Raw genomic sequence first — 53,899 nt, forward strand, 5'->3', positions numbered from 1 at the left:
GGTAGGTATTGAGCACGAGCCTGATTTGCGGCCCTATTGAGCAGATCATCCACAGTCCGGACCAATATTTACCGCCACGTGCGATCCGGATGCTGTCGGTCGTGACGATATCGTCAAGTGGCGGCAACGTCTCGCCGCGGTCATGCCAGTATGCAATGGTGAGTACGAGTGCAGAAATGAAGATACCGAAAATTGGTTTCCCGGCCCGCTTCCATCGCTCACCTTGCTGACTAGCGATATCTATGGAGTCGGGTTGATCGCTGCGCTTCATGTCAATTCTCGAACGAGCACGTTTGTGGATTTTCGGGAAACTGTTCCATCTATGATCCACACGCTATGCGCGATCACGATGTGAAAAAGACGGCTGCGCAGACATAGTACGTCAATTAAAAGCGAAGGATCTTTTTGTCAGGAGTGGCGGGCTCCGGATGGCGTCAACTAAGCCGGGTATAGCCGAGTCCGTGTACGTTATTGGACTTCGAACTGCGGTTCGGGGACGCGTGCCGGGGTGGCTGACGCGACCAGGGCGGCCTGAACAGTTGCCGCGTTTGAAGGGGCCGGTCTCAGCATCGCGTCGACAAAGCCCGGAATATCCATCCGCGGCAGCCCCGGTTCACCGGTCAGCTGCTTGAGGCCGACCAGCGTCGCATAGATCAGCGTCGCCCGCGAGCGGGCCTCGGGACCGGTCAGGCCGGAGCCGCGCATCTGCAGGGTGAGAAAAGCCAGCCGCTCGGTATCGGCGTCGCGGACAACCGCGTGAACGGCCTCGTCGCCGGCCGCCCAGTGGCGGATCGCCACCTCGGTCATCGGTCCGCCATATTCGCGCGTCGGCACATGCAGGATGTCTTCGATGAAGCGGATGAACAGGTCGCGCGGCGACTTTTCCGGCGAGACCATGGAGGCGATCACGTCGCTGGTGGCGACGCGGCGCCAATGCTCGACCATGGCCGCCTGGAGGGCTGCCAGATCGGCAAAATGCCAATAGAACGAGCCTTTGGTGACACCCAGTTCTTTGCAGAGAAAATCGACCCGGATCGCCTTCGGTCCGGATCTGGTCAGCAGCTTGAACGCGGCCTTGATCCAGTCTTCAGGCGTGAGTGTCTGTTTCGTGGCCATGCCGCCTCATACCCAACGCGTCGCGTCATTCAATCAATAGATGCGATTCCATACACAGGCTATGGATAACAAATGGTTAATTGTGCGGGGGTGGCGAGAGACCGTCCGGGGCGGATCCCGTCGGTCACAGCAATGGCCAAGGGCGTGAAGCGGACATGGAAAAAGGCCGGAGGACCGGCCTTTCCCATGTCTTCCCTGAGGCAGAGATCAGTTGCAGCTGGCGATCTGGTTGAGAGCCGCGGTCACGCCCTTGAGCGAGTAGCTGTAGGAGGTGTTGGTGCCGCGGCGGGAGATCGCCTTGACCGTCATCGAGGTTCCGGCCTTCATCGCGGCGACCAGCTGCGGCTCCTGCGCGGCGTTCTCGACCCATGCCGAATTGCCACGGGTGAAAAGGCTGAAATCACGCCCGTCGATATTGACGGTGATCTTGGACGATTCCTGCAGCGGATAACCCATCATCGCCTGCGGCTCGTAGCTGACATTCTGGCCAGGGCGCTGCGAGATGAGAAAAAAGATATCGCCGTGATCGACATTGGCCGGGGCGGAACTGGTCGGCACGGAGAGAACGTAGCAGACCTTGCCTCCTGCCGAATTGTACGAGTAAGCCCCCCAGGCATCAAACTGCTGGATCCTGGTGGGCGATTGCGCTGCCGCGGAGGCGGTCAATGCAAAAAGCGCCGTCACTGCGGTTGCGATTGTCTTCCCAAACATGGCTTTCCTACCGGTTCGTGGTCCTGTGTCACGCGTTGCACGCGGTGACATTTCCCGCTTGTTGCGAGGTGATTGGTTCATTTTGACTTAATCCTGGTTACCAAACCGTCAATGAATCCCGAAACGGGCCGTATTCCCATCTCTTCGTAGCGGCAGCGCGTCCCTTGCTCACCTTTTGTAACAACTCGAATCCGGCAACAGTTTGACCTTGGTGCAATCCGTTGTAGGTGTTGCTATGGTGGCGGCAAGGCGGTGGCTGATCGCCTTGAGCATACGGGGTTGCACGCGGTTAATGTCGAATGAATTGAAAGAGCGGCTGGTCCGGCTCGCCGCGGCGGTTGCCGAAAGGCGGGATGAGACAGCTTTTGCGGAGTTGTTCGACTATTTCGCACCCCGGATCAAATCCTATCTTCAGCGGCTCGGCATGGAGCCGGGACAGGCGGAGGAGTTGACCCAGGAGGTCATGATCGTGCTCTGGCACAAGGCCGGGCTGTTCGATCCGGTCAAATCCTCGCTTTCCACCTGGCTGTTCCGGATCGCGCGCAATCGCCGCATCGATGCGTTCAGGCGCGACAAGTCGGCTCTGCTCGATGCGGATGATCCGGCGCTGCGGCCTTCGCAACCGGAGGCGGCGGACGATATCGTCGAAGCCGAGGAGCGTGATGAACGGGTCCGCAGGGCGATGCTCGATCTTCCCGAGGAACAGGCGATCCTGGTCAGGCAGGCTTTTTTCCTTGGCCGCTCGCACAGCCAGATCGCCGAGGACACCGGGCTGCCGCTCGGAACGGTCAAGTCCCGCATCCGGCTGGCATTTGCGCGGCTGCGGCGCACCCTGGAAGGCGATGGCGGAGACATGACCGTGCATTGACATGGCCGTCGACGCCCTGCTTTCGGGCAGCCGGCCGGGTCCTCAGGCCTTTTTCTTGTCGGCTGTGAGATTGGCGAGCGATTTGCGGGCGGCCAGCCGATGGGCTTCGGTGAGGTTGGCGCGAACCGTGGCGATGGCCAGGGTCAGGACCGCGATATCGTCGGAAAACCCGACCAGCGCCAGGATATCCGGAATGGCGTCCATCGGCATGATGAAATAGGCGAGCGCACCCAGGAGCACGGCCCTGGCCTTGCCAGGCGTCTCGGGATCGAGCGCGCAATAGTAGGATGCGACCAGATCCTCGGCAAAGGGAACCTGTCCGGCGGCCTTGGCAAAGGTGCGCCAGAACCCGGCGCGAACCGAGGTTTCGTCCGCACCGCTGGTGTCATTGCCGGCCCTGTGGTCCGGTTCGAGGATTTCGCCGTCAAGGCCGGTCATGTCCTGCCTCCCTTGCCCTGTTCCTGTGTTCCACGGACAAAATATGGTTGTTCACGTGCCGGTCTTCAATGTCAGCCGCTCGCTTTGCCGCCGGTCGTGGCGGCAATCCGGTCCATGGCGACGGCAAGCTCGAAGTCGAGGATGGTCAACCCGCCGGCGTCATGGGTGGTCAGCCTGACATCGACCGTGCGATAGACGTTTTTCCACTCCGGATGGTGATCGAGCTTCTCGGCCGCGAGGGCGGCGCGGGTCATGAAACCGAAGGCTTCGCTGAAATCCGCAAATTTGAAGGTGCGGCTCAAGGCTGTTTCTCCAGCGTCGATGCTCCAGGATGAAACGTCGGCGAGCTTTTCGGCAACGGCTGTGCTATCGAGTTTCTGGCGCGGCATGGCGTTCTCCCGGGTTGGAATGTAACGGAGGGATCCGAGATAGTGGGACAGCTTTATGACGGAATCTAGAGTACCGGATGGCAGAGAGAAGACGTCGATCTCCGTCCTGTTCGTCTGCATGGGCAATATCTGCCGCTCGCCGCTGGCGGAAGGCATCTTCCGCGACGGGCTTGCAAGGGCGCAACTGTCGGAGTTCGTGACGGTCGATTCGGCCGGGACCGGCAACTGGCACCAGGGCGAAGCGCCGGATGTCCGCTCGGTGGAGACGGCGGCCAGGCATGGCATCGACATTTCCGGTCAGCGGGCGCGGCAACTCGTCCCGGAAGATTTTGAGCTCTTTGACATGATCTTCGCCATGGACCGCTCGAACGAATCCACGATGCGGGCGCGGGCGCCGTCCGCGCGGCATGACCGCATCTTCCTGTTTCTCGACCATACGCTTGGGAGCCGCGCCGATGTGCCCGATCCCTATTATGGCGGCGTCGACGGGTTCGAGGATGTCTATCAGTTGTTGCGCGAGGGCTGCACCGAACTGGTCTCCAGGCTCGGCAGGGAATTGCGCCAGCCCAGCGGATAGGCCTCCTCGACAAGATAGGGGCCGCCACCGACCGAATCGCGTGACGACATCACCACGAAGCGCCCGACATCGAAAGGCATGGTGCGGAAATCGCCGCGTCCACCGAGATATTTGACCACGTCGCCAACGCGCGCATTGCGCAGCCGCGCCAACGTCACATGCGGGAAAAAGCGGCGCGGGTCCGGCGGCAGACCGTGGCGCTGGCAGATCCGTTCGATTTCCGCCTGCAGCGCCTTCATCTCGGCCGAGGGCGAAACGCCGGCCCAGATCGAGTGCGGCTTCTTCGAGCCGAAGGATCCCAGCCCCGCCAGTGTCAGAGAAAAGGACGGGCGGTCGATCCGGTCGAACGCCCCGATGAGCTCGTCGGCGGTAGGGGCGTCTATATCGCCGATGAACCTGAGGGTTATGTGGTAATTCTCGACATTCAGCCAGCGTGCGCCGGGCAGTCCGCCGCGCAGGAGGGAGAGGGACAGGGCCGCCTCCCGGGGTATCTCGAGTGCGGTAAAAAGCCTGGGCATTTGCGTGTCCCCCGAATCACCGTTTCATCCAAACGAATCACGGCACAGGGATGAGGGCAAGCGCCCAGATTTAGGATGGCTGCACATCCGGCTGTCTACTCGGCCCTGATTTCGGCCAGAAACTGTTCGGCCACGGGCAGGAATTTCTCCACCATCGTGTTGATTCCATTTGCGTTCGGATGCATCCCGTCGCTGAGCAACATGTCCGGATTGCCGGTCACGCCGTCGAGAAAAAAGGGATACAGCGGCACATCGTGTTTGGCCGCAAGCTCCGGATAGATCGCATTGAAGGCTTCCTCGTAGCCTGCGCCCATGTTGGGTGGCGCGAGCATTCCGGCAAGCAGCACCGATATGCCGCGCTCCTTCAGCCGCGCGATCATGGCTTCCAGATTTTCACGGGTCTTCTCCGGCGGCAGCCCGCGCAGCGCGTCATTGGCGCCCAGTTCCAGGATGACGCCATCAACGCCGTCGGGGATCGACCAGTCGAGCCGCGCAAGCCCGCCGGACGTTGTGTCGCCGGACACCCCGGCGTCGATGATCGTGACATCGTGGCCGCGCTCCTTCAGGGCGGCTTCCAGCCGCGCCGGGAACCCCTCGCTTGCCTGCAGATTGTAGGCCGCCATGAGGCTGTCGCCAAAGCCAACCAGCGTGATCGCGTCAGCGGCTTCGGCCTGCCGGTGGACAGTGGCAACACCCAGGGTGAGACACATAATGGCGGTCAGGGCATGAAACGCGCGGCGGAAACCTTTAAAACGCAAGGGGCTGCTCCTAAGTGCTCGACATCAGCCGGTGTGTGCCCGGCCGCTTGTTTTCCATATAGGATGTAAAGCCCGTGTCTCAATCCATCGCCAAACCCATTGTCATGCTGCGGCAGGCTAATCTGACGCTCGGCAACGGGGCTTCCTCGGTGCATGTGCTCAAGGGCATCGATATCGACATCAACCAGGGCGAGTCGGTGGGCATTGTCGGACCTTCGGGTTCGGGCAAGTCGACACTGCTGATGGTGATCGCCGGACTGGAGCGGCTCGATTCGGGCGAGGTTCATGTCGCCGACCAGGCGCTTCACAAGCTGAGCGAGGACGCGGTCGCCGCCGTGCGCGGCCGCTCGGTCGGCATCGTGTTTCAGTCCTTCCACCTCATTCCCAACATGACGGCGCTGGAAAATGTCGCCGTGCCGCTTGAGCTCGCCGGCAAGTCCAACGCTTTCGAACGGGCGCGGCAGGAACTGATCGCCGTCGGTCTCGGCGAGCGGCTGTCGCATTATCCGGGGCAATTGTCGGGCGGCGAGCAGCAGCGGGTGGCGATCGCCCGGGCGCTGGCGCCGGATCCGGTGCTGATCGTCGCCGATGAGCCGACGGGCAATCTCGATGGCGAGACCGGACGGCAGATCGCCGATCTCTTGTTTGCCAAACAGGCCGAGCGCGGCACCACGCTGCTGCTGGTGACGCACGATGTGACGCTTGCCGAGCGCTGCAACCGTCAGATCGCGGTCCGCTCGGGCCGCATCGTCAATGGCGAGGAAGCGCCAACCGCCGCCAGGGCGATCGCCTGATGGCGCCGGCGGCGAATACCGGGGCAAACAGCCTGCGGCTGGGGCTCGCGGCGCGACTGGCGCTACGCGAACTCAGGGGCGGCCTGTCCGGCTTCTACATTTTCCTCGCCTGTGTCGCGCTTGGTACCGCTGCGATCGCCGGGGTCAATTCGGTCTCCCAGATGATGACCGGCTCGATCGCCTCGGAAGGCCAGACCATCCTCGGCGGCGATATCCGTTTCGAAAGCGACAATCGCGATATCGGCGAGGCCGAACGCGCCTGGGTCGAAGGCCTTGGCACCGTGTCGGCTGGCGCCAACATGCGCACGATGGCGCGCAAGGCGGACGGCTCGGACCAATCACTGGTCGAGTTGCGCGCCGTCGACGGCGCCTATCCGCTCTATGGCGGCTTCGAGACGGTTCCGGCGATGCCGGTCGATCAGCTCCTGGCGGAAGAGAACGGTGTCTACGGCGCCGGGGTGGCGCAGATCCTGCTCGACCGTCTCGGGCTGGTTGTCGGCGACAGGGTCCTGGTCGGCCAGGCGGAGCTTGAGATTCGCGGCGTCATCGCCGCCGAACCGGATTCGCTGTCGGAAGGATTCGGCTTCGCGCCGCGGCTGATGATGTCCCGCGAAGCACTCGACCAGGCCGGACTGATCCGTCCCGGCAGCCTGGTCGAATTCAGCTACCGGGTGCGGCTTGACGATGGCGCGAGCGCCCAGGACCTGGCGGCCTTGCGCGACGATGCCACGAGCCGCTTTCCCGATGCCGGCTGGCAGATCCGCACCAGCCAGAACGCGGCGCCGTCGCTGACCCGCAACATCGAGCGGTTCTCGCAGTTTCTCACCCTGGTCGGGCTGACGGCGCTGATCGTCGGCGGTGTCGGCATCGCCAATTCGGTGCGGGCCTGGCTCGAAGGCAAGCGCGGGGTGATCGCCACGCTCAAATGCGTCGGCGCGCCGGCGAAGCTGGTGGTGGCGATCTACCTGATCCAGGTGATGCTGATTGCAGCCCTTGGCGTGGCTTTGGGCCTTGCCCTGGGGGCCGCGACGCCGTTCCTGGCGGCCGGCGCTCTCGCCGGCATCATTCCGATCGCGGTCACCGCCTCGTTCTATCCCGCCTCGCTGGCGATTGCCGCGGGCTTCGGCCTGATGACGGCCTTCGCCTTCGCGGTGTTGCCGCTGGGGCGGGCGGGCGAGGTGCCGGCCACCGCGCTGTTCCGGCAGCAGGGGTTCGAGGCAAGCGCGCTGCCGCGCTGGCCCTACCTGCTGGTTGCCGGGCTGACGCTCGCCTCGCTCGGTGCGGCGGCGGTCTGGTTTGCCGATGACCGCCGCATTGCCACTGTCTTTGTCGCAGCCGTGATCGTGGCCTTCGTGGTCTTGAGGCTGGTGGGCTACGGGGTGCAGCTGATTGCCAGGAAATGGCCTTCGGTGCGGTCGACGCCCCTCAGGCTGGCGATTGGCAACATCCACCGGCCCGGAGCGCTGACCCCGTCGGTGGTGCTGTCGCTCGGGCTCGGCCTGGCGCTCCTGGTGACGCTGGCGCAGATCGACACCAATCTCAGGCGGGAACTGTCGGGCAATCTGCCCGAACGGGCGCCGAACTTCTTCTTTGTCGACATCCAGTCGAGCGAGATCGACGGGTTCGAGAAGGTGGTTTCGGAGATTGCCCCCGGTGGCAAGATCATCAAGGTGCCGATGCTGCGCGGGCGGATCACCCAGCTCAAGGGCGAAGAGGTCAATGCGGAGAATGTCCCGTCGGAAGCCCGCTGGGTTCTCCGGGGCGACCGCGGCGTGACCTATGCCAAGAACCAGCCCGAGAACTCGCGCCTGTCTGCGGGCGAATGGTGGGCGCCCGACTACCAGGGCGAACCGCTGGTGTCGTTCTCGGCCGAGGAGGCGGGTGAAATCGGCCTTGCTGTCGGCGACACGATCACAGTCTCGGTGCTTGGCCGCTCGATCACCGCGCGTATCGCCAATCTGCGCGAAGTCGAGTGGGAATCGCTGTCGATCAATTTCGTCATGGTGTTCTCGCCCAACACCTTTGCCGGCGCGCCGCATTCCTGGATGGCGACCCTGTCCGATCCGGGCGCCGATGCGGCGGTGGAGGGCGAGGTGCTGCGTGCCGTCACACAAGCCTACCCGACGATCACCAGCGTGCGGGTCAAGGATGCGCTGGAGCTCGCCAACCGTCTGGTCGGCCAGATCGGCATCGCCATCCGTGCGGCCGCCCTGGTTGCGCTGGTGGCCTCGGTGCTGGTGCTGGCCGGCGCGCTGGCAGCCGGCAACCGCTCACGGATCCACGACGCGGTGGTGCTCAAGACGCTCGGCGCGACGCGGGCGACGCTGATCCGCGCCTATGTCTACGAATACGGCCTGCTCGGCCTGGCCACGGCGGTGTTCGCGCTGGCCTTTGGCGGCGTGGCGTCCTGGTTCGTGGTCAGCCGCATCATGACGCTGCCGTCCGAATTCATGCCCGATATCGCGCTTCTGACGCTTGTTGGTGCGCTGGTGCTGACCGTCGGCATCGGCCTGATGGGCACATGGCGGGTGCTGGGGCAGAAGGCGGCGCCGGTGCTGCGTGAACTCTAATTCACTGCGGGTTTTTCTCCTGCAGGGTGTCTTGAGGTCAAATCGTCGCATTTGTTAAGCAATTGCATAGGTTTCCGTCCATCTTGAATGGGTGGGGGTCTTGTCGTGGCCACAGTTCGTACTCATATTACCGGCAGGCATGCTGGAGCCCCGCAGCGGCGCCTGGGACTTTGATCCCGACACCGTAAACCTTACCGGGGCTTATAAAGAGGGAAACATGGCTGACTTTCGCAATTCGAATGTCCGCGCAGCAAATGGCGCTTATGCAGGCGCCGCGATAGATGAAGGCCTCCGCGCCTACATGCTGCGCGTTTATAATCTCATGGCAATGGGCCTTGGCATCACTGGTGTCGCAGCCTACGCCATCGCAATGCTCGCGACCACCAATGATCCGGCTTCTGCCGTGGCAACAATGGGCAACGGCAAGATGCTGACCGGCCTTGGCGCCGCGCTCTATGGCTCGCCGCTCAAATGGGTGGTGATGCTCGCGCCGCTTGGCATGGTGTTCTTCCTGAGCGCCCGCATCGAGAAGATGAGCGTTTCGTCCGCGCAGACCGCCTTCTGGGCGTTTGCCGCGCTGATGGGCATCTCGCTGTCGTCGATCTTCATGGTCTACACCAGCGCGTCGATCACGCAGACCTTCTTCATCACCGCAGCCTCGTTCGGCGCGCTGTCGCTGTTCGGCTACACGACCAAGAAGGACCTGTCGGCGATGGGTTCGTTCCTGATGATGGGTCTGTTCGGCCTGATCATCGCCATGGTGGTCAACATCTTCCTGCAGTCGAGCGCGCTTCAGTTTGCGATCTCGGGCATCGGCGTACTGATCTTTGCCGGTCTGACCGCCTATGACACACAGCAGATCAAGTCGATGTATTATGAAGGCGACACCGACGCCACCGCCGGTCGCAAGGCGATCATGGGTGCGTTGCGTCTGTATCTCGACTTCATCAACCTGTTCATGTTCCTGCTGCAGTTCCTCGGCAACCGCGAGTAACAGCTTCAGATCTGAAATCGGAAAGGCGGCCTTCGGGCCGCCTTTTTTTGTTGGCCCAAGGCCAGTTGCAGCGGTAAACCGGTGATCTGACCCACCGGACCTACCTTCATGATCATTCGCGATGCGACGCTTTCCGATCTCCCCGAGATTACCCGGATCTACACCGACAGCGTTCTCAACGGCGTCGCCAGCTATGAGCTGGTGGCGCCCGACGAGGCCGAAATGGGGCGGCGGATGACCGCCATCAGGGATAGTTCCTATCCCTACCTGATTGCCACCGACGAGGAGGGCGCGGTTCTCGGCTATGCCTATGCCTCGGCATTCCGGACCCGTCCGGCTTATCGCTGGCTGGTCGAGGATTCGATTTACCTGGCGCCAGAGGCGCGTGGCAAGGGTGTCGGCCGCGCCTTGCTCGAAGCCCTGATCGAACGGTGCGAGACGCTTGGCTTCCGGCAGATGGTCGCCGTAATCGGCGGTGGTCATCCGGCCTCGATCGCGGTGCACCAGAAGGCGGGCTTCGTCAGCGCCGGCATGATCAGCGGTTCCGGCCACAAGCATGGACGCTGGCTCGACACCGTGTTCATGCAGCGGCCGCTTGGCGAGGGCAAGACCACCGATCCGGATCCGGCGAGTTATCCCGGGACGCTCTTTGCAGGATGACGCGGCCGCCGCAGCCGGTGAACATCAGAATGTGTTGACCGCGCAGCTGGCAAGAGTCGGGAGGAATCCCAGCGACGTGACCATCTGAAAATGGGAACTCTTGTCTCTTCGGTCGGAGGCGCCGGCGGCAGCTATTGCTCCGCCCAGCATCGAGCCCGGCAGCCAGCCGAACAGCACTGCCAGGAGCGCCAGGGGTCCGCCGATGGAGTTGAATCCCGCCGTCGTATTGCCGAGCACCCAGACTATGCAGAGGTACTGGGACAGGGGAGCGGCAAAAATCATCACTACATAACCTAGGATGACGATCAGTCTCGAACGCATTGTTTTTCCTTAGAGGCCAGGACAATTAAATTATGAGTTATTTTGGAAACCCGCAGCTGGCCTTTAACGCACCAGGCGCGGCGTCTTGTCGAAATATTTCAGCACGGTTTCGAGTTCGTGGCCGCGCTTGAGCACCAGTCCGGCAGCGGAAATGATGGCGAATGCGCCCTGCTTGCGGGCCCGGGAGGGATCTTTCTCGATGCGGTAGAGCGGCACTTCGCTGGCCCGGCGGAAAGCGGAAAATACCGCCCTGTCGCGCAGGTGATCGATGGCGTAGTCGCGCCAGTGGCCCTCGGCGACCATCCTTGAATAGACCTGCAGGATACGGTCCAGTTCGCGGCGCTTGAATGTCACCGGTTCAGGTGTGTTGCGGCGGCGATGTTCGGCCAGGTCCACAGTCGCCCTGTCCGTCTGGCCGGTCTGCTCAACCTGGCCACGGTGTGACGCGTAATCCGTTCCGTCCGCCATTATCCGGACTGCAAATCAGTGTTCATCGCTTCAGTTTGCCTGACACATGGGTAATTTCAAGCATGGATGACGAGATTTATCGCCGATGGCCCGGATTGTGCCGTTCTGCAATGCAGCATCACGAAAGGCTTCAAGCGGTCGCCGTTGTTTACCGCGTCAGGGGCGGAAAGTGGGTTTGGACCCATTTGGGCCGCATTTCAGTCAAAACCTCGCCGGAATTGCCATCGATTGTCAGCTCGTTGCCTCAGACGGTTCGAACCGGGGACTTCGATATTTACAGCCCCCCAGCCCCTCGGAGTCCCCGGGACGGATCATCTCGAAACGCCAGCGGCCTTGTCGGCGGAAACGTTTTCAAGGTCCGGCAGTCGACAACGTCGCAGGTCGTTCCCCCGCCCTCGATGTGAGGCAGCGCCCAAACCCTGCATTCGACCGGCTTCGAGCCGGTCTTTTTTTGTCCGGAGCCGCGGATCAGATCTTGACTGCGCCGAGAATGCGGCCCGGGGCGCCGTCAGTGCCAACCTCCTGCAGAAGGATGGCGCATTTGCGCCCGGGGTGGGCGGAAAGAACCGATGCGGGCAATTTCAGCTCCACCCTCTGGCCGTTCCACATGCCGACCGTCTCCATGTCGCGGACACTGTGGCGATAGGTGATGGTGCGGCCGGCGTTTTCGCCGCGCTTGATCTTCACGGTGTTGGCGTCGTCAAAATAGACCGCCACGATATCCGCCTTGCCCTGGCCCGGACCGACCGAGATCCTGAGCTCGTCGGCATTCAAGGTTGCGGTCACCTCGACCGTGAGACCCTCGCCGATGGAGGACAGCTTGGTCATGGTCTTGCCGATCGCCGCGCCATCGGAGCCGTTGACATGGTCGGCGCCATTGATGACGGCCTGGGGCGTGTAGACATTCTTGCGGCGCAGCGAGCGGGCATAGCCATATTGCCGCTCGGTGCTCGCGGCAGAGGACAGTGTGTCGGACCAGCCGCGGTAATTCCAGTAGTCGACGTGATAGCCCAGCGCCAGCACATCGTCGCGTTCGGCCAGCCGTGCCAGTTCGGCGTCGGCGGGCGGGCAGGAAGAGCAGCCCTGGCTGGTGAACAGTTCGACCACGCCCTTCAGATCTCCTGCCTGCGCCATGGCCGGGGCTGCAAGCAGCGAGGTGGCTGCTGCGAGAACCGGAAGGGCGAGGGCCAGGAAAAACGTGGGCGCAATCATCAGGGGGAATCCGTCTTGTTCAGGGTGATACTCCGCAAGGTCATGCAATCATCTAGCGCCAAGTGCCGTACACGTCCAAATCACATTCGATTGACCCTGTCACGCGGACGCGGCCTGCATTCGCTGCGAACTGCGCATAGGCGCCGGGGCCTAGCCTGGCTTGCAACGAAAAAGGCCGGGCATCAAGCCCGGCCTCCCGTATTCATGATTGAGATGTGGCTCAGGCGGCCAGATCGCGCAGAACGGTCTGCAGAATGCCGCCGTTCTTGAGGTAATCCAGCTCGTCGAGCGTGTCGACGCGGCAGAGGATCGGCACGTCCTTGACCGACCCGTCGGCGAAGGTGACGTGAGCGATCTTCTTCTCGCGCGGCTGGATGTTGGCGAGGCCTTCGATGGTGACGACCTCGTCGCCCTTCAGACCAAGGCTTTCCCAGCTGGTGCCTTCCTCGAAGACAAACGGGATGACGCCCATGCCGACCAGGTTGGAGCGGTGGATACGCTCGTAGGACTGGGCGATAACAGCGCGGACGCCGAGCAGGTTGGTGCCCTTGGCAGCCCAGTCACGCGACGAGCCGTTGCCGTATTCGACGCCGGCGAAGATCACCAGCGGCACGCCTTCGGCCTTGTACTGCATGGCGGCGTCGAAGATCGACACCTCCTCGCGGGACGGATAGTGGAAGGTGTAGCCGCCTTCGCGTCCGTTCGGTCCGAGCATGTGGTTGCGCAGCCGGATGTTGGCGAAGGTGCCGCGCATCATGACTTCGTGGTTGCCGCGGCGCGTGCCGTACTGGTTGAAGTCGGCAACGCCAACGCCGTGATCCATCAGGTAGGCGCCCGCCGGGGACTGGGCCTTGATCGATCCGGCCGGCGAGATGTGGTCGGTGGTGATCTTGTCGCCGAACAGGCCCAGCACGCGTGCACCCTTGATGTCGGATATGCCGGAACCGGTCTTGCCCATTCCCTCGAAATAGGGCGGGTTCTGGACATAGGTCGAATTGTCATCCCAGGCATAGGTCTGGCTGGTCGGCACTTCCACCGCCTGCCAGTTCTCGTCGCCCTTGAACACGTCGGCATATTTGGCCGCGTAGAGTTCGCGGGTGACGTATTTCATGATGAATTCCTGGATCTCCTTACTGGAGGGCCAGATGTCCTTGAGGTAGACCGGATTGCCGTCCTTGTCGTCGCCGATCGGCTCCTTGGTCAGATCCTTCTGCACCGAACCGGCCAGCGCGTAGGCCACCACCAGCGGCGGCGAGGCCAGGTAGTTGGCCTGGACGTCAGGGGAAATGCGACCTTCGAAGTTGCGGTTGCCCGAGAGCACGCCGGCGGCGATCAGGCCCTTTTCGTTGATGGTCTTGGAGACCGGGGCCGGCAGCGGGCCGGAGTTGCCGATGCAGGTGGTGCAGCCGAAGCCGACAAGGTTGAAGCCGAGCGCGTCAAGATCGGCCTGCAGGCCGGACTTGGCGAGGTATTCGCCGACCACCTGGCTGCCGGGCGCCAGCGAGGTCTTCACCCACGGCTTGGTCTTCAGGCCCTTGGCGACCGCGTTGCGGGCGAGCAGGCCCGCGCCGATAAGCACGCTGGGGTTCGAGGTGTTGGTGCACGAGGTGATCGCGGCAATCGCCACGTCGCCATGGCCGAGATCGTAATCCTCGCCCTCGACCTGGTAACGGTTGTTGAGCTGGCCGGGCTTCTTGTACTCGTCTTCCAGCGACTTGGCGAAGCCGGACGCGATGCCTTCGAGCGGAATGCGGCCCTCGGGACGCTTCGGACCGGCCATCGACGGCACGACGGAGCCAAGATCGAGGTCCAGCGTGTCGGTGAACACCGGATCGGCGGCGCCAGTCTCGCGCCACATTCCTTGCGCCTTGGAATAGGCTTCGACCAGCTTGATGCGGTTTTCCTCACGGCCTGACATGGTCAGGTAGTTGATGGTCTCGCCATCAACCGGGAAGAAGCCGCAGGTGGCGCCGTATTCCGGACCCATGTTGCCGATGGTGGCGCGGTCGGCGAGCGACATCGAATCAAGGCCTGGGCCGAAGAATTCGACGAACTTGGAAACAACGCCCTTCTTGCGCAGCATCTGCACGACGGTCAGCACCAGGTCGGTGGCGGTGACGCCTTCCTTGAGCGCGCCGGTCAGGCGGAAGCCGATGACTTCCGGCAGCAGCATGGAGATCGGCTGGCCGAGCATGGCGGCTTCGGCCTCGATGCCGCCCACGCCCCAGCCGAGAACGCCAAGGCCGTTGATCATGGTGGTGTGGCTGTCGGTGCCGACGCAGGTGTCGGGATAGGCGGTGATTTCGCCGTCTTCGTCGCGGGTCCAGACAGTCTGGCCGAGATATTCCAGGTTGACCTGGTGGCAGATGCCGGTGCCGGGGGGAACGACGCGGAAGTTCTTGAATGCCTGCTGGCCCCACTTGAGGAAGCGATAACGCTCGCCGTTGCGCTCGTATTCGTGCTCGACGTTGCGGGCCAGCGCCTGCGGCGTGCCGAATTCGTCGACGATGACCGAGTGGTCGATCACGAGGTCGACTGGCACCAGCGGGTTGATCTTCTGCGGATCGCCACCCAGCGCCACCATGGCGTCGCGCATGGCGGCCAGGTCGACCACGGCGGGAACGCCGGTGAAATCCTGCATCAGCACGCGGGCCGGACGATAGGCGATTTCAGCTTCGGTCTTGCCCTTGTTGGTCAGCCAGGCAACGACGGAGAGGATGTCATCCTTCTTGACGGTGCGGCCGTCCTCGTTGCGCAGCAGGTTCTCGAGAATGACCTTCATCGAGAACGGAAGCGCCGAGATGCCGGTCAGTCCGTTCTTTTCGGCCTCGACGAGGCTGTAATAGACATAGTCGGTGTCATCGACCTTGAGTGTGGAACGGCAATTGAAGCTGTCGAGTGATTTGGCCACAGGCAACCCGCTTTCATGAGTTCGGCCGAATGTGAGGGCGAACACCTTACACGCTGATCGCGTGGACAAGGATGCGGGTACGGTCATTTCCGCTGTCCGCCCGTGACGCTTGGGGCATCATGTTCGGCGCTAGATTGAATTCACGCCGACCGCTGGCGTGGTTGCGGGCGTTATAGATAATTTCGTAAGAACGTGCCAGATCAACCAATGTCCCATTTGAATGTTTTTTTGGGTGGTTAGTTTTTACTGAATGGGAGCGCCGGACGCCGTCCGGCGGCCCGGGATGCGGGGGCCGATGCAGGCGGTAGCCACGAAACTCAAGGGACGGCGCGGTGACAGCGTGCTGTTTGAAGATATCGACTTCACGATTGCCCGTGGCGAAGCGCTGGTCATCACCGGACCCAATGGCGCGGGCAAGTCGACGCTTCTGCGGATCCTGGCGGGATTGCTGGCGGCTGATTCGGGTGAGTTTTCGCTGCGGGATCATGACGGAACAGAATTGCCGGTGTCCGACTTTGCCCATTATCTCGGTCACCGCAACGCCATGAAGCGCGAGTTGCGGGTGCAGGAAAACCTGAGCTTCTGGAAGAGTTTCCAGCGCAGCGACAGCGGCGAGGGCATGGACGTCGACGAGGCGATCGACCTGGTCGGCCTCACTGGCGTGGCGCACCTGCCGTTCGGCTATCTTTCGGCCGGCCAGCAACGGCGAATCGCGCTGGCGCGGCTCCTGGTGTCATACCGGCCGCTGTGGCTGCTCGACGAACCGACGGCGGCGCTTGACAAGCGCTCAGACCGGCTGTTTGCCGATCTGGTGAGCCGGCATCTTGCCGCGGGCGGCCTGGCGATCGCCGCCACGCATCAGCCGCTGGGACTGGAAAATGTGCGGTCGCTGGAACTGTCGGGCATTCACAGCGCCGCCTCCGGGGAGTCCTGGACATGATGGCTTTGCTCAGACGTGACCTGGCGATCGCCACCCGCTCGGGCGGGGCAGCGATGCTCGGCGTGCTGTTCTTTCTCGCCGTGGTGGCGGTCATCCCCTTCGGCATCGGGCCAGATCTCAACCTGCTTGCGCGGATCGGCCCTGCGATCCTGTGGATCGGTGCGCTGCTGGCCTCGCTGCTCGGTCTCGACCGGCTGTTTCAGGCCGACCGCGAGGACGGATCGCTCGACATGCTGGTGATGCAGGACTGGGTCACGCTGGTGCTCACCGTGTTCGTCAAGAGCCTGGCGCACTGGCTTGCCACCGGCCTGCCGCTGGTGCTGGCCGCACCCTTGCTCGGCTTGCTGATGAACATGAGCGCCACTGCCACCGGCGCGGTGATGCTGACGCTGCTGGTGGGCACGCCCGCGATCTCCTTCATCGGCGCGGTCGGCGCGGCAGTTGCCGTGGTGCTGCCGCGCGGCGGACTCCTGGTGTCGATCCTGATCCTTCCCCTGGCGATCCCGATCCTGATCTTCGGGGTCAGCGCTGCTTACGCGGCGGTGACCGATCCCGACCCGTTCCTGCCGCCGTTCATGATCCTGTCGGCCATCGCGCTGTTTTTCGCAGCACTCGGCCCCGTTGCGGCCGCTGCGGCGCTCAGGGGAGCGTCAGATTGATTTGTCGCATTGAAACCGGACGCGGCAAGGATTAGAAAAAAGCCATGAGTGACACCACCATCTCCCAGGGCTGGTTTACCAGCCTCGCCAATCCGACCCGGTTTCTCGCCCTTTCCGGGCGGATTCTGCCGTATCTTGCAACGGCGGCCGTGCTGTCGCTGGTCGTCGGGCTCTACATGTCCTTCGCCGCACCGGAGGATTACCAGCAGGGCATCACGGTCAGGATCATGTTCATCCACGTGCCCGCCGCCTGGCTCGCCATGATGTGCTACTCGGTGATGGCGGTCGCCTCGCTCGGCACGCTGGTCTGGCGGCATCCGCTGGCCGATGTCGCGGCCAAGACGGCGCTGCCGATCGGCGCGGCCTTCACCTTCCTGTCGCTGCTCACCGGTTCGCTTTGGGGCCGTCCGATGTGGGGCACCTGGTGGGTGTGGGACGCGCGGCTGACCTCGGTGTTCGTGCTGTTTTTGATGTATCTGGGGTTGATGGCGCTGCATAAGGCGATGGACGATCCGGCCCGGGCGGCGCGTCCCGCCGCGGTGCTGACGCTGGTCGGCTTCGTCAACATCCCGATCATCAAGTTTTCGGTCGACTGGTGGAACACGCTGCACCAGCCGGCCAGTGTGATCCGTATGGACGGACCAACCATCCACCCCACGATGCTCTATCCGCTGCTGGTGATGGCGATAGCCTACACGCTGATCTTCTTCACCCTGCACCTGATGGCGATGCGCAACGAGATCTGGCGTCGGCGGGTGCAGACGATGCGCCGTCAGGCCGCGCAATCCATCGGCGGCGGGGCTTCAACATGATGAGCCACGAAGCCTTCGTCTTTCTCTCCTATGCGGCCACCGCCCTCACCCTTGCCGGGTTGCTGGTTGGCATCCTGCTCGACGGTCGGGCGCGGCGGCGCGAGCTGGCCGAACTTGAGGCGCAGGGCGTACGGCGGCGGTCGAAGGCTGCCGGCGGGTCCAGCTGATGAGCGAAGATATCCACGACGAGGCGGCGCCTTCCGCTTCCGGCCGCCGGCGGCTGCTGATCGCGTTTCTGCCGCTGGTGCTTTTCGTTGCCCTGTCGGCGGTGTTTCTCTACCAGCTCGGCTCGGGCAAGGATGCCAGTGAAATCCCCTCGGTGCTGATCGGCACCAAGGCGCCGTCGCTCGATCTGCCGCCGCTTGAGGGCCTGAATGCGAACGGCGCGCCGGTGCCGGCGCTGACCGATGCGGCGATTTCGGGCAAGCTGGCGCTGGTCAATGTCTGGGCCTCGTGGTGCGTGCCCTGCCGGCAGGAGCATCCGGTGCTGCTCGAATTGTCGCGCGATCCCCGGATCGAGCTCGTCGGCATCAACTACAAGGACAAGAACGACAACGCGCTCAAGTTCCTTGGCGAACTTGGCAATCCGTTTGCTGCCGTGGGTGTTGATCCGGCGGGCAAAGCGGCGATCGACTGGGGTGTCTACGGCATCCCCGAGACCTATCTGGTCGCGCCCGACGGGACCATCCTGTTCAAGCAGATCGGCCCGTTCACGGTTGAAAGCCTGCGCGACAAGCTGTTGCCGGCGATCGAGAAGGCGCGTTCGAAGCCGTGACTCCCGACCCGCTCATGGGTCTCGCATGACATGAGCCTCGCATCTCATGCAAAGAAGCTCCGCCGCCTGGTAAGGCGGCGAATGCAAGCCAAGACGGATACGGATATTTCCTATCTGACCTGAACCGTGAAGCGGTCTTCATTGATCCGGAATGTCGCGCGGCCCTTTTTTGTCGCCGTGAACTTGATTTCGACGGCAGGTACGCGGCCATTGCAGCGCCTCGACCCCCGAATGCCGGCCTTTCCTGTCGAAAGAGTGCCGATTCTGACTTTCGGCAAACTGACCCTGCTCGGAAGCACGCCACACTTCTTGCCGATATAACCATAGAAGACCCGTGTCTGGCCAACTTTGAGGTCGAACTTGTGAATATGGGGAATGTCCTTGGCCAACGCCGGAGTAGCGAGAGTAAAGAGGAACAGGACAGCAAGCGCTTTGCGGAAGAGATCGAGTTTCATTTCATATTCCTGCAGTCTGGACAAGATTTTCAATCGGGTCTGAGGTGAACGCGACCATTGCGTAATCCCTTTTCTCGGTCAACCGCCTGTCGGAATTTTGCTTGTCTCGGGCGTTGCATGCCCGGTTTTGCGCTCAATGTAATCGTGATTTCCAGGTGTTGTGAAATCCCCGCATTGCCTCTCGCCGGATTGCGGCGCTGCCGCTATGTTTGCGTTCATGACCACGCAAAAGACCTTTCACCGCCTGGTTCCCGACGGCGATACCCATGAACGCGAAGTCTGCCGTACCTGCGGCTTCGTCAACTACCAGAACCCGCGCATTGTCGTCGGCTCGGTGGTCCGGCACGAAGGCAAGGTGCTTTTGTGCCGCCGGGCGATTGAGCCGAGGCGCGGTTTCTGGACTGTGCCGGCCGGCTATCTCGAACTCAATGAGACGCCCGAGGACGGCGCCCGGCGCGAGGCGCGCGAAGAGGCGCTGGCGCAGCTGAAGCTCGGCGAATTGCTGGCAATATACTCGGTCCCGCATCTGAGCCAGGTGCAGCTGATCTGGCGCGCCGAACTCATCGACCCGGGCGCCGGCGCCGCGCTGTTCGGCGCCGGCGAGGAAAGCCTCGAAGTGGAGCTGTTCGACTGGGACAAGCTGCCGGTCGACGAAATCGCCTTTCCGACAGTGCACTGGATGCTCGGCCACGAGCGCGAGGTGATGGCGAAGGGGTATCAAGGGCCGTTCGGGAACCAGGGGTGAGAGGCAGACTGCGCCTCTGTCATGTCCGTTCTCCAGGACACGGAAGGTCTCGTCGGCGCGATCAATCTGGCGAGCAACGAGGCCAAGACCCCTGAGAAAATCGCGGCAATCCTGACCGCGAAACACTTAGCAACATTGCAAACTATCCCTTGACGGCGACTTGGAGCTCAGATAGTTAGACATATGGCTAAGCATGACACTGATCTCTCGGACCTGTTCCACGCCCTGGCGGACCCGACGCGGCGGTCGATCCTGACGCATCTGGCTCAAGGACCGGCGCCGGTGAGCGAACTGGCCGAGCCCACCGGGCTCCGGTTGCCGACGGTGATGCGGCATCTGGCGGTGCTGGAGGAGGCAGGCCTGATCGCCACCTCGAAGGACGGGCGCGTGCGCACCTGCGCGATCGTGCCCGAAGCGCTCATGCCGATGCGAACCTGGCTCGACGAGCAGCGGGTCATCTGGGAATCCCGGCTCGACCGGCTGGACGATTATGTCAAGAAAGTCATGAAGGAGCGCGAGACATGAAACTGGATCTGGATCCCGCAACGGATTTGAGCTTTACCCGGACGCTCGCCGCGCCGCGGCAGCTGATATGGGAATGCTGGACTCGGCCCGAACATATCCCGCATTTCTTCGTCCCGGTTCCCCACAAGGTCACCGATGTCGACATCGACCTCAAGGTCGGCGGACGCTTCAACACGACCTTCGAGGTCGAGGGCAACGTGATGGAGAATTTCGGCGTCTATCTCGAGGTCGTGCCGGAAGAAAAGCTGGTGTTCACCGACGCCTACACCGAAGGCTGGAAGCCGGCGCTCGAGCCGTTCATGACAGCGATCCTGCTTCTTGCCGATGCGCCCGGCGGCGGCACCAGCTACACGGCGATCGCCCGGCATCGCAATCCGGAGACGAAAAAGAACCATGAGGACATGGGTTTCTTCGACGGCTGGGGCACGGTGGCGACGCAGCTCGAGGCCTACGCGAAAGGACTCGCGAGATGAACGAGCGTTTCGCCACCCTGAATTTTGAACGGCAGGTCGCGGCTCCGCTCGCAACCGTCTGGGCAGCCTGGACCGCCCCCGCCGCACGCGCGGTCTGGGCGGCGCCCGCGCCATCCGTCGCCGTCGAATTTCTCGAGGCCGACACGCGCGTCGGCGGGCGGGAAGTCTCGCTGTGCAAGGTCGAAGGATACCCTGACACAAGCTGCGAGGTCGGATGGCTGGTGTTGCAGCCCGGCGTTTTGAGCGTCAACACCGAGGTGATCTCGTCGGAGGGAGTGACGCAGTCGGCGGCCTTGGTGACGGCGGAGTTCTCGGGCGGGGATGACAAGTGCCGCATCGTGCTGACGGTCCAGCTTGCCTCACTGGCCGAAAACATGGAGGACGGCTACCGTCAGGGTTTTGGCGCCGGGCTCGACAATCTGGTGGGCGTGGCGGAGCGGACCATGCTGTTGCAACGGGTGATCAAGGCGCCGCGCGACATTGTCTGGGGTGCCTGGTTCAACCCGGAAACCTTGCCCAAATGGTGGGGCCCCGACGGGTTTTCCTGCCGGACGCAGCGGATCGACCTGCGCGAGGGCGGCGAATGGGTGTTCGACATGATCGGACCGGACGGCACGGTCTACCCCAATCATCATCTTTACAGTGAGATCAGGAGCGGTGAAAGGATCGGCTACGCGCTGCTCTGGGGCGAGAACGGGCCGAAACATGCCGATGCCTGGGTGATGTTCGAGGACGAGGACGCTGGGACGAAGGTCACGCTCGGCATGGTGTTCAGCAGCGCGGCCGAATTCCAGCAAGCCAGGGGCTTTGGCGCCATGGAGCTGGGATTGCAGACGCTGGGCAAGCTGGCGCGCATTGTCGGCGCGCCGTGATCATGTCCCATTCCGAGTGCTCTGCCAGCATCGGTCGGGCGGCGCCCGACGATTGTTGAAGGACGAAGGGTTTCAGCCCTTCACCCCTTCCGCGTCCTCTTCCGGCAGCGCATGGCGCTGCATCAGCGGCAGCTGCATGAGCGTAAAGACGATCGATAGCGGCATGTTTCCCCAGACCTTGAAGGCGATCCAGAAGTCGGTGGAGAAATTGCGCCAGATCACCTCGTTGATCACCGCCATCAGCAGGAAGAACAGGCCCCAGCGCAGGGTCAGGATGCGCCAGCCCTCGGCGTCGAGGCGGAAGGCGGAATCGAAGACGTAGCCCAGGAACGACTTTTTGAACATGAGCCCGCCGAGCAGGATCACGCCGAACATGGTGTTGATGATGGTCGGCTTGACCTTGATGAAGGTCTCGTCCTGCAGCCACAGCGTCAGCGCGCCGAAGACCAGCACGATGATGCCCGACAAGAGCGGCATGATCGGCAGGGTTCTGGTCAGGAGCCAGGACACCGACAGCGCAATTGCCGTGGCGATCATGAAGCAGGCGGTGCCAACGAAGATCGGTCCGCCGATATCTGCCAGGAACGGCACCCGCTCGGCGATCCAGGCGCCTTTCGAATTGGCGAAGAAGAACACCAGCAACGGGCCCAGCTCAAGCACCAGCTTGAGCAGCGGATTGATCCGCTTGCGGTCGGGCGCGTTGGGGTCGGCTTCGAAGATGTGCAGCTCCTGGTCTGCGGCTTCGGCTGGCTTGCGGTCGGTCATTTCAGGTCTCCGGCCGGCTCTCCGGCGATGGCGGATGCGAAATCCGCCGCTTCAAAGGGTTCGAGATCGTCGACACCCTCGCCGACGCCGACGAAATAGACCGGCAATTTGTGCTTGGCGGCGATGGCGACGAGAATGCCGCCGCGCGCGGTGCCATCGAGCTTGGTCATCACCAAGCCGTTGACGCCGGCGACATTCTTGAAGATCTCGACCTGGTTCAGGGCGTTCTGGCCGGTGGTTGCGTCAAGCGTCTGCAGCACGGTGTGCGGCGCGTCCGGATCGAGCTTGCCGATGACGCGCACCACCTTGGCGAGCTCGTCCATCAGTTCGGTGCGGTTCTGCAGCCGCCCGGCGGTGTCGATGATCAGCACGTCGGCGCCATCGTCGCGTGCGGTCTCGAAGGCCTCGTAGGCAAGGCCCGCGGCGTCGGCGCCGAGCTTGGTCGAGACCACCTTGGAGCCGGTGCGCTCGCCCCAGATCTTCAGCTGCTCTATTGCCGCGGCGCGGAAGGTGTCGCCGGCCGCAAGCGTCACCTTCAGCCCGCCGGCGGAGAGCTTGGCGGCAAGCTTGCCGATGGTGGTGGTCTTGCCGGTGCCGTTGACGCCGACCACCAGGATCACGTGCGGCTTGTGGCTGAGATCGAGTTCCAGCGGCCTGGCCACCGGGCCCAATACCTTGGCGATTTCGGCGGCCATCACCTTCTGCACCTCGGCCGGCGAAATGTCCTTGCCGTAGCGGGTCGAGGACAGCGCATCGGTGATCCGCATCGCCGTCTCGACCCCGAGATCGGCCTGCAGAAGGATGTCTTCCAGCTCCTCGAGCGTCTCGTCATCGAGCTTGCGCTTGGTGAAGATGCCGGTGATCTGGCTGGAAAGCTGGCCGGATGTGCGCGACAGGCCCTGGCGCAGGCGCTGCCACCAGTTGCCTTTCGGCTCCTCCACAGGTTCGGCCGCCGGCGCGGGCTCCGCCCTTGACACCGTGTCGCGGACAACCAGCCTTCGAGGCTCAGGCTCAGGCTCAGGCTCAGGCTCAGGCTCAGGCTCAGGCTCAGGCTCAGGCTTTTCCCCGGACATTGGCTCGAAAGCCGGGTCGGCGGTCAATTCGTCAGGATGCAGGCCGTCTTCGGGCGATACTTCCACCGGTTCGGCGTGAAGCGGTGTCTCGCCGGACGCGGTCACGGCGTCATCAAGGGGCGCGGGGACCGGCTCTCCCTCGGGCACCGGGGCGACAACCGGATCGGCCGAAAGTTCGGCAAGGTGCAGTCCCTCGTCCTGCGGCGATGATGGTTCGGCCTCGGCTTCTGGCGCGGCGGCCGGCGCGTCCACGGCTTCGGGTTCAGCCTGGGGTTCAGGAACGGTCTCGGGTTCGGGAACTGCCTGCGTTTCGGGCGCAGCCTCGGGTGCGGGCGCATCTTCCTTGTTCCGCCCGAAGGAGAAAACCTTTTTGATGAAGTTGAGCGCCATGCCGGTCTTCTGCCTTCCCGATGTCAGCCTGTGACGAGATCTGCGGTTTGCACCTGATCCGCCGTTACCGTTTCGCCGGTAAGGTGATCCGCGGTGCGGCCGTTGATCCTCACCAGAGCCATCTGGCCCCGTGGCGCGCCGGACGCAACCACCGGAGTGAAATTTTCTGTCCGCGCCATGCCGGAAAACTCGACCAGAACCGATCGGGTTCCACCCGCTGCCGCCATTTCAGAGAGGTGGGCATCATAGGCCCGTTCGCCGCGTTGCCTCAAGCGCGCCGCGCGGGCCTTGATCAGTCCGCGATCGAGCTGCGGCATGCGCGCCGCCGGGGTTCCCTGGCGCGGCGAATAGGGGAAGACGTGCAAAAACGCCAGACCGCATTCGTCGACGATGTCGAGCGAGCGGGCGAACATCTCCTCGGTCTCGGTCGGAAACCCGGCAATCAGGTCGGCGCCGAAGGCAAAGCCGGGCCGCAACGACCGCACCGTCTCGCAGAACCGGATCGCGTCGTCGCGGCTGTGCCGCCGTTTCATCCGCTTGAGGATCATGTCGTCGCCATGCTGCAGCGACAGGTGCAGATGCGGCATGAAGCGCGGCTCATTCGAGATCAGATCCATCAGCGCATCGTCGACCTCGATCGAGTCGATCGACGACAGCCTGAGCCGCCTGAGGTCGGGCACCTGTTTAAGAATGGTGGAGGCGAGCCTGCCGAGCGTCGGGCTTCCCGGCAGGTCGGCGCCGTAGCTGGTGGCGTCGACGCCGGTGATGACCACTTCGTCGTAGCCGTTGTCGACCAGTTTTTCGATCTGGTCGACCACCGCGCCCATCGGCACCGAGCGGGAATTGCCGCGGCCATAGGGGATGATGCAGAAGGTGCAGCGGTGATCGCAGCCGTTCTGCACCTGCACGAAGGCGCGGGCGTGACCCTCCACCGCCTCGATCATCTGCGGCGCGGTCTCGCGCACGGCCATGATGTCGTTGACGCGGATCTTCTCGCTTTCGGAGACGCCGAAATCCGGCAGGGCGCGATAGCTCGCCGCCCGGCCCTTGGCGTCGTTGCCGATCACCGCGTCGACCTCGTCCATGGCGGCGAAGGTTTCCGGCTCGACCTGCGCGGCGCAGCCGGAGACGACGATGCGGGCGTGGGGATTGTCGCGCCGGGCGCGGCGGATGGTCTGGCGCGCCTGGCGCACGGCGTCGGCGGTTACCGCGCAGGTGTTGACCAAGATGGCGTTGTTGAGGCCGGCGGCTTCGGCCGCCTTGCGCATGGTTTCCGATTCGTAGGTGTTGAGCCGGCAGCCGAGGGTGAGAACGCGAACGCCGCTCACGCCGCCGCCTCGTCGGCCTGCCAGTCTCCGGTGAGCGGATCGACGGTGCCGGAAAATTCCCATTCCGCCGGGCCGGTCATGATCACGTGGTCGTCGCCGCGCCACTCGATCAGCAGCGGACCGCCGGGCACGTTGACGGTGACCGTCCGCCCGGTGCGGCCCGTGCGCGCGGCGGAGACCCCGGCGGCGCAGGCGGCCGAGCCGCAGGCGCGGGTCAGGCCAACGCCGCGTTCCCAGGTCCTGAGATCCAGCGTGTGATCGTCGATCACCCGGGCGATCGAGATGTTGGCGCGCTCGGGGAAGATCGGGTGGTTTTCGAGCAGCGGCCCGAAGCGTTCCAGGTCATAGCTCCAGACATCGTCCTTGACCCAGAAGATCGCATGCGGGTTGCCCATCGATGCCACCGACGGTGAATGCAGCACCGGGTCGTCGATCGGGCCGATCTGCAGCTCGATCCGGGTGGTGTCGTGAAATTCTTCCGAAAGCGGGATCCTGTCCCAGGCAAATTCCGGCCGGCCCATGTCGACGGAAATCAGCCCGTCGTCGTGTTCCTCGGCATTGAGGATGCCGGCGAGCGTCTTGAAGGTGAAACTCTTGCGCCCGGTTTCGGACGCCAGCGCCTGGACCACGCAGCGCGTGCCGTTGCCGCAGGCCTGGGCGCGGGAGCCGTCGCAGTTCAGGATGTCGATGCGGTAATCGACGCCGTCGAGATCGGTGTCGTGGATCGCCATGATCTGGTCGAAACCGGTACGGTCGCCACCGGCAAGCGCAATCGCGGCTTGAGCGGTCACGCCATCGCTGCGGCCACGCATGTCGATGACGACAATGTCGTTGCCCAGTCCGTTCATCTTGGCAAAAGGAACCATCGATCCCATCGCGTGCACCCGTTCATGTTCGGGCTCTATATGGCGGAAAAGCGCCGGGATTACCAGTCTGTGCGTGACCGTGGCGCCGGTCAGGCCGTCAGCGGAGGTTCCCAGGCCTCGCCGACATGCAGCGGCCGGAACCGGTCCCTGGAAACGCCCTTTTCGGCGAGCCGGGCCTGCAGCACTTCGGCGGGCGCATCGCGGCCCTCGTCGGTGAGCTGGAAGGTGCCCCAGTGATGGCCGAGCGCATAGTCGGCGCCCGACATCAGGAAGCCGTCGATCGCCTCGTCCGGGTTCTGGTGCTGGTCCTTCATGAACCAGCGCGGCTCGTAGGCGCCGACCGGCAGGATCGCGGCGCGGAACCTGCCGTGGCGTTCGCGGGCGTTGGTGTAGGGCCGGCCCTTGTCGAAGCCGGTGTCGCCGATATGCAGGATCTTGCCGCCGGGGGTCTCGAGCACGAAGGCGGCCCACAGCGCCATCGAGCGGTCGTTCATGCCGCGCGCCGACCAGTGGTGGCAGGGCTCGAAATGGATGGTGGCCGGGCCGGACTCGATGGAATCGCCCCAGTCGCCGGTCATGATGCGCATGGTGGGAACATGCGCCTTGATGATGGTGTCGTTGCCGAGCGGGGTGATCACCAGCGGATCGTGCGCCAACTGCAGCCGGGCCAGGGTGACGAGGTCGAGATGGTCGTAATGATTGTGGCTGAGCAGAACCAGATCGATGTCGGGCAGGTCCTCGAAGGCGATGCCGGGCGCGGTGACGCGCTTCGGCCCGGCAAAGGAGAGCGGGCTGGCACGATCGGACCAGACCGGATCGGTGAGGATATTGAGCCCGGCGGTCTGGATCAGCATGGTGGCGTGGCCGACCATGGTGATGCGCAGGCGGTCGCCCTCGATCCGCGGCTCGGGACGGGCCGGTGCGAACGGGCTCTTGACCAATTTCGGCCAGCTTGCCTGCTTGCCGCCGAATTTCCATCTTAGCAGGTCGGAAAATCCCTTGGGCACGGCACCGTCGGGATTGAAGAACCGCACTCCGTCAAAATGATCACTGACCGGACCGGAATGATACGGATTGGAATTGCGTGCGACGGCCATGGCGGTCCCCGATGCGCCGAGGCCGAACAGGGCGGCGAGCGCTGAAAACTTGATAAAGGAGCGGCGTTTCATGGGGGAGATATGGGGCCAGGACAGGGGTGATCAAGAGTGGGGCCAGGCAAAGCGCCCCGGAATGCCGTCGCGCGGTCACCAGCGCATGGCCGAGGCCAGTTGCGGCCATTGCTTCAGGAATGCCCTCTTGTTCCTGATTCCGGCGGAGCCTTTCTCGCGCTTTTCATCCTGGTTGAGCCGCGCGAACACCAAGGTCCGGTTGCCCTTGTTAGCCCAGCCGGCAAACCAGCCCCAGCCTCGCGCCCGGTCAAACGACCCGTCCGCCATCCGCGGATAGGCAGCGCCGGTCTTGCCGGCAACCACCCATCCATTGCCAACCGCAGTCGTTTCAACGACAGCCATGGTCCTGTCGATGGCGTCAGGCGCCACAGGCAGGCTGCGATCGACCAGATTTCGCAGGAACGCCACCTGTTCCGCCGGTGCGATCTTCAGCGAGGAACTGATCCAGGCTCGTTCAAGCCCGTTGTTGCGGCCCGGGTCGCCGGCAAAATCGGCATTGCCATAGCCGAAGGCCGTCAGATAGCGCTCGATCCTGTCGGCGCCGAGTGCTGCGGTGATCTGCTGCGAGTACCAGACGACCGAATATTTCATCCAGCGCTCGGGATTGGTCGGCTGTGTCCAGTTGCTGCCGCCCCAATCGGGATATCCCTCTCTGAACGGCAGAACCGGTGTGGTCAGCCCGGTCAGGAAGCCGGTGTCGTAGCCGATCAGGCTCAGGGCGATCTTGAAAGTCGATGCCGGGGTGACCCGGGAGCGGCAATCGCCTTCTTCGAGCAGCACCTCACCGCTGGCCGCATCGGCGATTATTGTGCAGATGGTCCGGGCGCTGGCGGGTGCGACGCTCAGCATGAAAACAATGATCAAGGTCGGGACAAGGTGTTTCATGGGGTCCGTCATACACCAAAAACCGGGATCTGCGAGCCTGGATGCCGCCTTGGGCCGCGGGCCTGCCCATTGCTCCTTGCAGTTTCAAGGCAGCTGAAAATACATCCGAAGAGAATAAAGAACGTGCATTTGCATGCAAAACGGATCGCAGGCGCCGCCGCCACAGGGCATCAGTTGTTGCTCAGGGCGACGCTGTCGCGCGGTTTCCCCCGCCGAAACCGGCGGCTGGCAAGATATTGCACCGCATCGCAAAACTTCATTAGGAAAACTTGCGTATTGATACATCAGGAATACCGGGACAGCGCGTAGTAAGCCCGCTCCGCCGTGTTATTTGAAGGACTGACAATGAGCTTTTCGACCCCGATCCTGCTTGTGATCGCGATACTCGCGATTCTTGTGGTCGGACGAATCGTCACCTCGCCGGAAGCGCCGGGGCGGATCGCCTTCGGGTTGTCAGCCGTGGCGTCGATCTGGTGGATCGCCATGGTCGTGCTTCGCCTCAACAGTGTAGACCTGCCTGACAAGATCCTGTTCAGCCGGCTCGCCTGGTTCGGCATCATTGCCACGCCGCTGTTCTGGTCGGCAGGCTTTCTTGACCACGCAGGCTTCAGCCAGGTCACCAGACGCCTGCCGATCACCATCATTCTGTCGATCAGTGCGCTCGCGGGCCTTGCCGCCCTGACGGATGGCTATCATCACTGGATCTATACCGGCGTCATCAACGAAGATCGGCCGACCTTCTCTCACGGATGGCTGTTTTACGTGTTGTTGGGGGGAATGTATCTGTGCATCCTGCTTGCCTGCCTGATGTCGATCTCCCAATTGAAGCGCGCCTCTCGTCTGCACAGGCATCAAATGGTTGCGCTGCTGGTCGCAACATGCGTGCCCTGGGCCTGCAACGCGGCTTTCAACCTGTTCGGGTTCCGGCTCTTTAACGATGACCCGACGCCCTTCGCCTTCAGCGCGACGGTGCTCGCCGTGCTTTTCGCGCAATATCGCGGAAAGCTGTTCATCGCCCCGCCGATCGCCCGGGACATCATCTTCTCGATTCTGCCGGACCCGATCGTGGTGCTCGAGCCGAGCGGCCTGGTTCTCGAGACCAATCCCGCAGCAGAGAAGCTGACGGGATTCAACCGAGAAACCGTCGGCACGAAGCTCCCGCCTTCCCACCCGCTGATGGATTTCGTTGCAACGGATACGACGAGCAAGACCAGGAAGCCGACCGTTCGCTTCGACGCCATGGAGAAGATATTCGAAGTGTCCGTCCAGCCACTCGAGCACTGGGGCCGGCAGGGCAACGTGATGATGGTGCTGCGTGACGTTACTGCCAGGGAAGCCGCGCAGAAAAGCCTCTCGGATGCCGGGCAGGTGCTGAAACTGCGGCTTGAGGAAAACCTGCGCCTGCAGGAACAGCTGGAGCAGCAGGCCTTTCACGATCACCTGACCGGGCTTTTCAACCGCCGCCACGCCAGTACCGTCATCCCGCCCGTGCTTTCGAGCGCGAGCGAAGACGCGCCGGTCTCGCTGATCGTCGTCGATCTCGATTACTTCAAGCAGGTCAACGACCGCTATGGCCACGATGTCGGCGACAAGGCGCTGGCGGCTTTCGCCACCATCCTCGCCGACAGCCTGCAAGGCGCGGAAATGGCGTTCCGTTACGGTGGCGAGGAATTCCTCGTCGTGCTTCCGGCCACGAGCCGCGATTCCGCGCTCGAACGATGTGCCCGCTGGCGGCGCGAGCTTGCCACCCACCGGATTGCCGAACTGAAGGACGTCGCCTTGTCCTTCTCGGCCGGCATTGCGCTGGCTCCCCAGGCCGGAACGTCGCTTACCGAGTGCACGAAGGCTGCCGACGTTGCGCTTTACCGGGCCAAGATCTCCGGGCGCAACACGGATATCGTCTGGGGCGAGCATCTCGACGGCATCGTCCCGGAAGGGCCTGCCGAAAACGGCAAGGCAGGCGACCGCCGCGCAAACAGGGGCCGGGCCGGGCTGTAAGTCGGGTCGACCCGGCGCAGGTCCACTGCCTGATGCCGACAAGACGCGGGTCCTGTCGCTTCGAACCCTTCTGAAAAACCACGCGAAGAGAAAAGAAGACACTTGCATTTGCATGCAAAGCCTGTTGAATAGTCCTCACCACAGGGGTGCCGCGTAGAGCCGCGGCTGAGATGCGGGCGCCAAGCCCACGGACCCTCGAAGCTGATCTGGATAATGCCAGCGTAGCAAGGAGGAACCAAGATGTTCGCAGGCGCGCAAGTATCCCTTTACCCCATGACCGACGGGTTCGTGGACGTGATCCTGTCTTCGCTTTCGGCGCTCGACCCGTATCGTGAGCGGCTCAGGATCGAGACCGACGACATCTCCACATTGATCGTCGGCCCGCCGGAAGTGCTGTTTCCGGCGTTGCGCGATCTCTACGTGGCGGCTGCTGCCAGCCGGCACCACGTCGTCCTGCGCGCCACGCTGTCGCGCGGCTGTCCGGGCGAACCCGACGATCCGATCTGCCAGACCAATGCGCTGGCCAATCCATCCGAGCCGCTCGGCTCGCGGCAGGCGGCAGCACTTGCCGCGCTTGGCGAGGCGCCCCGGACCGGCGAGACGGCGCGGGCGCAGTTCTCGCTTTACGTGATGGGCGCCGGCGATCACATGGCGGAGATCATGGGCTGCATCGATTTTCTTAAATCGAGCGGCACGTTCGACCGGTCGAAGAATTTCTGTACACGGCTCACCGGCGATTCCGGACCGGTGTTCGCCACGCTGCAGGAGGCGTTCTGCCGCTTCGGCCCGCCCGCCGGTCACGTCACCATCGATCTGACGGTTTCAGCCAACAGCCCGTCGATCGGCTGATACCATGACAGGTTCATCGTCCGGCGCGCCGGCGGCGCGGCCTTTCGGCCGTGTGCCGGCCATGTTTCGCACCCTTCTCACCAGCATCCGCCAGGGTCTGCCCGCCATTTTCAGCGTGGCGGCGGCGCTGGCGGCGTGGGAGATCTACGTCCGTGTGTCCGGCATTTCGGCGCTGGTGCTGCCGGCGCCGTCGCGCGTGGTCAGTCAGATCGCCGATAATCGCGAGCTGTTGTGGGCCAACACATGGCCGACGCTGCAGGCGACGCTGACCGGCTTTGCCTTCTCGCTGAGCCTCGCCTTCACGCTATCGGTGCTGATCGATTTCGTCCCAAAGCTCAGGCGGGCGCTGTTTCCGGTGTTCGTGATCAGCCAGACGCTGCCGCTGGTGGCGATCGCGCCGCTGGTGGTGCTGTGGTTCGGCTTCGGGCTGACGCCGAAGATCCTGCTGGTGGCGCTGGTCACCTTCTTCCCGATGCTGATCGCGCTGGTCGACGGCTACGAATCCACCGAACCGGAGATCGAGGCGCTGCTGGCTTCGATGGGCGCGTCGCGGGCAGGCATCTTCCGCCGAGCCCGGCTTCCCTCGGCGATGCCCTATTTCTTTGCCGGCTTACGGATCTCGATCACCTATGCGGTGGTGGCGGCGATCTTCGCCGAATATGTCGGCGCCCGCGCGGGGCTCGGCATCGTCATTCTCAATGCCAAGAACAGCTTCCGGCCGGACCTGATGCTCGCCGCCGTGGTGATCAGCTCGGCGCTGACGCTGGCGTTGTTCGGCGCAACCGCGCTGATGCAATGGATCGTGCTCGGCTGGCGGCAGGCGGGGGCGGGACGATGAGCGCGCTCGAACTGAGCAACATAGGCCTCTCGTTCGGTGGGACCCCCGTGCTTGACGATGTGTCGATGCATGTCGCTCAAGGCGAGTTCGTGTCGATCCTCGGGCCTTCCGGCTGCGGCAAGTCGAGCCTGTTGCGGCTTCTGACCGGGGCGCTGACGCCTGGTCGCGGAGAGATCCGGGTCGGCGGCGCACCACTTGACGGAAGCCCTCGGGCCTTTGCCTTCATGCCGCAGCGCGACGCGCTGATGCCCTGGCGGCGAATCATCGACAACGTGATCCTCGGGCTTGAGATCCAGGGCATGGGCCGCGCCGAGGCGCGGGCAAAAGTACGGCCGCTGTTTGCAACCTTCGGACTGGACGGCTTCGAACATCGTTACCCGGCTCAGCTTTCGGGCGGCATGCGCCAGCGTGCGGCGTTGATGCGCACCATCTTGCAGGACCGGCCGGTGCAGCTGCTCGACGAGCCTTTCGGCGCGCTCGACGCGCTGACCCGGGCCGAAATGCAGCGCTGGCTCGAGCACCGCTGGCGGGACGCCCGCTGGACCACAATTCTCGTCACTCACGATGTGCGCGAGGCGGTGGCGTTGTCGGACCGGATCTATGTGCTGTCGCCCCGGCCCGCCCGGATCATTGCCGAATTCGAGGTGCCGGACCGGCGTCCACGCCTTGGCCGCACGCTCTCGCCTGAGGCTGTCCGCCTCGAGGCAGAGCTTCTCGACACGCTTCTCACCCAAACCGGAGACCGATCATGAAACATCTTCTGACTGCGCTGGCCCTGCTCGCGGCCGTTCCGGCCCATGCGGCGGAAAGACTCACCGTGGCGCTCGACTGGACGCCCAACACCAACCATGTCGGGCTCTATGTGGCGAAGGCAAAGGGCTGGTTCGACGAGGTGGGTCTCGACGTCGAGATCCTGCCCTACACCGACACCTCGTCGGGCACGCTGGTTTCGACCGGCGTGGCCCAGTTCGGCATTCTCAGTGCCGTCAGCTTTCACAGCCAGCGCTCTATGGGCGCCGACATGACCGCGGTGATGGCGGTGGTCCAGCACGAGACCGGACGGCTGGTGTTCAACGGCGAGCGCGAGGATATCCAGCGCCCCGCCGATCTCGATGGAAAGATCTATGCCGGCTTCGGCAGCGCCTGGGAAAATGCGCTGATCTCCTCGATCATTCGCCATGACGGGGGCGAGGGCAGATTCGACACGGTGACACTCGGCACCTCCGCCTACGAGGCGCTGGCCAACGGCTCGGTCGATTTCACCCTTGAAGTCAGCACCTGGGAAGGTGTCAATTCGGTGCTGCTCGGCCGGCCGCAGCGCTGGTTCTCTTACGCGGATTACGGCGTGCCGGACCAGCACACGACGTTCCTGGGTGGCAATTCCACCTGGCTTGCGGCAAACGAGCAAGCCACCGGGGCCTTCGTCAAGGCGGCGCAGCGGGGCTATGCCTTCGCGGCGGACCATCCGGATGAGGCCGCCGGTATCCTGGTCGCGGAAACCGGCGGCATGCTGTCCAACCCGGAACTGGTGCGGGCGTCGATGAAAGCCCTTGTCGAGGGCGGGTTCCTCAAGGATCCGGACGAGCCCGTGGGCCTGATCGATCCTGAGCTGATTACCGGGATTGCCGGTTTTCTGTACCAGGCAGGCATATTGCGTGACGCCAATGGCGACGTGCAAAAGGCGATGCCGGACGTGTCGGGCTGGTACACCAACCAATATCTCGCCCGATAACAACAGCGGCTCACGCGCTGCCCGGAGCCGCGGTCGCTCCGGGCGGTGAGGAATTCGCTTCCGGGAAAAAAGTTGACCGTCGCATCGGGCCATGCAACCCCAAGGCCGCGAGAGAGTTGTCCGTTCAGTTCGCGGAAGGGTACATTTCATGACGACCGACCAGATCGTGCTTTTTGGAATTCTTGTCGTCCTGTTCGGGATGCTGGTCTGGGGGCGGTTCCGCTATGATCTCGTCGCCTTCGTGGCGCTCATGGTCACGGTGTTGGCCGGCCTGGTCGCGCCGGAGGACGCATTTCACGGCTTCGGTCACCCCGCGGTCGTCATCATTGCGCTGGTGCTGATCGTCTCGCGCGGGCTGATGAATTCCGGCGCCGTGGAAATGATCGCCCGTTTCGTCACCAAGTCGGACCGGGCGCTTCCGGTGCATATCGGCATCATGGCGGTGGCCGGCGCGGTGTTGTCGGCGATCATCAACAATGTCGCCGCCCTTGCGCTTTTGATGTCGCTCGACATGGATGCGGCGCGCAAGGCCAAGCGGGCGGTGTCGCTGACGCTGATGCCCTTGTCCTTCGGCACCATTCTCGGCGGCATGATCACGTTGATCGGCACACCGCCCAACATCGTCATCGCGCAGTACCGGCAGGATGTCCTGGGCGCGCCCTATTCGATGTTCGATTTCGCCCCGGTCGGCATCGCCGTGGCGACCGCCGGTATCGCCTATGTCGCCTTCATCGGCTGGCGGCTGATTCCCAAGCGGGCCGACGCGATGTCGCTGGAGGGTGACGCCGGGCTTTACGTCGCCGAGGCGCGGGCGAAGGAAGGATCGAAGTCGATCGGCCTGTCGGTGGGCGAGCTTTATCCTGTCGCCGACGAGAACGATGTCAGCATTCTCGGGCTGGCCCGGCAGGGCAAGCGGCTGCCGGGTTTCTCGCAGACGCGCGAGATCAGGGAAGGCGATTTCCTGGTGCTGGAGGGCGATCCGAAGCAGATCGAGGCCTTCATGGGCGCGGCCGACCTCGACGCCATCGGCACCGAGGAACATGGCGGGCTGATGGGCAAGTCGCTGAGCCTGGTCGAGGCGATCGTGCCGGAAGAAGCCTCCGTCGTCGGGCGCACCATGCTGGGGCTGCGGCTGATCCAGCGTCACGGCGTGACGCTGCTCGGCCTGTCGCGCCAGGGCAAGCGATTCCGCGAAAGGGTCAGCCGCCTGCCGATCAAGGCCGGCGATCTGCTGCTGTTGATCGGGCCGGACAAGAACATCGCCGCCGCCAGCCAGTGGCTCGGCGTGCTGCCGCTCGAAAACCGCCGGCTCGAGGTGCTGCAGCGGACCAAGGCGTTCTTGGCGATCGGCATCTTCGCTGCTGCGATCGCGCTGTCGGTGATGGGAATCACCTCGCTTGCCATCGGGCTCGGGCTCTGCGTCGTTGCCTACCTGCTGCTCGGCATCATCAGCGGCCGCGATTTCTACGCGCTGATCGAATGGAAGGTGATCGTGCTCTTGGCCTGCCTGATTCCGGTCGCAGGCGCGCTGGAAGAGACCGGCGGCAGCGAGCTGATCGCAGGCCTGATCGTCTCGCTCACCTCGGACCTGCCGGCCTGGGGCGTGCTGATGGTGCTGATGGTCATCACCATGACCTTGTCGGATTTCCTCAACAATGTTGCCACCGCGCTGATCGCCGCGCCCATCGGGGTCAGCGTCGCCAATTCCATCGGCGCCAGCCCCGACCCGTTCCTGATGGGCGTCGCGGTGGCCGCCTCCTGCGCCTTCCTCACCCCCATCGGTCACAAGAACAACACCATCATCATGGGGCCGGGCAACTACCGCTTCGGCGACTACTGGCGCATGGGGCTGATGCTGGAAGTGATCGTGATCGTCGTCGCTGTGCCGATGATCGCTCTCGTCTGGCCATTCTGAGAGGCGCGCGAACGCGTTTCGCCTGACACGGAGCAAGCGCTCCCATAACGGACGCAACGGGATCCGGGAGCCCGGCCAGCGGCAGAACCGGCCACCGTCGCAGCCTGTCTCGGGGCTTGCGGCCTACATCCGGACCGAGTGACGTGGTTACACCACTGTCTGTTGGGTGGTCACAACGGTGATAGCGACAAAGAAGCAGGCCGAAGCGGCGACGACAAATCCATGCCAGATGGCATTGGCGAACTTCATGTTCTTCGACGCATGGAACACCACACCGACGGTGTAGAGCAGCCCTCCGGCGACGATATAGCCAAATGGCAACGCCTCCCAGGACGACCAGACCAGCACGACGCTCATCCAGCCCATGATCAGGTAGAGCGCGGGGCCGAAACGGCCGGGCGTGCTCCAGAACACCAGTTTCAGCGTCATGCCGACGATCGCCAGAGCCCAGACAATGGCAAGCACGACATAGGCGAGGCCGGAGCCGATCATCACCACCAGCGGCGTATAGGTGCCGGCAATCTTCAGGTAGATCGCCGCATGGTCGATCCGGCGCAGCACTGGCCGGATGCTCTCCCACGGGGTCATGTGATAGAACGCCGAGGCGGTGAAGGTGGCAATCAGAGTGACCGCATAGACCGCAATCGCCGTCACCTCCCAGGGCGAGGCAACAGGCGCCGCCCAGACCAGCAACAGGATCGCCCCGAGCACCGCTCCGGTGACGCCGATGGCATGCATGCTGCCATCGGCAACGCGCTCTGATCTGGTGTAGCTGGGATACATGGTTTGCCTTCAATCTGCGCAACGACACCGGATGATTGCCGCAGATGCAGGCAAGATCAAGGAATGCGGGGCGGAAATTCCTGTTGGTTGCCGGTCTCGGGGGATGGCAGATTGTCACGGGTGGCCATGAATCCTGTCCGTAAGGGGTTCGAAGACAGGCGCGCGCCATTCCGATTGCGTCAGCTCGTACCAGACCTCGCCCTGCTCGGCTCCCGGAATGGGATCGGAATACTCGGCGTGGGTGGTGCGCACATAATGCATGCCGATCTTCTCCATCACCCGGCGCGAGGCCTGGTTCACCGCCATTGTCGTGGCCGTGATCCTGTCGTAGCCGGCGCTTTCGAATCCCCAGCGGATCAGGGCCGACCCGCCTTCCGGAGCCAGGCCCTTGCCCCACTCCGCCCGGCGCAGCCGGTAGCCGAGCTCGGCGGATCCGTCGCCCCCCGGCCATAGGCAGAACCACCCGACGAAGGCACCATTGCTGGTGCGGCGCGCCGTCCAAACATGCTGTTCGGTTCCCCGCGGCATAAGGAAATCCGCGTTTGGATCACTCTCCTCATGGTCGATGGCGTATCCCCCATTGAGAAAGCGCATGACCTCCGGGTCACGCTCAAGAGCGATGAAATCCGCCCGGTCTTCCTGGCTGCAAGGGCTGAGCGTCAGATGCCTCGTTTGCAACACTGCCATTTTCGAAACTCCATTGATCTGCTCATAGCGCTTTATTACGCTATTTCGGGTCAAATGCGGTCACAAGCGTAAGCCAAAATGACCTCAACAATAGACCACGGAAAAATCGAGGTTTTCCGTCGAGTTGCTGTCTCCTTTGCAAGGCAGAGTTGATCCAACTGTAAATCTACGTTGATTTCCCACTCATTGAGGCGTATTTATATGCGCATAACGGAGTCATTCCGATGGAGCGGAACAGTCGGCAGATCATCCGGCGCCTGGAGAAGGACGGGTTCGAACTGGTCAAGGTCAGCGGTTCGCACCACAAGTTCAGGAAGAACGGCAAGACCGTAACGGTGCCGCATCCGAAGAAGGATCTGCCGACCGGCACTGTTCGCGCCATTTACAAGCAGGCTGGCTGGCTTGCCTGACAAAGAGGTTTTCATGCGTCATTATATCGGTGTCGTTCATCAGGAAGGGGACAGCGCGTTCGGGGTTCATTTCCCCGATGTTCCGGGCTGCTTCTCTGCCGCTGACCAGCTTGACGATCTGCTCACCAGTGCCAGCGAGGCGCTGGCGCTGCATCTCGAGGGCGAACCGCTGCCCGAAGCGCGGTCGCTGGAAGCGGTTCGCGATGACGCGGAGGTGGCACGCGACCTCAAGGACGGCGCGTTTCTGCTCGCCGTGCCGGTGATCCGGCTTTCCGGACGCACCACAAAGGCCAATATTACCATGGATGCCGGGTTGCTGGCCGCAGTCGATGCGACGGCTCGCGAACGCGGCTTGACCCGCTCGGCGTTCCTCGCCGATCTGGCGCGCCGCGAAATCGCAGGCTGAACCCCGCCTCTCCTCATTGCCTCCAGCATCGCCGTGAGCAAGGGGTTTAAATGCGCGCCGTAGGCAATTCGAGAGTCTTGTTATGCGAGGAGCAATATTTATTTGACTTTAAAAAGGACGCATTTTCCTTTAGATTTGTTTTTATTGCAATAATAGAGAGCTTCCTCTTTTGCCTCTGACTTTGTTTTGTCTTCATAGCTATATCCACAGTGTTGTCCGTCTTGTGTGATATAGAATGCTTTATGACCCTTGAGTCCCTGCCATTTATCGTAAAGTTTTTGACACTGAAAATTATTTATAGTCGCTGAGTTTGCTTGGGAAGACAGTAATAATACCAATACAGATACGGCAGAAAGAATTGTTGTTTTCATTTTGAATCTCCTTATCAATTGATAATTAGTGGTCCAGATGGGGTCACAATTATTCAATAATGTGTTTTTGATAGAAATCAATTTATAATTTAAATTATCTACATTCATGTCTCTTGAAAAGATGACTATAAAAATCAAAATTGCAGTTACAATTTAGTTTATGCCTAGGCAGTGTCCACTTGGGAGCATTTTTTCGGCGCAAATTTCGGAGTTATGATAGCAATAACCGACCATACACGATGAAGCAGATCTTATTACGAAAAAGAGCGTGATCCATTGTTTGCGCAACCTCTTCACTTCTGCATAATATCAAATGCCTGGATGTCTCATAACTCTGCTGCCCAATGCATCCGGAAATTGCGACTTGAGCCGGATGAGTCTCAACAGTTCAGTGCGGCCAGTGCGGGCGCTCTCATATGTCGCCTGCGTGATTGCAAGATATGTGTAACCTGACCCGCCGGCCATGTCGCGCCGGACGGTCAGCGGGACAAGCCGCACCCCGCGCGTGGTGTTTGATCACATCGTCGCGTATTTTAAAGCACAGGACAATTTGGACATGGTCGGCTGAACTAACTCTCCCCCAATCTTGACTCCGCCGTGCTTTTCCTGTTTATCCCGCTCAAATCTGCGACGAGCACGACTCTGAGCCGCCGACCGGGACCCCTTGTGGTGTAAATCGATCCCGGAGGTCACCACCCGACAGCGCGATGCGCCCTCGGGTGTTGTTTGGCTTTGGGTAATGCCCGCCCCATATGGGCTGGAGACCTCTTCAGCAAAAACAGGACGACCTTATGTTTGACACTCTCCAGGACCGGCTTGGCTCCATCCTCAACAACCTGACCGGGCGCGGCGCCCTGTCGGAGAAGGATGTGTCGGAAGCCATGCGCGAGGTTCGCCGCGCGCTGCTGGAGGCCGACGTGGCGCTGGAAGTGGTCCGGGGCTTCACCGACCGGGTGCGCGAAAAGGCCGTCGGCGCGGAGATCGTCAAGTCGATCAAGCCGGGCCAGATGGTGGTCAAGCTGGTTCATGACGAGCTGGTGGCGCTCTTGGGTGACGAAGGCGTCGCCATCGATCTCAATGCGAGCGCCCCCGTCGTCATCATGATGGTCGGCCTGCAGGGCTCCGGTAAAACCACCACATCGGCCAAGATCGCCGCACGGCTTGAAAAGCGCGACCGCAAAAAAGTGCTGATGGCCTCGCTCGACACGCGGCGTCCGGCTGCGCAGGAGCAGCTACGTCAGCTGGGCGAGCAGACCGGCGTCGCCACCTTGCCGATCATTGCCGGCCAGTCGCCCACCGACATCGCCGCGCGCGCGGTGCAGGCGGCCAAGCTCGGCGGCCACGACGTCGTCATTCTCGACACCGCCGGCCGTACTCACATTGACGAGCCGCTGATGGCCGAGATGGCCGAGATCAAGAAGCGCGCCAACCCGCACGAGATCCTGCTCGTCGCCGATGCGCTGACCGGTCAGGACGCGGTCAACCTGGCGCGCAATTTCGACGAGCGCGTCGGCATTTCCGGCCTGGTGCTGACCCGCATGGACGGCGACGGCCGCGGCGGCGCGGCGCTGTCGATGCGCGCGGTCACCGGCAAGCCGATCAAGCTGATCGGTACCGGCGAAAAGATGGACGCGCTCGAGGAGTTCCATCCCCGCCGCGTCGCCGACCGTATTCTCGGCATGGGCGACATCGTCAGCCTCGTCGAGAAGGCGGCGGAGAATTTCGACGCCGAGAAGGCCCAGGCGATGGCCGCCCGGATGAAGACCGGCAAGTTCGATCTCAACGACCTGGCCGACCAGCTCAGGCAGATGCAGAAGCTCGGCGGCATGGGCGGGATCATGGGCATGATGCCGGGCATGGGCAAGATGAAGGACCAGATGTCGGCGGCCGGCATGGACGACAAGACGTTTGCCCGCCAGCTCGCCATCATCGGCTCGATGACCAAGGCCGAGCGCGCCAATCCCGACCTTCTCAAGCATTCGCGCAAGAAGCGCATCGCAGCCGGTTCGGGCACCGATGCGGCGGCGATCAACAAGCTGCTCAAGATGCACCGGCAGATGGCCGACATGATGAAGGCCATGGGCGGCAAGGGCAAGGGCGGCGGCATGATGCGCGCGGCCATGGGCGGTCTCGCCCAGAAAATGGGCCTGCCCGGCGGGATGGGTGGAATGGGCGGCATGCCGGATCTGTCGAAGATGGATCCGAAGCAGCTCGAAGCCCTGCAGAAACAGGCCGAAGCCGCCGGCCTCGGCAAGGGCGGCATGCCGGGTCTCGGCGGTGGTCTGCCGGGCGGCTTGCCCGGTCTGGGCGGCCCGAAGCTGCCCGGTCTCGGTGGCGGCCTTCCCGGCCTGCCGAAGAAGAAGTGAGGGGCGGCAGATGAGCACAAACGCTGAAGCCATGGCGCAGCTTAAGGAATTCCGCCGCTCGATCGACAATTTCGACGCGGCGCTGATTCACATCCTCGCCGAGCGGTTCCGGGTGACCAAGGCCGTCGGCGCGCTCAAGGCCTCGGCCGACCTGCCGCCGTCCGACCCGAACCGCGAGGCCGAGCAGGTTGCCCGGCTGCGCGATCTGGCCAAATCCGCCGATCTCGACCCGGATTTTGCCGAGAAGTTCCTCGAATTCGTCATTCGCGAAGTCATCCAGCATCACAAGCAGGCGGCGGCGAAATGATCACCCGTATCTGACGCTCTTCGGCGTCCGAAGAAGTTCAACCCATCAACCAAGTTGCTAAATCGAAGGAAAAGAAAATGGCACTGAAAATTCGTCTGGCCCGTGGTGGCTCCAAGAAGCGTCCTTACTACCACGTTGTCGTCGCTGACGTGCGCAGCCCGCGCGACGGCCGCTTCATCGAGCGTCTGGGCTACTGGAACCCGATGCTGTCGAAGGACGACGCCACCCGCGTCAGCCTCAACCAGGAGCGCATCCAGCACTGGCTCGACCATGGCGCGCTGCCGACCGACCGCGTCGCCCGCTTCATGGCTGAAGCCGGCATGATGACCCGCGAAGCCCGCAACAACCCGAACAAGGCGCAGCCCGGCAAGAAGGCGCAGGAACGCGCTGCCGAGAAGAAGCAGAAGGAAGAGGATGCCGCAGCCGCCGCAGCCGAAGCCGCTGCAGCACCGGCCGAAGAAGCCGCCGCGGAATAAGCACCGGGCTTCAGCGAACCGTCCGCCAGGATGGAAGGCTGACGGACGCCCTGGCGCCTTTTTTCGTCGCACATCGAGCCTTGCAGTCACACCCTCGCATCATTGCGGGGGTGTTTTCGTTCGAGACAGCCATGGCCGGCAACACATTGACAATGCGCGAAACTGCAGACCCTGCATACCCTGGGTAGCAAAATGTTCATTGCTTTGGTGCATTCAGGGAGCAACCCGGTCTGTCAACGGATGAAGGTGGCTGTCATCATGTCCCGATCTCTTTTTGGAACCGCGCGCTGTGGGCGGCTCTCCTATACACTGATTGTGCTTGCCATCCTGGCCGCGGATTTCCTCAAGACGCCGCTCGAAAACTATATCGGCGGTCTCCGCACAGACGCCATGCAGCGCCTCGTCGCCGACGTCGAGCCAGACGACGCGACCGCTGTTGCTGCAACCGGGCCAGGCGCGATGCAGCAAATGGCGCAGGACATGAACCTTCACCTTGAGAAGGAATACGCCAGGCGAATGCAGGAATATCAGGCTCACAAGGCTGCGTTTCCCGATTCCGACCGTGCTCCGCCAAAGAAGCTGGACATGGCCGTAGCGCAGGAATGGGCTTTGCGGCAGCCGGGGCTGGCCATGATCCCGAACCAGAACCAGCTTCAGCAGGGGATGGCCCTGTCCGCAGGAATGAACACGCTCAATTCCGTTTATGTAACAGCCATCGGCCTGATAGGCCTGGCCTCGATGCTGGCGATTGCCTGGGTTGTTCTGGCCCGGGTGCGTGACATCGGCTGGCCTGCCTGGACGGGGCTTGGCATCCTCGGCGTGTTCCTGATCAAGATCTGGACGTTGCAGGCCGTTCCCTATGTCGTCTCGATGGCGCTGCAGGTGCTTTTCCTGGCGCTGCTCACGGGCCTCGCCCTTGTCCCGGCCAGCTTTGACTTCCGTCGCAAGCCGCAGCCTGTGGAGGCGCCGATGCCTTCGCACGACCGGACCCCGGTCCGCGCGGCGGGCCGGGCGCAGTTTGGCCGCAGGGCGCGTTGAGGTTTTACCGCTCAGCTTGCGCCGTGGCTTTTGATTTGCTCGGCAAACGTCTATAAGCCGCTCGAACCGTGCCGCTTGCGAGGCTGCGGGACGCGCGCACCCGCGTCCCGGCCACAATGGCCGCGGACCACCCTGTCGGAATCCGGACCCGCTATCATGTCGACTGGCCAAGCAAAGTTAACCCACCCCATCCTCATCGGCATCGTCGGCGCGGCGCAGGGCCTCCGCGGCGAAGTACGGGTCAAGCCGTTCACCGAGGACCCGATGGCGATCGCCGAATACGGCGCGCTCTATACCGAGGATGGCCGCCGGTTCGAGATCCTCGATCACCGCTTCGCCAAGACCGTCGTGGTGGTGCGGTTCCGCGGCGTCAACGACCGCAATGCGGCGGAGGCGCTGAAGGGGCTGAGCCTCTTCATTGACCGATCCAGCCTCGACGACGAGGAGCTGGAAGAGGGCGAATATTTCCATGCCGATCTCGAGGGGCTGGAAGCCTGGGACGCCGACGGGCGGTTCTGGGGCACGGTGTCGGGCGTGCTCGATTTCGGCGGCGGCGACCTTCTGGAGCTGCGCGACGAGGGCAGGAAGCCGGTGGTGATCCCGTTCACGCTGGCAGCCGTGCCGAATGTCGATCTTGAAGCCGGCCGGATCCTGGTCGATCCGCTGGCGGCGGGCCTGATCGACACCGGCGAAGACGATGGCCCGGAAGACGAAGGCGGCGAGGACGGCCAAGGGGATCGCAAGTGAGCTTCCACGCCACCGTGCTGACGCTCTACCCGGAGATGTTTCCGGGCCATCTCGGCCATTCGTTGGCCGGCCGGGCGCTGGAGCGCGGCGATGCCGGGATCGAAGCAGTCAATATCCGCGACCATGCCACCGGCAGGCACCGCAATGTCGATGACACGCCGGCGGGCGGCGGTGCAGGAATGGTGCTCAGGCCCGATGTGCTGGCGCGCGCCATCGATGCGGTCAGTCCCGAGGGCGACCCGCGGCCGCGATTGCTGATGAGCCCGCGCGGGCGTCCGCTGACCCAGGCGCGGGTGCGCGAACTGGCCGAGGGACCGGGCGCGGTAATCGTCTGCGGCCGCTTCGAGGGCGTCGACCAGCGGGTGATCGAGGCGCGAAACCTCGAGGAGATCTCGATCGGCGATTACGTTTTGTCGGGCGGCGAACCCGCGGCGCTGATCCTGCTCGACGCGGTGATCCGGGTGCTGCCGGGCGTCATGGGCAATGCCCAGTCCGGCACGCATGAAAGCTTCGAGACCGGGCTGCTCGAGCATCCGCACTACACAAGGCCGCAGGTGTTCGAGGGCCGCGAGATCCCGGCGGTGCTGACCTCGGGCAATCACAAGGCGGTCGAGGAGTGGCGGCAGGCGCAGTCGCTGGAGCTGACGCGCGAACGGCGCCCGGACCTGCTCGGCCCGAAGGACTGAGCAGCAGGACTGAATCAGAGATCAGCTGCTGAAGTAATACCAGCTCAACAGCAGGCCAACAGCCACCACCACGCCCCGGATCACAGCCTGCGGCACGCGCCGCGCCGCCCAGACGCCGGCATGGCCGCCCAGCGCGCCGGCCGGGATCATGATCACCGCCGGCAGCCAGGCAACGACGCCGCCGGTCGAAAACACCAGGATGGCGACGAAGGCGATGACCACGGCGATGACATTTTTCAGCGCATTGAGCTTGTGGTAGTCGCCGCCCTTGGTCACGCCGAGCACCGCCAGCATCATGATGCCCATGCCGGCCCCGAAGAACCCGCCATAGATCGAGGTGACGAACTGGCCGAGCATGCCCAGACCGGTGATGGGCTGTTCGGCGTGCAGGCGCTTGGGGCGCAGATAGGGGCCCAGCGCAAAGATGATGGTGGCGCCGAGCAACAACCACGGCACCAGCGAGCGGAACGAGGGGTTGGACATCGACACCAGGATCAGCGCGCCGGCGAGGCTGCCCACCAGCGACAGGCCCAGCAGCACCCAGACCTCGCGACCGGCCTCGCGGATTTCTTTGCGATAGGCCAGCGCAGAGGTGACGTATCCGGGAAACTGGGTCACCGAGGAGGTGGCGTTGGCCATGATCGGCGGCACGCCGGCGAGCGTCATGGCGCCGAAGGTCAGGAAGGTGCCGCCGCCGGCGATGGCATTGACAACGCTTGACAGAAAGCCGGCGGAAAACAGAAGGACGATATCGAAAAGGGACATGGCGCGCCGGATTGCTTGAAGACGGAAAGCTGCTTAGAGCATCTGGATGCGGTGCGTTCAAGTGCGCGACGGCCTTGCCGCCAGCGCCCGATGGTCATCGGAGGTGACCGCATCCGGGTCGATTGCGGTCTTGGGCGGACCATAGGTGCGGGCGCCCGGCGGGGGGGCGGCAAAGGGCTTGAACAAAATCGCGGCCCGGGGCGTGACAAAACAGTACCGATGGTGTATCTGCCCCGCGATCGGCAAAGTCCGACAGCCGTGTGAACAACGGCGCCTGCCAAACAATGAATGGTGAACCCGCTCCTGCCATCACCGGCATAGCCACCAGGATGATCCCGGAAAACGGGACATGCCAGGATGGCGAGTTGAGAGCGCTCTGACCGTTTGAGAAGAACGAAAGGTCAAGGACCATGAACATTATTGCACAGCTGGAGGCCGAACAGGCCGCCAAGATCGAAGCTTCCCGCAAGTTTCCCGAATTCTCCGCCGGTGACACCCTGCGCGTCCAGGTGCGCGTGACGGAAGGCAAGCGGACCCGTCTGCAGGCTTTCGAAGGCGTCTGCATCGCCCGCGCCGGCGCCGGCCTGAACGAAAGCTTCACCGTTCGCAAGATCTCCTACGGCGAAGGCGTGGAACGCGTGTTCCCGATCTACTCGCCGCTGGTCGAAGCCGTCGAAGTGGTCCGCCGCGGTCGCGTTCGCCGCGCCAAGCTCTATTACATGCGCGATCGTCGCGGCAAGTCGGCTCGTATCGTCGAGAACACCGGCACCCGCGCCCGCAAGCTCAACGACGCCGAGCGCCAGGCAGTGGCCGAGGAGAAGGCACGCGTTGAGGCCGAGAAGGTCGCAGCAGCACAGGCTCTGGCCGCCGAAAAGGCAGCAGCAGAGGCCGCTGAAGCCGCAGCCGCAAAGGCAGCAGCCGACGAAGCTGCAGCCGCCGCAGCAGCTGCACCGGCCGAAGAAGCCAAGGGCGAATAAGCCGCTCGATCACGATTTGACGATCCTCAGGGATCGGAAGAAAAGCGCCGGGAAACCGGCGCTTTTTTGCGTTCAGGGCCCGGCCTTCATTGTGGCGCCGCCTTGGTCTTGCCGCGTCGGCTGACCGGGAAGACCGCAAACCGTTCAAAACAGAGGGTCCGGATTAATCCTCTGCTAATCCGGATCTGCGACACTTTACGCTCACGTAAACGCGCATTTGCACGGGGCCGGATCCGGATGACGATTTCTTCGATGATGAACACTGCACTGACCGGCATGCGCACCGAGCAGAACCGCATGACGGCTGCGGCCGGCAACATTGCAAATTCCGGCCCCGGTGCGGCAACCGAAACCGACGCCGAGATCGATCTCGCCGACCAGATGTTCGAGCTGATGTCGGCTGAAACCAACTACAAGGCCAACGCCCTGGTGCTCGAAGCCGGCGCCGACCTTTGGGACGTGCTGATGACCGTCAAGCGGGATTGAGGCGGAGAATTCCGAACCGTTGACCGTTTCGCGACGTGGAGCAGGTCGACTATCGACGGCTGGCGTGCCTGAAATGCTAGTTCCGGAACAATTGCAACATGGTGTCGGAGGTCGCATTGGCAATCGACAATGACTGGATCGCCAGTTGCTCCTGGGTTTGCAGGGCTTTCAGCCGGGTCGATGCCTCGTTCATGTCGGCATCGACAAGTCTTCCGATGCCTCGGGCGGTCGCGCCTCGAAGGTCGGCCACGAAGTCCTGCTGAGTTGCGATTCGCTTGGACATCGCTCCCAGGCTAGCCGCCGCATCGATCATCTTCTCCTGCATTGCGTCGATGACGCTGACCATTTCCTCGACATCCTGGTCCGTCGTCGTGCTGGTCAGGATCATGTCTTCATGAATGGCATGGTTCTTTCCGCTGAGCAGCACCCATTCGGTGGCCGTGCCCAGGTTCCGCGCAAACTCGACATTGGTGAGAATGCCATTGTGGTAGTTTTCGTCGATCAGATGATTGGTGCCCAACGGATTGGACATGCCGTAGGAGAGCGTCTGGACCGAAACACTGCCGTCTGCCGAGCGGGTGAAACCGCCGACGATCTGCTTGTCGCCGTCGTCGCTGGCATCGATCCGGTGCAGCCAATTGCTGCCGGAAAAGGTGGATGACAACACGATCGAGTAAATCTGCTCCTTGAGCGCAGTGATTTCTTTGTTGATCTTCAACCGGTCGACGCCGGGTTCGCGCGCGGCAATCAGCTTGGCCTTGATTTCGCTGACCACATCGATTGATGCGCTCATCCCGGAATAGGCGACATCGACAGTGGCGGCACCCAGTCCCAACGCGTCCTGTATGGAAGACAGGGATTTGTCGTCCGAGCGCATGGTCGTCGCGATTGACCAGTAGGCGGCATTGTCAGCGGCAGACGCAACGCGATAGCCGCTTGAGACCTTGTTCTGTTCGAGGGCAAGATTGGCCGATATCGAGCGCAACACGCCGAGTGCGCCGATGGCTCCGGCATTGGTATGAAGGCTATGCATGGGGCGGGTTATTGCTGCTTCAACATGGTTAAGGAATGAGTGTTACTTGGGGCGGTTATGGTTAACAAATGGTTAATTGCATATTACATTTTCACCCTTCGAAACTGCCCCCCCTCCTTGAATTTCAAGTGCTTGACTGAAGCCAGAACGTTGCAATTCCATTCTCTCCTACCAAGGGAGAAAAAGCGGCGTCCAGACCCGCTTGGTTGCTGACGCAACAGGCCGGATAGGTGGCTTACAGCTCTTGCTGAGAGGTCCCGGATGCGGACACCAAACCCGCCGCTTGTACCGATCTCTCCCGCAAGGAAGGAGATTGTGGCCCACGCATTTCCTCCATCATCCCGGACCTGATCCGGGATCCAGCAGCGCTCGCTTCTGCGAGCGCAGGAGACTCGTCCGGAAACACAAAGAGCGGATACGTCTTTCGGCTCGCGGACGCTCGCCCGTCATGCCCTGTCCAGTCACAAAAATCTCCCCACTTTTTCCACACCCTCCGCCCCCGTGCCATACTCGTCGCGCTCCCGCTGCCGGATGGTTCGCGAACGTTTTCGACCAGGCGGGAGGAAGGCCTTTCGGGGTGTGCCGTAACGTGCGGCAGGCCGCGAAAGGAGGCGGATGCCATCGTGGCTCCGCTGGCGGGCGGTGTTCTCTCTGGAGCGCCGTGCAAAGCCAGCCACCGGGCCGGGACCGCGCTCCACATATGCCGCAAGGCGGGTGGGGCGACAGACCGGAACGGGCCTGTGGCGGACATGGAGGGTTTAGCCCTTCAGGGTCCGTGCCGGACCACGAAACCCATCTCCCGCGGTCTGTCCGGATCGCGGCCGGAGCAATCCGGGCGGGGATACATTCCCGGGAGTGCAAGGCGCTGCCTGTCGGATGCGGACACCATCCGGCGATGATCGGGCCGCGCGCGAGCTGCGCCACCCAATTTCTATCTTCCAGAGGCAAAGCCCGCGTGCGGCCCTCCGGACTTTCATTTCCCAAACTCCGGCGCTGAAGCGCGCGGAGGGTTCCGGCCTGAGCCAATCTCCCCCTTGCGGCACACCGAGCCGCATTGCAAAGTGGCGGCACGTGCTGCGCCGGTCAAACGGGCGCGCACCCCAAAATCAATCCCGAGACCTCATCAGGGAGAGTGTCATGTCGTTTCTCAAAATCGTTTCGGCCGCTGCGGCGGCAATCATCGGGCTGGGCTCAGCCAGCCTGCAGGCGCAGGAGCTGCCCGATCTCAGGGGTGAGACCGTGGTGGTGGTCACCGAGAACGCCTATCCGCCGCTGCAATTCATCGATCCAAAGACCGGCGAGCAGATCGGCTGGGAATATGACGCGATGAACGAGATCGCCAAGCGGCTGAACTTCAAGGTCGAGTACCAGAACACCTCCTGGGACGCGATGATCCAGTCGGTCTCGGACGGCCAGTACGAAATCGGCATGACCGGCATCTCGATCAAGGAAGAGCGCAAGGAGAAGGTGGATTTCTCCGATCCCTACATGCGCTCTGAAATGTTCATGCTGGTGCGCGGCGACGAGGACCGGTTCACCGATGCGGCCTCGTTCGCGGCCTTCGAAGCAGGGCTGGTCGGCGCGCAGCCCGGCACCACGCCGTTCTATGTCGCCGTCTACGACGTGCTCGACGGCAACGAGCAGAACCCGCGCATCAAGCTGATGGAGACCTTCGGCGCCACCGTGCAGGCGCTCAAGACCGGCGATGTCGACATGGTGCTCACCGACGGCGTTGCCGGCAAGGGCTATGTCGAAGCCTCGGACGGCGGCCTCAAACTGGTCGGCGGGCCGCTCGGCTCGGACGATTTCGGCTTCATCTTCCCCAAGGGCTCGGAGCTTGTCGGACCGATCAACGCGGCGGTCGCTGCGATGAAGGCCGACGGCTCCATCGATGCGCTCAACAAGAAGTGGTTCCTCGACTACAAGCTCGGCGGTTGAGCCAAACGATGCCGGTCAGCATGGACGTGGCAGGCGGCGGCCCGAGCGGGACGCCGTCTTGAACGCGGCCCCGAAATCCCAGGACAAGCCCGACTTTCCCTGGTGGCTGCTCGCCGCCGGCGGCATCGCGCTGTTCCTGGCGATCCAGATCGCGGTCAACGATCTCTACAGCCAGATCTTCGCAATCGTCTCCAAGGGCGTCTGGATCACCGTGTTCGTCACGCTTGTCGGCTTTGCGCTTGCCACCGGCTTCGGGCTCTTGCTGGCGGTGATGGGCCTGTCGCGGTCGCTGGTGCTCCGGCAGGTCGCGCGATTCTATGTCGAGATCATCCGCGGCATCCCGATCCTGGTGCTGTTGTTCTACATCGCCTTCGTGGGCGCGCCGGGTTTCGTGATTGCCTGGAACGCCCTGATGTCGCCGCTGATCGAGGCGGGACTGATCGGCGAGATGCTGGTGCGCGATGTCTCGCTGCTTTGGCGGGCAATCATCGCGCTGACGATCGGCTATTCCGCCTTCATCTCGGAGGTGTTCCGCGCCGGCATCCTGTCAGTCGAGACCGGGCAGATCGAAGCCGCCAAGGCGCTGGGGCTCAATCCGCTGCAGCGCTTCCGCCTGATCGTGCTGCCGCAGGCGATCCGGACCATCCTGCCGCCCTTGGGCAATGATTTCATCGCCATGATCAAGGATTCCTCGCTGGTCTCGGTGCTCGGCGTCGCCGATCTCACACAGATGGGCAAGGTCTATGCCTCCGGCTCGTTCCGGTTTTTCGAGACCTACTCGATCGTGGCCTATGTCTACCTGATGCTCACCGTCGGCCTGTCGCTGGCGTTGAGAGGGCTGGAGAAGCGGCTCCGACGCGCCGACGAGGAACGCTCGGGCGGGCGGGACTGAACCGCGACGCCGCTCTCCGAATTCTGCAACAGTCTGGGTGTGAAAAACCCGTCAGATCTTTGTGGGATTTCCTGCAAACTATTGAAAATGATTGGATTTCGGGAAAATCGCATGCGCGGTTTAGGACTTTGTTAGGGGCGGTGCAGGCAGGTTGTGCCGACCTCAATTCATGGATCTATGCGTGCTTTCAAAACTCACAGCCCGCAGCTTTACAGGCTGGTTTTTCCTGTTCGTCGCACTGCTTGCGCTCGGCACCGTCTTCTTCGGCCAGGCGCTGTGGTTCGCTGTTCCGGTGATCGCAGGCCAGGGCTGCGTCAGCGGCGGTTTCTGCGGCGAAATGGCCGCGGTGCTCGGCCTCTGGCTGCAGCCGTCGCTGCTGCTGGCGGCGGCCTTCGCCGGGGCGATTGCCTTCTGGCGCCGCGGCCTGGCGGTCGGATCGCGGCTGTGGACGCTGTTTCCGCTGGCGCTGCTTCTGCCCAACCTGCCGTCGCTGTTCATGCTCGGCAACCTCTGGGGCGTGGATCTCGCCACCGCGTTCCTGTTCTTTCCGCGCTGGAGCCTGTTCGAGCTGACGCCGCTGATGGCGCTCGGGGTGCTGTTGTGTTTCCAGGTCGAATACATGCCCGGCTTTGCCGGTTCGATCGCCCGCACCCGGCTCTACGACAGCATCCCGGTCGGCCTGATCTACATTATGAGCTGCCTCTGGATCGGCTCGGACCTCGCCCTGTCGCTGTCGCCGCATCTCGGGCTGCCGGTCGCGGTGGCTCAAGACATGCGCAATGTCCTGCATTTCCCGCTCTCCGTCGCCGGCGGCGAGGTGTTCGCGGGGCTTCCGCCCCACGGCGTGCGGCCGGATCTCGTGGTGCCGCTCGGCACCCTCGTCAACCTGGTGGTCTTTGCCGTGCTGGTATACGCGCTTGCGCTTGACGGCTCGGGCCGGCTGCGCCGCGCCGGCGCGCTGATCTTCATCGACAAGACCGCGGAGGACGACAAGCCGATGTTCCGCCCGATCCGCAAGTCAAGGGATTGAACCGCCGACCGGTCCCGATCTAGTCTGCGGGTGGAGACGGGGAACAACAATGGCCGAACGCAGCAATGCCGAACTCGAACAGGTCTACGCCGCGAAAACGCCGGACGAGCTGAGCGCTGCCTATGCGGCCTGGGCCGCGGGTTATGACCGGGATACGCTGGCCGCGGGCTACTGCCTGCCATTCCAGGTGCTTGCCTGGGTTTCGCGTTACGTCAGGCCGGATGCCGGGCCGCTGCTTGATGCCGGATGCGGTACCGGTCTGTCCGGGCCCTACCTGAAGGCATTGGGTTACGCCCGGATCGCCGGCCTCGATTTCTCCGAAGAGATGCTCGAGGTGGCCGGGTCACGCAACGCCTATGACGATCTGAAGCGGGCCACACTGGGCGAGGTGCTGCCCTGGGCGGACGATCATTTCGCCGCCTTCTTCTCCACCGGCGTCTTCACCGAGGGCCATGCGCCGGCCTCGAGCCTTGAAGAACTCTGCCGCATCACCCGGCCGGGCGGCATCGCCGTCTTCACGGTGCGGGACACGATTTTCCACAGTGGCGGATTTGGTTCCATAATCGAGGATCTGAGTGGACGCGGCATCTGGCGGCGGCTGGAGCAGAGCCCACCGTTCCGCGCCTTCGCGCTCGACGAGGCGGACGTGCTGGTCAGCACGCATGTGTTCGAAGTGCTGGCGTAGTCAGTCCGGGGACGAGGCGGGCTCGGTCCGCTTGATGTCGTCGGCAACCGCGGCCAGGATCCAGTCGCGGAACGCCTTGATCTTCGGGGTGTTGCGGCGGCTATGGGGATAGACGAGCCAGATGCCGATCTCGTCGCTGCAATGATGGTTGAAAGGCGCAACCAGCCGTCCCGAGGCGAGATCTTCGGCAAAATAGATGTGATTGAGGAGGGCGACGCCCTGGCCGGCCAGCGCCGCGTTGGCGCACAGGTCCTGCTCGATGTAGTTGTGCCGCTTATGAACTGACAGGTCGGGCGGCTTGAGCCCGGCACTGGCAAACCAGGTTTGCCAGGAGTCCTGCTGGGCGCCGATGATCGGCAGCCGCAACAGGTGTCTCGGCTCCGAGATCCCGCCAGCGCCTGCCGCCAGCGCCGGGCTGAGCATCGGCGCATAGGAAAAGTGGCCGAGCAGGTGGCATTCGTGCTCCGGCCAGGGGCCGACGCCCCAGCGAATCGAGATGTCGGCGGGATCGCGGCCAAAGTCGGTGATCTTGCTCACCCGAAGCAGCCGCACCGCGATCGCCGGATATTCGAGCTGGAAGCTGCCGAGATTGCGGGCCAGCCAGTGCGAGGCGAAGGTAGGCGAGGAATGGATCTCCAGCGTCTCGTTCGCCGCCTGGGCGCCGGCGAGCATGGCTTCATTCACGAGTTCAAGTGCCTTGCCGACATTGGGCAGCATGCGGTTTGCCGCATCGGTGTTGACGATCTGACGGGGTTGGCGGAGGAAAAGCTGCTCGCCGATGTGGTCCTCCAGCAGCCTGATCTGGTAGCTGACCGCGGTCTGGGTCATGCCCAGTTCTTCCGCCGCACGCGAGAAACTGCCGTGCCGGGCGACAGCCTCAAATACCCTCAGCGCGTTGAGCGGGACCTTCCTCGACAGTTTCATCGATAAGCTCTCTTTATAGGCCCAGACGGGAATTCCGTTGGAATGCCAACGGCCCGCCCGGCTATCTAGCCTCACAACAGATCAAAACGCCACACCATATCGGAGGGAAAGAGCGATGAGCGATCATGATCGCGCCTCGCAAGGCCGGCTCGCGCGGCTTTGCGGGATGGGAAAGCCGTGGCTGACCCTGTCGTGGTTGCCGGGGTGCGGCGCGGCGGTCCGCGCAGGCCCGCTCGATGACCGTATCAAACGGGATATCGGCATCGACGGCACGGGCCTTGACCCCGCGGCGCGGGTCGACCGGCGGGGCGATCATTACAGCCGCTTGCTCAGGCGGGGCTATCCGCTCGGATAAGCGGCTGTATCAGTCTGCCCGGCGGCCGAGAGCGGATCCGCAACGCAAAACAATTGCCCGAACCTGCTAAAATTGGTATGAGCCGGGCCATGGGATCGAAATTCAGATGTCTCGCGCCTCAAATCTTCGTGCTGCAGGACCACAAGCGCCTGCCGGCACGGTTTTTCGCGCGCATATCCGGGGCGCTGTCCGGACTCGGCGCCTGAGGCCCCTGCCTGTTCCGCTGCCTCTTGCGGCGGCAATCCGATCCATTTTGTTTGACCTTCCATACGGACCACCATCATGACCGCACCGCGCACACTCTACGACAAGATCTGGGACGACCACCTGGTCGATCAGCAGGAGGACGGCACCTGCCTGCTCTATATCGACCGCCATCTGGTTCACGAAGTGACCAGCCCGCAGGCATTCGAAGGTCTGAGGACCGCGCACCGCAAGGTCCGCGCGCCGGAGAAGACACTGGCCGTCGTTGATCACAACGTACCGACCTCGCCCGACCGCCACCAGGGAATCAAGAACGAGGAAAGCCGCATCCAGGTCGAGGCGCTGGCCACCAACTCGGCAGAGTTCGGCGTTGAATATTTCAACGAGAACGACAAGCGCCAGGGCATCGTCCACATCGTCGGCCCGGAGCAGGGCTTCACCCTGCCCGGCACCACCATTGTCTGCGGCGACAGCCACACCTCGACGCATGGCGCCTTCGGCGCGCTGGCGCACGGCATCGGCACCTCGGAGGTCGAGCATGTGCTCGCCACCCAGACGCTGATCCAGAAAAAAGCCAAGAACATGCTGGTCGAAGTCAATGGCGAGCTGCCCGAGGGCGTCACCGCCAAGGACATCATCCTCGCCATCATCGGCGAGATCGGTACTGCCGGCGGCACCGGCTATGTCATCGAATTCGCCGGCGAAGCGATCCGCGCCTTGTCGATGGAAGGCCGCATGACGGTCTGCAACATGACCATCGAGGGCGGCGCCCGTGCCGGGCTGATCGCGCCGGACGAGAAGACCTACGCCTATTTCAAGGACCGGCCGCGCGCGCCCAAGGGCAAGGCCTGGGACATGGCCGTCGAATACTGGAAGACGCTGCCGTCGGACGAGGGCGCGCATTACGACAAGATCGTCCGTCTCGACGCCGCAGCACTACCTCCGATCGTCTCCTGGGGCTCGT

Annotated in this window: 61 protein-coding genes and 1 riboswitch (2 of these 62 cut by a window edge); of the genes, 37 read left to right on the plus strand and 24 right to left on the minus strand. The window is 63.1% G+C overall.

Going from position 1 to position 53,899, the window contains the following annotated elements; translation table 11 throughout:
* From O4H62_RS12050 to O4H62_RS12060, 3 genes are all read right to left on the minus strand, one after another.
* On the minus strand, positions 1-271 hold the beginning of the coding sequence (locus tag O4H62_RS12050; protein ID WP_269388088.1) for a hypothetical protein. 335 nt of this gene lie to the left of the window's left edge; 271 of the gene's 606 nt are visible here — the first part of the coding sequence; its start codon is at positions 269-271; the stop codon falls past the left edge of the window.
* 197 nt (positions 272-468) lie between these two features.
* Positions 469-1,116 (minus strand): TetR/AcrR family transcriptional regulator, encoded by a 648-nt coding sequence (locus O4H62_RS12055; RefSeq protein WP_269388090.1) that lies wholly within the window; start codon positions 1,114-1,116, stop codon positions 469-471.
* A gap of 207 nt (positions 1,117-1,323) precedes the next feature.
* Positions 1,324-1,827 carry an invasion associated locus B family protein gene (locus tag O4H62_RS12060; protein WP_269388091.1) on the minus strand — a complete coding sequence of 168 codons (504 nt, stop codon included), beginning with the start codon at positions 1,825-1,827 and terminating at the stop codon, positions 1,324-1,326.
* Positions 1,828-2,119: 292 nt separating this feature from the next.
* On the opposite strand from O4H62_RS12060, the gene O4H62_RS12065 reads away from it, so the two are divergent.
* Entirely contained in the window at positions 2,120-2,695 is a 576-nt protein-coding gene (locus O4H62_RS12065) for a sigma-70 family RNA polymerase sigma factor (protein WP_269388092.1), read from the plus strand.
* A 42-nt stretch (positions 2,696-2,737) separates the two neighbouring features.
* Here O4H62_RS12065 and O4H62_RS12070 read toward each other — a convergent pair whose 3' ends face one another.
* Both O4H62_RS12070 and O4H62_RS12075 read right to left on the minus strand, forming a co-directional pair.
* The gene (locus O4H62_RS12070; protein WP_269388093.1) at positions 2,738-3,133 is read right to left on the minus strand and encodes a YkvA family protein; all 396 of its coding nucleotides are present in this window, start codon (positions 3,131-3,133) and stop codon (positions 2,738-2,740) included.
* A gap of 71 nt (positions 3,134-3,204) precedes the next feature.
* Positions 3,205-3,522, minus strand: a complete 318-nt coding sequence (locus O4H62_RS12075) for a 4a-hydroxytetrahydrobiopterin dehydratase (protein WP_269388095.1) — start codon at positions 3,520-3,522, stop codon at positions 3,205-3,207.
* A gap of 55 nt (positions 3,523-3,577) precedes the next feature.
* Here O4H62_RS12075 and O4H62_RS12080 point away from each other — a divergent pair, with 55 nt between their 5' ends.
* Positions 3,578-4,099: a low molecular weight protein-tyrosine-phosphatase gene (locus O4H62_RS12080; RefSeq protein WP_269388097.1), complete on the plus strand. Its 522-nt coding sequence runs from the start codon at positions 3,578-3,580 to the stop codon at positions 4,097-4,099.
* On the opposite strand, the gene thpR is transcribed toward O4H62_RS12080, so the two are convergent.
* The gene (thpR, locus tag O4H62_RS12085; RefSeq protein ID WP_269388099.1) at positions 4,027-4,617 is read right to left on the minus strand and encodes an RNA 2',3'-cyclic phosphodiesterase; all 591 of its coding nucleotides are present in this window, start codon (positions 4,615-4,617) and stop codon (positions 4,027-4,029) included. The two genes, O4H62_RS12080 and thpR, sit on opposite strands and share 73 nt — an antisense overlap.
* A gap of 95 nt (positions 4,618-4,712) precedes the next feature.
* On the minus strand, positions 4,713-5,375 hold the full coding sequence (locus O4H62_RS12090; RefSeq protein ID WP_430538424.1) for an arylesterase: 663 nt from the start codon (positions 5,373-5,375) through the stop codon (positions 4,713-4,715).
* 86 nt (positions 5,376-5,461) lie between these two features.
* Between O4H62_RS12090 and O4H62_RS12095 the strand changes: the two genes are divergently transcribed.
* The 4 genes from O4H62_RS12095 (at position 5,462) to O4H62_RS12110 (ending at position 10,393) form a co-directional block, all read left to right on the plus strand.
* A complete protein-coding gene (locus O4H62_RS12095) occupies positions 5,462-6,169 on the plus strand; it encodes an ABC transporter ATP-binding protein (RefSeq protein WP_269388593.1) in 708 nt (235 codons plus the stop codon).
* A complete protein-coding gene (locus tag O4H62_RS12100) occupies positions 6,169-8,739 on the plus strand; it encodes an ABC transporter permease (RefSeq protein WP_269388101.1) in 2,571 nt (856 codons plus the stop codon). The genes O4H62_RS12095 and O4H62_RS12100 overlap by 1 nt, the downstream gene beginning before the upstream one ends.
* A gap of 217 nt (positions 8,740-8,956) precedes the next feature.
* Positions 8,957-9,733 carry a Bax inhibitor-1/YccA family protein gene (locus tag O4H62_RS12105; protein WP_269388103.1) on the plus strand — a complete coding sequence of 259 codons (777 nt, stop codon included), beginning with the start codon at positions 8,957-8,959 and terminating at the stop codon, positions 9,731-9,733.
* A 108-nt stretch (positions 9,734-9,841) separates the two neighbouring features.
* Entirely contained in the window at positions 9,842-10,393 is a 552-nt protein-coding gene (locus O4H62_RS12110; protein ID WP_269388105.1) for a GNAT family N-acetyltransferase, read from the plus strand.
* Between the two features lie 24 nt (positions 10,394-10,417).
* On the opposite strand, the gene O4H62_RS12115 is transcribed toward O4H62_RS12110, so the two are convergent.
* The 4 genes from O4H62_RS12115 to acnA all read right to left on the minus strand — a co-directional run bounded on the left by O4H62_RS12115 (position 10,418) and on the right by acnA (position 15,305).
* Positions 10,418-10,714, minus strand: coding sequence for a hypothetical protein (locus O4H62_RS12115; RefSeq protein WP_269388106.1), 297 nt, complete (start codon positions 10,712-10,714; stop codon positions 10,418-10,420).
* A 63-nt stretch (positions 10,715-10,777) separates the two neighbouring features.
* Positions 10,778-11,182, minus strand: coding sequence for a DUF2794 domain-containing protein (locus tag O4H62_RS12120; RefSeq protein ID WP_269388107.1), 405 nt, complete (start codon positions 11,180-11,182; stop codon positions 10,778-10,780).
* A gap of 468 nt (positions 11,183-11,650) precedes the next feature.
* A complete protein-coding gene (locus O4H62_RS12125) occupies positions 11,651-12,391 on the minus strand; it encodes a DUF1223 domain-containing protein (RefSeq protein WP_430538433.1) in 741 nt (246 codons plus the stop codon).
* A 223-nt stretch (positions 12,392-12,614) separates the two neighbouring features.
* Complete coding sequence (acnA, locus tag O4H62_RS12130; protein WP_269388110.1) at positions 12,615-15,305, minus strand: aconitate hydratase AcnA; 2,691 nt, start codon at positions 15,303-15,305, stop codon at positions 12,615-12,617.
* Between the two features lie 295 nt (positions 15,306-15,600).
* Between acnA and ccmA the strand changes: the two genes are divergently transcribed.
* From ccmA to O4H62_RS12155, 5 genes are read left to right on the plus strand one after another with little or no spacing between them, the layout of a single operon-like run.
* Complete coding sequence (gene ccmA, locus O4H62_RS12135) at positions 15,601-16,245, plus strand: heme ABC exporter ATP-binding protein CcmA (protein WP_269388112.1); 645 nt, start codon at positions 15,601-15,603, stop codon at positions 16,243-16,245.
* Positions 16,242-16,904 (plus strand): heme exporter protein CcmB, encoded by a 663-nt coding sequence (gene ccmB / locus O4H62_RS12140; protein WP_269388114.1) that lies wholly within the window; start codon positions 16,242-16,244, stop codon positions 16,902-16,904. The genes ccmA and ccmB overlap by 4 nt, the downstream gene beginning before the upstream one ends.
* Positions 16,905-16,948: 44 nt before the next feature.
* Positions 16,949-17,716, plus strand: a complete 768-nt coding sequence (locus tag O4H62_RS12145) for a heme ABC transporter permease (protein ID WP_269388116.1) — start codon at positions 16,949-16,951, stop codon at positions 17,714-17,716.
* Complete coding sequence (ccmD, locus tag O4H62_RS12150; protein WP_269388118.1) at positions 17,713-17,883, plus strand: heme exporter protein CcmD; 171 nt, start codon at positions 17,713-17,715, stop codon at positions 17,881-17,883. Before O4H62_RS12145 ends, ccmD begins: the two co-directional genes overlap by 4 nt.
* Positions 17,883-18,491, plus strand: coding sequence for a DsbE family thiol:disulfide interchange protein (locus O4H62_RS12155; RefSeq protein ID WP_269388120.1), 609 nt, complete (start codon positions 17,883-17,885; stop codon positions 18,489-18,491). The genes ccmD and O4H62_RS12155 overlap by 1 nt, the downstream gene beginning before the upstream one ends.
* A 110-nt stretch (positions 18,492-18,601) precedes the next feature.
* On the opposite strand, the gene O4H62_RS12160 is transcribed toward O4H62_RS12155, so the two are convergent.
* The gene (locus tag O4H62_RS12160; RefSeq protein WP_269388122.1) at positions 18,602-18,946 is read right to left on the minus strand and encodes a hypothetical protein; all 345 of its coding nucleotides are present in this window, start codon (positions 18,944-18,946) and stop codon (positions 18,602-18,604) included.
* Positions 18,947-19,163: 217 nt separating this feature from the next.
* Here O4H62_RS12160 and O4H62_RS12165 point away from each other — a divergent pair, with 217 nt between their 5' ends.
* From O4H62_RS12165 to O4H62_RS12180, 4 genes are all read left to right on the plus strand, one after another.
* Positions 19,164-19,691 carry an NUDIX hydrolase gene (locus O4H62_RS12165; protein ID WP_269388123.1) on the plus strand — a complete coding sequence of 176 codons (528 nt, stop codon included), beginning with the start codon at positions 19,164-19,166 and terminating at the stop codon, positions 19,689-19,691.
* A 183-nt stretch (positions 19,692-19,874) separates the two neighbouring features.
* Positions 19,875-20,216, plus strand: coding sequence for an ArsR/SmtB family transcription factor (locus O4H62_RS12170; protein ID WP_269388125.1), 342 nt, complete (start codon positions 19,875-19,877; stop codon positions 20,214-20,216).
* Positions 20,213-20,689, plus strand: a complete 477-nt coding sequence (locus tag O4H62_RS12175; protein ID WP_269388127.1) for an SRPBCC family protein — start codon at positions 20,213-20,215, stop codon at positions 20,687-20,689. Before O4H62_RS12170 ends, O4H62_RS12175 begins: the two co-directional genes overlap by 4 nt.
* Complete coding sequence (locus tag O4H62_RS12180) at positions 20,686-21,561, plus strand: SRPBCC family protein (RefSeq protein WP_269388128.1); 876 nt, start codon at positions 20,686-20,688, stop codon at positions 21,559-21,561. Before O4H62_RS12175 ends, O4H62_RS12180 begins: the two co-directional genes overlap by 4 nt.
* Before the next feature lie 72 nt (positions 21,562-21,633).
* Here O4H62_RS12180 and O4H62_RS12185 read toward each other — a convergent pair whose 3' ends face one another.
* The 6 genes from O4H62_RS12185 to blaOXA form a co-directional block, all read right to left on the minus strand.
* Positions 21,634-22,326, minus strand: coding sequence for a septation protein A (locus O4H62_RS12185; RefSeq protein ID WP_269388129.1), 693 nt, complete (start codon positions 22,324-22,326; stop codon positions 21,634-21,636).
* Complete coding sequence (ftsY, locus tag O4H62_RS12190) at positions 22,323-23,789, minus strand: signal recognition particle-docking protein FtsY (RefSeq protein WP_269388131.1); 1,467 nt, start codon at positions 23,787-23,789, stop codon at positions 22,323-22,325. Before ftsY ends, O4H62_RS12185 begins: the two co-directional genes overlap by 4 nt.
* 23 nt (positions 23,790-23,812) lie before the next feature.
* On the minus strand, positions 23,813-25,117 hold the full coding sequence (gene mtaB / locus O4H62_RS12195; protein WP_269388133.1) for a tRNA (N(6)-L-threonylcarbamoyladenosine(37)-C(2))-methylthiotransferase MtaB: 1,305 nt from the start codon (positions 25,115-25,117) through the stop codon (positions 23,813-23,815).
* Complete coding sequence (gene dapF / locus O4H62_RS12200; RefSeq protein WP_269388136.1) at positions 25,114-25,992, minus strand: diaminopimelate epimerase; 879 nt, start codon at positions 25,990-25,992, stop codon at positions 25,114-25,116. The genes mtaB and dapF overlap by 4 nt, the downstream gene beginning before the upstream one ends.
* Before the next feature lie 80 nt (positions 25,993-26,072).
* The gene (locus O4H62_RS12205; protein WP_269388138.1) at positions 26,073-27,080 is read right to left on the minus strand and encodes an MBL fold metallo-hydrolase; all 1,008 of its coding nucleotides are present in this window, start codon (positions 27,078-27,080) and stop codon (positions 26,073-26,075) included.
* Between the two features lie 147 nt (positions 27,081-27,227).
* Positions 27,228-28,049, minus strand: a complete 822-nt coding sequence (gene blaOXA, locus O4H62_RS12210) for a class D beta-lactamase (RefSeq protein ID WP_430538425.1) — start codon at positions 28,047-28,049, stop codon at positions 27,228-27,230.
* A gap of 333 nt (positions 28,050-28,382) precedes the next feature.
* Between blaOXA and O4H62_RS12215 the strand changes: the two genes are divergently transcribed.
* The 6 genes from O4H62_RS12215 to O4H62_RS12240 all read left to right on the plus strand — a co-directional run bounded on the left by O4H62_RS12215 (position 28,383) and on the right by O4H62_RS12240 (position 35,369).
* Positions 28,383-30,035 carry a histidine kinase N-terminal 7TM domain-containing diguanylate cyclase gene (locus tag O4H62_RS12215; RefSeq protein WP_269388142.1) on the plus strand — a complete coding sequence of 551 codons (1,653 nt, stop codon included), beginning with the start codon at positions 28,383-28,385 and terminating at the stop codon, positions 30,033-30,035.
* Between the two features lie 132 nt (positions 30,036-30,167).
* Positions 30,168-30,281: riboswitch (TPP riboswitch) on the plus strand.
* Positions 30,276-30,884 carry a YkoF family thiamine/hydroxymethylpyrimidine-binding protein gene (locus O4H62_RS12220; RefSeq protein WP_269388144.1) on the plus strand — a complete coding sequence of 203 codons (609 nt, stop codon included), beginning with the start codon at positions 30,276-30,278 and terminating at the stop codon, positions 30,882-30,884. Its footprint overlaps the riboswitch before it by 6 nt.
* Before the next feature lie 61 nt (positions 30,885-30,945).
* Positions 30,946-31,722, plus strand: a complete 777-nt coding sequence (locus O4H62_RS12225) for an ABC transporter permease (protein WP_269388595.1) — start codon at positions 30,946-30,948, stop codon at positions 31,720-31,722.
* Entirely contained in the window at positions 31,719-32,474 is a 756-nt protein-coding gene (locus O4H62_RS12230; protein WP_269388145.1) for an ABC transporter ATP-binding protein, read from the plus strand. Before O4H62_RS12225 ends, O4H62_RS12230 begins: the two co-directional genes overlap by 4 nt.
* Positions 32,471-33,454 (plus strand): ABC transporter substrate-binding protein, encoded by a 984-nt coding sequence (locus tag O4H62_RS12235; protein WP_269388147.1) that lies wholly within the window; start codon positions 32,471-32,473, stop codon positions 33,452-33,454. The genes O4H62_RS12230 and O4H62_RS12235 overlap by 4 nt, the downstream gene beginning before the upstream one ends.
* Before the next feature lie 148 nt (positions 33,455-33,602).
* Positions 33,603-35,369, plus strand: coding sequence for an SLC13 family permease (locus O4H62_RS12240; RefSeq protein WP_269388148.1), 1,767 nt, complete (start codon positions 33,603-33,605; stop codon positions 35,367-35,369).
* Positions 35,370-35,516: 147 nt separating this feature from the next.
* Here the strand turns inward: O4H62_RS12240 and trhA are convergent, their stop codons facing one another.
* A complete protein-coding gene (gene trhA / locus O4H62_RS12245) occupies positions 35,517-36,152 on the minus strand; it encodes a PAQR family membrane homeostasis protein TrhA (RefSeq protein ID WP_269388151.1) in 636 nt (211 codons plus the stop codon).
* 114 nt (positions 36,153-36,266) lie between these two features.
* Positions 36,267-36,839 (minus strand): GNAT family N-acetyltransferase, encoded by a 573-nt coding sequence (locus O4H62_RS12250; protein ID WP_269388153.1) that lies wholly within the window; start codon positions 36,837-36,839, stop codon positions 36,267-36,269.
* A gap of 224 nt (positions 36,840-37,063) precedes the next feature.
* Here O4H62_RS12250 and O4H62_RS12255 point away from each other — a divergent pair, with 224 nt between their 5' ends.
* Both O4H62_RS12255 and O4H62_RS12260 read left to right on the plus strand, forming a co-directional pair.
* Positions 37,064-37,249, plus strand: a complete 186-nt coding sequence (locus O4H62_RS12255) for a type II toxin-antitoxin system HicA family toxin (RefSeq protein ID WP_269388154.1) — start codon at positions 37,064-37,066, stop codon at positions 37,247-37,249.
* 13 nt (positions 37,250-37,262) lie between these two features.
* Positions 37,263-37,655 carry a type II toxin-antitoxin system HicB family antitoxin gene (locus O4H62_RS12260; protein WP_269388156.1) on the plus strand — a complete coding sequence of 131 codons (393 nt, stop codon included), beginning with the start codon at positions 37,263-37,265 and terminating at the stop codon, positions 37,653-37,655.
* 98 nt (positions 37,656-37,753) lie between these two features.
* Here the strand turns inward: O4H62_RS12260 and O4H62_RS12265 are convergent, their stop codons facing one another.
* A complete protein-coding gene (locus tag O4H62_RS12265; RefSeq protein WP_269388158.1) occupies positions 37,754-38,026 on the minus strand; it encodes a hypothetical protein in 273 nt (90 codons plus the stop codon).
* Positions 38,027-38,817: 791 nt separating this feature from the next.
* Between O4H62_RS12265 and ffh the strand changes: the two genes are divergently transcribed.
* The 6 genes from ffh (at position 38,818) to trmD (ending at position 43,646) form a co-directional block, all read left to right on the plus strand.
* Positions 38,818-40,392: a signal recognition particle protein gene (gene ffh / locus O4H62_RS12270; RefSeq protein WP_269388159.1), complete on the plus strand. Its 1,575-nt coding sequence runs from the start codon at positions 38,818-38,820 to the stop codon at positions 40,390-40,392.
* 10 nt (positions 40,393-40,402) lie between these two features.
* A complete protein-coding gene (locus tag O4H62_RS12275; protein ID WP_269388160.1) occupies positions 40,403-40,699 on the plus strand; it encodes a chorismate mutase in 297 nt (98 codons plus the stop codon).
* A 77-nt stretch (positions 40,700-40,776) separates the two neighbouring features.
* Positions 40,777-41,175, plus strand: a complete 399-nt coding sequence (rpsP, locus tag O4H62_RS12280) for a 30S ribosomal protein S16 (protein WP_269388161.1) — start codon at positions 40,777-40,779, stop codon at positions 41,173-41,175.
* 258 nt (positions 41,176-41,433) lie between these two features.
* Positions 41,434-42,213 (plus strand): hypothetical protein, encoded by a 780-nt coding sequence (locus O4H62_RS12285; RefSeq protein ID WP_269388162.1) that lies wholly within the window; start codon positions 41,434-41,436, stop codon positions 42,211-42,213.
* A 156-nt stretch (positions 42,214-42,369) separates the two neighbouring features.
* Positions 42,370-42,960 (plus strand): ribosome maturation factor RimM, encoded by a 591-nt coding sequence (rimM, locus tag O4H62_RS12290; protein ID WP_269388163.1) that lies wholly within the window; start codon positions 42,370-42,372, stop codon positions 42,958-42,960.
* Positions 42,957-43,646: a tRNA (guanosine(37)-N1)-methyltransferase TrmD gene (trmD, locus tag O4H62_RS12295; protein WP_269388164.1), complete on the plus strand. Its 690-nt coding sequence runs from the start codon at positions 42,957-42,959 to the stop codon at positions 43,644-43,646. Before rimM ends, trmD begins: the two co-directional genes overlap by 4 nt.
* A 21-nt stretch (positions 43,647-43,667) precedes the next feature.
* Here the strand turns inward: trmD and O4H62_RS12300 are convergent, their stop codons facing one another.
* The gene (locus O4H62_RS12300) at positions 43,668-44,411 is read right to left on the minus strand and encodes a sulfite exporter TauE/SafE family protein (RefSeq protein WP_269388166.1); all 744 of its coding nucleotides are present in this window, start codon (positions 44,409-44,411) and stop codon (positions 43,668-43,670) included.
* A 410-nt stretch (positions 44,412-44,821) separates the two neighbouring features.
* On the opposite strand from O4H62_RS12300, the gene rplS reads away from it, so the two are divergent.
* Both rplS and O4H62_RS12310 read left to right on the plus strand, forming a co-directional pair.
* On the plus strand, positions 44,822-45,388 hold the full coding sequence (rplS, locus tag O4H62_RS12305) for a 50S ribosomal protein L19 (RefSeq protein WP_269388168.1): 567 nt from the start codon (positions 44,822-44,824) through the stop codon (positions 45,386-45,388).
* Positions 45,389-45,640: 252 nt separating this feature from the next.
* Positions 45,641-45,874, plus strand: a complete 234-nt coding sequence (locus O4H62_RS12310; protein ID WP_269388169.1) for a flagellar basal body rod protein — start codon at positions 45,641-45,643, stop codon at positions 45,872-45,874.
* Between the two features lie 76 nt (positions 45,875-45,950).
* On the opposite strand, the gene O4H62_RS12315 is transcribed toward O4H62_RS12310, so the two are convergent.
* The gene (locus O4H62_RS12315; protein WP_269388171.1) at positions 45,951-46,907 is read right to left on the minus strand and encodes a flagellin; all 957 of its coding nucleotides are present in this window, start codon (positions 46,905-46,907) and stop codon (positions 45,951-45,953) included.
* Between the two features lie 1,137 nt (positions 46,908-48,044).
* On the opposite strand from O4H62_RS12315, the gene O4H62_RS12320 reads away from it, so the two are divergent.
* From O4H62_RS12320 to O4H62_RS12335, 4 genes are all read left to right on the plus strand, one after another.
* A complete protein-coding gene (locus O4H62_RS12320) occupies positions 48,045-48,845 on the plus strand; it encodes a transporter substrate-binding domain-containing protein (protein WP_269388173.1) in 801 nt (266 codons plus the stop codon).
* A 58-nt stretch (positions 48,846-48,903) separates the two neighbouring features.
* A complete protein-coding gene (locus tag O4H62_RS12325) occupies positions 48,904-49,737 on the plus strand; it encodes an amino acid ABC transporter permease (protein ID WP_269388175.1) in 834 nt (277 codons plus the stop codon).
* A gap of 181 nt (positions 49,738-49,918) precedes the next feature.
* Complete coding sequence (locus O4H62_RS12330; RefSeq protein WP_269388176.1) at positions 49,919-50,767, plus strand: hypothetical protein; 849 nt, start codon at positions 49,919-49,921, stop codon at positions 50,765-50,767.
* A gap of 49 nt (positions 50,768-50,816) precedes the next feature.
* Positions 50,817-51,452, plus strand: a complete 636-nt coding sequence (locus tag O4H62_RS12335; RefSeq protein ID WP_269388177.1) for a class I SAM-dependent DNA methyltransferase — start codon at positions 50,817-50,819, stop codon at positions 51,450-51,452.
* On the opposite strand, the gene O4H62_RS12340 is transcribed toward O4H62_RS12335, so the two are convergent.
* Positions 51,453-52,376: a LysR substrate-binding domain-containing protein gene (locus O4H62_RS12340; RefSeq protein WP_269388179.1), complete on the minus strand. Its 924-nt coding sequence runs from the start codon at positions 52,374-52,376 to the stop codon at positions 51,453-51,455.
* 115 nt (positions 52,377-52,491) lie between these two features.
* Between O4H62_RS12340 and O4H62_RS12345 the strand changes: the two genes are divergently transcribed.
* The gene (locus O4H62_RS12345; RefSeq protein WP_269388181.1) at positions 52,492-52,731 is read left to right on the plus strand and encodes a hypothetical protein; all 240 of its coding nucleotides are present in this window, start codon (positions 52,492-52,494) and stop codon (positions 52,729-52,731) included.
* Positions 52,732-53,013: 282 nt separating this feature from the next.
* Positions 53,014-53,899, plus strand: partial view of a 3-isopropylmalate dehydratase large subunit gene (gene leuC / locus O4H62_RS12350; RefSeq protein WP_269388183.1) — the 5' portion only. Its footprint extends 524 nt past the window's final position; only the first 886 of its 1,410 coding nucleotides appear in the window; it begins with the start codon at positions 53,014-53,016; its stop codon lies beyond the right edge, outside the window.

It is taken from the genome of Parahoeflea alexandrii (genome assembly GCF_027214025.1).
GTDB lineage: Bacteria > Pseudomonadota > Alphaproteobacteria > Rhizobiales > Rhizobiaceae > Hoeflea > Hoeflea alexandrii_A.

Bases quoted from the DNA above. Each gene is read 5' to 3' on its own strand.
- ffh (WP_269388159.1), top strand. From the start codon at position 38,818: ATGTTTGACACTCTCCAGGACCGGCTTGGCTCCATCCTCAACAACCTG.
- O4H62_RS12220 (WP_269388144.1), top strand. From the start codon at position 30,276: ATGTTCGCAGGCGCGCAAGTATCCCTTTACCCCATGACCGACGGGTTC.
- O4H62_RS12320 (WP_269388173.1), top strand. From the start codon at position 48,045: ATGTCGTTTCTCAAAATCGTTTCGGCCGCTGCGGCGGCAATCATCGGG.
- ccmA (WP_269388112.1), top strand. From the start codon at position 15,601: ATGCAGGCGGTAGCCACGAAACTCAAGGGACGGCGCGGTGACAGCGTG.
- O4H62_RS12155 (WP_269388120.1), top strand. From the start codon at position 17,883: ATGAGCGAAGATATCCACGACGAGGCGGCGCCTTCCGCTTCCGGCCGC.
- O4H62_RS12100 (WP_269388101.1), top strand. From the start codon at position 6,169: ATGGCGCCGGCGGCGAATACCGGGGCAAACAGCCTGCGGCTGGGGCTC.
- ftsY (WP_269388131.1), bottom strand. From the start codon at position 23,789: ATGGCGCTCAACTTCATCAAAAAGGTTTTCTCCTTCGGGCGGAACAAG.
- O4H62_RS12080 (WP_269388097.1), top strand. From the start codon at position 3,578: ATGACGGAATCTAGAGTACCGGATGGCAGAGAGAAGACGTCGATCTCC.
- O4H62_RS12265 (WP_269388158.1), bottom strand. From the start codon at position 38,026: ATGAAAACAACAATTCTTTCTGCCGTATCTGTATTGGTATTATTACTG.
- O4H62_RS12120 (WP_269388107.1), bottom strand. From the start codon at position 11,182: ATGGCGGACGGAACGGATTACGCGTCACACCGTGGCCAGGTTGAGCAG.
- O4H62_RS12300 (WP_269388166.1), bottom strand. From the start codon at position 44,411: ATGTCCCTTTTCGATATCGTCCTTCTGTTTTCCGCCGGCTTTCTGTCA.
- O4H62_RS12285 (WP_269388162.1), top strand. From the start codon at position 41,434: ATGTCCCGATCTCTTTTTGGAACCGCGCGCTGTGGGCGGCTCTCCTAT.
- O4H62_RS12070 (WP_269388093.1), bottom strand. From the start codon at position 3,133: ATGACCGGCCTTGACGGCGAAATCCTCGAACCGGACCACAGGGCCGGC.
- dapF (WP_269388136.1), bottom strand. From the start codon at position 25,992: ATGGGATCGATGGTTCCTTTTGCCAAGATGAACGGACTGGGCAACGAC.
- O4H62_RS12225 (WP_269388595.1), top strand. From the start codon at position 30,946: ATGTTTCGCACCCTTCTCACCAGCATCCGCCAGGGTCTGCCCGCCATT.
- O4H62_RS12250 (WP_269388153.1), bottom strand. From the start codon at position 36,839: ATGGCAGTGTTGCAAACGAGGCATCTGACGCTCAGCCCTTGCAGCCAG.
- O4H62_RS12110 (WP_269388105.1), top strand. From the start codon at position 9,842: ATGATCATTCGCGATGCGACGCTTTCCGATCTCCCCGAGATTACCCGG.
- O4H62_RS12175 (WP_269388127.1), top strand. From the start codon at position 20,213: ATGAAACTGGATCTGGATCCCGCAACGGATTTGAGCTTTACCCGGACG.
- O4H62_RS12105 (WP_269388103.1), top strand. From the start codon at position 8,957: ATGGCTGACTTTCGCAATTCGAATGTCCGCGCAGCAAATGGCGCTTAT.
- O4H62_RS12170 (WP_269388125.1), top strand. From the start codon at position 19,875: ATGGCTAAGCATGACACTGATCTCTCGGACCTGTTCCACGCCCTGGCG.
- O4H62_RS12065 (WP_269388092.1), top strand. From the start codon at position 2,120: ATGTCGAATGAATTGAAAGAGCGGCTGGTCCGGCTCGCCGCGGCGGTT.
- O4H62_RS12055 (WP_269388090.1), bottom strand. From the start codon at position 1,116: ATGGCCACGAAACAGACACTCACGCCTGAAGACTGGATCAAGGCCGCG.
- rplS (WP_269388168.1), top strand. From the start codon at position 44,822: ATGAACATTATTGCACAGCTGGAGGCCGAACAGGCCGCCAAGATCGAA.
- O4H62_RS12215 (WP_269388142.1), top strand. From the start codon at position 28,383: ATGAGCTTTTCGACCCCGATCCTGCTTGTGATCGCGATACTCGCGATT.
- trhA (WP_269388151.1), bottom strand. From the start codon at position 36,152: ATGTATCCCAGCTACACCAGATCAGAGCGCGTTGCCGATGGCAGCATG.
- O4H62_RS12235 (WP_269388147.1), top strand. From the start codon at position 32,471: ATGAAACATCTTCTGACTGCGCTGGCCCTGCTCGCGGCCGTTCCGGCC.
- O4H62_RS12230 (WP_269388145.1), top strand. From the start codon at position 31,719: ATGAGCGCGCTCGAACTGAGCAACATAGGCCTCTCGTTCGGTGGGACC.
- O4H62_RS12335 (WP_269388177.1), top strand. From the start codon at position 50,817: ATGGCCGAACGCAGCAATGCCGAACTCGAACAGGTCTACGCCGCGAAA.
- O4H62_RS12180 (WP_269388128.1), top strand. From the start codon at position 20,686: ATGAACGAGCGTTTCGCCACCCTGAATTTTGAACGGCAGGTCGCGGCT.
- O4H62_RS12310 (WP_269388169.1), top strand. From the start codon at position 45,641: ATGATGAACACTGCACTGACCGGCATGCGCACCGAGCAGAACCGCATG.
- O4H62_RS12315 (WP_269388171.1), bottom strand. From the start codon at position 46,907: ATGCATAGCCTTCATACCAATGCCGGAGCCATCGGCGCACTCGGCGTG.
- ccmD (WP_269388118.1), top strand. From the start codon at position 17,713: ATGATGAGCCACGAAGCCTTCGTCTTTCTCTCCTATGCGGCCACCGCC.
- O4H62_RS12115 (WP_269388106.1), bottom strand. From the start codon at position 10,714: ATGCGTTCGAGACTGATCGTCATCCTAGGTTATGTAGTGATGATTTTT.
- O4H62_RS12185 (WP_269388129.1), bottom strand. From the start codon at position 22,326: ATGACCGACCGCAAGCCAGCCGAAGCCGCAGACCAGGAGCTGCACATC.
- thpR (WP_269388099.1), bottom strand. From the start codon at position 4,617: ATGCCCAGGCTTTTTACCGCACTCGAGATACCCCGGGAGGCGGCCCTG.
- O4H62_RS12240 (WP_269388148.1), top strand. From the start codon at position 33,603: ATGACGACCGACCAGATCGTGCTTTTTGGAATTCTTGTCGTCCTGTTC.
- O4H62_RS12075 (WP_269388095.1), bottom strand. From the start codon at position 3,522: ATGCCGCGCCAGAAACTCGATAGCACAGCCGTTGCCGAAAAGCTCGCC.
- rimM (WP_269388163.1), top strand. From the start codon at position 42,370: ATGTCGACTGGCCAAGCAAAGTTAACCCACCCCATCCTCATCGGCATC.
- O4H62_RS12160 (WP_269388122.1), bottom strand. From the start codon at position 18,946: ATGAAACTCGATCTCTTCCGCAAAGCGCTTGCTGTCCTGTTCCTCTTT.
- rpsP (WP_269388161.1), top strand. From the start codon at position 40,777: ATGGCACTGAAAATTCGTCTGGCCCGTGGTGGCTCCAAGAAGCGTCCT.
- O4H62_RS12275 (WP_269388160.1), top strand. From the start codon at position 40,403: ATGAGCACAAACGCTGAAGCCATGGCGCAGCTTAAGGAATTCCGCCGC.
- O4H62_RS12145 (WP_269388116.1), top strand. From the start codon at position 16,949: ATGAGTGACACCACCATCTCCCAGGGCTGGTTTACCAGCCTCGCCAAT.
- O4H62_RS12255 (WP_269388154.1), top strand. From the start codon at position 37,064: ATGGAGCGGAACAGTCGGCAGATCATCCGGCGCCTGGAGAAGGACGGG.
- O4H62_RS12345 (WP_269388181.1), top strand. From the start codon at position 52,492: ATGAGCGATCATGATCGCGCCTCGCAAGGCCGGCTCGCGCGGCTTTGC.
- O4H62_RS12340 (WP_269388179.1), bottom strand. From the start codon at position 52,376: ATGAAACTGTCGAGGAAGGTCCCGCTCAACGCGCTGAGGGTATTTGAG.
- ccmB (WP_269388114.1), top strand. From the start codon at position 16,242: ATGATGGCTTTGCTCAGACGTGACCTGGCGATCGCCACCCGCTCGGGC.
- blaOXA (WP_430538425.1), bottom strand. From the start codon at position 28,049: ATGACGGACCCCATGAAACACCTTGTCCCGACCTTGATCATTGTTTTC.
- O4H62_RS12165 (WP_269388123.1), top strand. From the start codon at position 19,164: ATGACCACGCAAAAGACCTTTCACCGCCTGGTTCCCGACGGCGATACC.
- O4H62_RS12060 (WP_269388091.1), bottom strand. From the start codon at position 1,827: ATGTTTGGGAAGACAATCGCAACCGCAGTGACGGCGCTTTTTGCATTG.
- O4H62_RS12260 (WP_269388156.1), top strand. From the start codon at position 37,263: ATGCGTCATTATATCGGTGTCGTTCATCAGGAAGGGGACAGCGCGTTC.
- O4H62_RS12205 (WP_269388138.1), bottom strand. From the start codon at position 27,080: ATGGCCGTCGCACGCAATTCCAATCCGTATCATTCCGGTCCGGTCAGT.